At 43.4% G+C, this 57,671-nt stretch carries 36 protein-coding genes and 5 pseudogenes (1 of these 41 cut by a window edge); 21 read left to right on the top strand and 20 right to left on the bottom strand.

The window, feature by feature from the left end:
• Window positions 1-125, bottom strand: partial view of a WecB/TagA/CpsF family glycosyltransferase gene (locus LYNGBM3L_RS03245; RefSeq protein WP_008179049.1) — the 5' end (the start) only. Its footprint begins 643 nt before the window's first position; 125 of the gene's 768 nt are visible here — the first part of the coding sequence; its start codon is at window positions 123-125; its stop codon lies off the left edge, out of view.
• Window positions 126-1,499: 1,374 nt separating this feature from the next.
• Here LYNGBM3L_RS03245 and LYNGBM3L_RS03240 point away from each other — a divergent pair.
• From LYNGBM3L_RS03240 to LYNGBM3L_RS48320, 15 genes are all read left to right on the top strand, one after another.
• Window positions 1,500-3,167, top strand: a complete 1,668-nt coding sequence (locus LYNGBM3L_RS03240; protein ID WP_008179042.1) for an alkaline phosphatase family protein — start codon at window positions 1,500-1,502, stop codon at window positions 3,165-3,167.
• A 376-nt stretch (window positions 3,168-3,543) separates the two neighbouring features.
• The gene (locus LYNGBM3L_RS03235) at window positions 3,544-4,605 is read left to right on the top strand and encodes a polysaccharide biosynthesis/export family protein (protein WP_008179040.1); all 1,062 of its coding nucleotides are present in this window, start codon (window positions 3,544-3,546) and stop codon (window positions 4,603-4,605) included.
• 253 nt (window positions 4,606-4,858) lie between these two features.
• Window positions 4,859-6,388: a GumC family protein gene (locus LYNGBM3L_RS03230; protein WP_008179036.1), complete on the top strand. Its 1,530-nt coding sequence runs from the start codon at window positions 4,859-4,861 to the stop codon at window positions 6,386-6,388.
• Window positions 6,389-6,463: 75 nt separating this feature from the next.
• A complete protein-coding gene (locus tag LYNGBM3L_RS03225; protein ID WP_008179035.1) occupies window positions 6,464-7,702 on the top strand; it encodes a hypothetical protein in 1,239 nt (412 codons plus the stop codon).
• Between the two features lie 78 nt (window positions 7,703-7,780).
• Window positions 7,781-8,755, top strand: a complete 975-nt coding sequence (locus tag LYNGBM3L_RS03220; RefSeq protein ID WP_008179032.1) for a glycosyltransferase — start codon at window positions 7,781-7,783, stop codon at window positions 8,753-8,755.
• Window positions 8,756-8,840: 85 nt separating this feature from the next.
• On the top strand, window positions 8,841-11,180 hold the full coding sequence (locus tag LYNGBM3L_RS35290; RefSeq protein ID WP_008179030.1) for a lipopolysaccharide biosynthesis protein: 2,340 nt from the start codon (window positions 8,841-8,843) through the stop codon (window positions 11,178-11,180).
• Window positions 11,181-11,328: 148 nt separating this feature from the next.
• Window positions 11,329-12,354 (top strand): glycosyltransferase family 2 protein, encoded by a 1,026-nt coding sequence (locus LYNGBM3L_RS03210; RefSeq protein WP_008179028.1) that lies wholly within the window; start codon window positions 11,329-11,331, stop codon window positions 12,352-12,354.
• Window positions 12,355-12,389: 35 nt separating this feature from the next.
• Complete coding sequence (locus LYNGBM3L_RS03205; protein ID WP_008179026.1) at window positions 12,390-13,415, top strand: glycosyltransferase family 2 protein; 1,026 nt, start codon at window positions 12,390-12,392, stop codon at window positions 13,413-13,415.
• A 39-nt stretch (window positions 13,416-13,454) separates the two neighbouring features.
• Window positions 13,455-13,736, top strand: coding sequence for a hypothetical protein (locus tag LYNGBM3L_RS46350; protein ID WP_008179024.1), 282 nt, complete (start codon window positions 13,455-13,457; stop codon window positions 13,734-13,736).
• Between the two features lie 573 nt (window positions 13,737-14,309).
• Entirely contained in the window at window positions 14,310-15,323 is a 1,014-nt protein-coding gene (locus LYNGBM3L_RS03195; RefSeq protein ID WP_008179022.1) for a glycosyltransferase family 2 protein, read from the top strand.
• 153 nt (window positions 15,324-15,476) lie between these two features.
• On the top strand, window positions 15,477-16,490 hold the full coding sequence (locus LYNGBM3L_RS03190) for a glycosyltransferase family 2 protein (RefSeq protein ID WP_008179020.1): 1,014 nt from the start codon (window positions 15,477-15,479) through the stop codon (window positions 16,488-16,490).
• Between the two features lie 243 nt (window positions 16,491-16,733).
• On the top strand, window positions 16,734-17,522 hold the full coding sequence (locus tag LYNGBM3L_RS03185; RefSeq protein WP_008179019.1) for an FkbM family methyltransferase: 789 nt from the start codon (window positions 16,734-16,736) through the stop codon (window positions 17,520-17,522).
• Between the two features lie 155 nt (window positions 17,523-17,677).
• Window positions 17,678-20,026, top strand: coding sequence for a beta propeller repeat protein (locus LYNGBM3L_RS03180; RefSeq protein WP_008179018.1), 2,349 nt, complete (start codon window positions 17,678-17,680; stop codon window positions 20,024-20,026).
• A 311-nt stretch (window positions 20,027-20,337) separates the two neighbouring features.
• Window positions 20,338-20,520 carry a hypothetical protein gene (locus LYNGBM3L_RS03175; RefSeq protein WP_008179017.1) on the top strand — a complete coding sequence of 61 codons (183 nt, stop codon included), beginning with the start codon at window positions 20,338-20,340 and terminating at the stop codon, window positions 20,518-20,520.
• 235 nt (window positions 20,521-20,755) lie between these two features.
• Window positions 20,756-20,881, top strand: coding sequence for a hypothetical protein (locus tag LYNGBM3L_RS48320; protein ID WP_267871976.1), 126 nt, complete (start codon window positions 20,756-20,758; stop codon window positions 20,879-20,881).
• Here the strand turns inward: LYNGBM3L_RS48320 and dhaL are convergent.
• Window positions 20,871-21,497: a dihydroxyacetone kinase subunit DhaL gene (gene dhaL, locus LYNGBM3L_RS03170; protein ID WP_008179016.1), complete on the bottom strand. Its 627-nt coding sequence runs from the start codon at window positions 21,495-21,497 to the stop codon at window positions 20,871-20,873. The genes LYNGBM3L_RS48320 and dhaL overlap by 11 nt on opposite strands.
• A gap of 121 nt (window positions 21,498-21,618) precedes the next feature.
• Window positions 21,619-22,691, bottom strand: a pseudogene (gene dhaK, locus LYNGBM3L_RS03165) (dihydroxyacetone kinase subunit DhaK).
• 410 nt (window positions 22,692-23,101) lie between these two features.
• On the opposite strand from dhaK, the gene LYNGBM3L_RS03160 reads away from it, so the two are divergent.
• Window positions 23,102-24,610, top strand: a complete 1,509-nt coding sequence (locus LYNGBM3L_RS03160; protein WP_008179011.1) for an arginase family protein — start codon at window positions 23,102-23,104, stop codon at window positions 24,608-24,610.
• A gap of 167 nt (window positions 24,611-24,777) precedes the next feature.
• Here the strand turns inward: LYNGBM3L_RS03160 and LYNGBM3L_RS03155 are convergent, their stop codons facing one another.
• The 9 genes and pseudogenes from LYNGBM3L_RS03155 to LYNGBM3L_RS03115 form a co-directional block, all read right to left on the bottom strand.
• On the bottom strand, window positions 24,778-25,143 hold the full coding sequence (locus LYNGBM3L_RS03155; protein WP_008179009.1) for a Lin0512 family protein: 366 nt from the start codon (window positions 25,141-25,143) through the stop codon (window positions 24,778-24,780).
• Window positions 25,133-25,828: a class I SAM-dependent methyltransferase gene (locus tag LYNGBM3L_RS03150; RefSeq protein ID WP_008179007.1), complete on the bottom strand. Its 696-nt coding sequence runs from the start codon at window positions 25,826-25,828 to the stop codon at window positions 25,133-25,135. The genes LYNGBM3L_RS03155 and LYNGBM3L_RS03150 overlap by 11 nt, the downstream gene beginning before the upstream one ends.
• Window positions 25,829-26,121: 293 nt before the next feature.
• The gene (gene ptsP / locus LYNGBM3L_RS03145) at window positions 26,122-28,719 is read right to left on the bottom strand and encodes a phosphoenolpyruvate--protein phosphotransferase (protein ID WP_008179004.1); all 2,598 of its coding nucleotides are present in this window, start codon (window positions 28,717-28,719) and stop codon (window positions 26,122-26,124) included.
• A gap of 411 nt (window positions 28,720-29,130) precedes the next feature.
• Window positions 29,131-32,148, bottom strand: coding sequence for an RHS repeat domain-containing protein (locus LYNGBM3L_RS03140; RefSeq protein WP_161603120.1), 3,018 nt, complete (start codon window positions 32,146-32,148; stop codon window positions 29,131-29,133).
• A 1-nt stretch (window position 32,149) separates the two neighbouring features.
• Window positions 32,150-34,927 carry a hypothetical protein gene (locus tag LYNGBM3L_RS03135; protein ID WP_008179000.1) on the bottom strand — a complete coding sequence of 926 codons (2,778 nt, stop codon included), beginning with the start codon at window positions 34,925-34,927 and terminating at the stop codon, window positions 32,150-32,152.
• Window positions 34,920-38,603, bottom strand: coding sequence for a hypothetical protein (locus LYNGBM3L_RS03130; RefSeq protein WP_008178998.1), 3,684 nt, complete (start codon window positions 38,601-38,603; stop codon window positions 34,920-34,922). Before LYNGBM3L_RS03130 ends, LYNGBM3L_RS03135 begins: the two co-directional genes overlap by 8 nt.
• 722 nt (window positions 38,604-39,325) lie before the next feature.
• Window positions 39,326-40,735, bottom strand: a complete 1,410-nt coding sequence (locus LYNGBM3L_RS33595) for an RNA polymerase sigma factor (RefSeq protein ID WP_008178995.1) — start codon at window positions 40,733-40,735, stop codon at window positions 39,326-39,328.
• A 748-nt stretch (window positions 40,736-41,483) separates the two neighbouring features.
• A pseudogene (gene dhaM / locus LYNGBM3L_RS03120) lies at window positions 41,484-41,864 on the bottom strand (dihydroxyacetone kinase phosphoryl donor subunit DhaM); the annotation flags it as partial.
• Window positions 41,865-41,978: 114 nt separating this feature from the next.
• A complete protein-coding gene (locus tag LYNGBM3L_RS03115) occupies window positions 41,979-43,112 on the bottom strand; it encodes a HEAT repeat domain-containing protein (RefSeq protein ID WP_008178992.1) in 1,134 nt (377 codons plus the stop codon).
• A 758-nt stretch (window positions 43,113-43,870) separates the two neighbouring features.
• Between LYNGBM3L_RS03115 and LYNGBM3L_RS42695 the strand changes: the two genes are divergently transcribed.
• A complete protein-coding gene (locus LYNGBM3L_RS42695; RefSeq protein ID WP_154659659.1) occupies window positions 43,871-44,050 on the top strand; it encodes a hypothetical protein in 180 nt (59 codons plus the stop codon).
• Between the two features lie 51 nt (window positions 44,051-44,101).
• A complete protein-coding gene (locus LYNGBM3L_RS03110; protein WP_229414280.1) occupies window positions 44,102-44,551 on the top strand; it encodes a hypothetical protein in 450 nt (149 codons plus the stop codon).
• A gap of 287 nt (window positions 44,552-44,838) precedes the next feature.
• On the opposite strand, the gene LYNGBM3L_RS03105 is transcribed toward LYNGBM3L_RS03110, so the two are convergent.
• Window positions 44,839-45,369 carry a GrpB family protein gene (locus LYNGBM3L_RS03105; RefSeq protein WP_008178988.1) on the bottom strand — a complete coding sequence of 177 codons (531 nt, stop codon included), beginning with the start codon at window positions 45,367-45,369 and terminating at the stop codon, window positions 44,839-44,841.
• 552 nt (window positions 45,370-45,921) lie between these two features.
• Window positions 45,922-47,106 carry an RNA-guided endonuclease InsQ/TnpB family protein gene (locus tag LYNGBM3L_RS03100; RefSeq protein WP_044492212.1) on the bottom strand — a complete coding sequence of 395 codons (1,185 nt, stop codon included), beginning with the start codon at window positions 47,104-47,106 and terminating at the stop codon, window positions 45,922-45,924.
• A 174-nt stretch (window positions 47,107-47,280) separates the two neighbouring features.
• Here LYNGBM3L_RS03100 and acs point away from each other — a divergent pair, with 174 nt between their 5' ends.
• A complete protein-coding gene (gene acs / locus LYNGBM3L_RS03095; RefSeq protein ID WP_008178981.1) occupies window positions 47,281-49,251 on the top strand; it encodes an acetate--CoA ligase in 1,971 nt (656 codons plus the stop codon).
• 105 nt (window positions 49,252-49,356) lie between these two features.
• Here acs and LYNGBM3L_RS03090 read toward each other — a convergent pair.
• The 6 genes and pseudogenes from LYNGBM3L_RS03090 to LYNGBM3L_RS03065 all read right to left on the bottom strand — a co-directional run.
• Window positions 49,357-49,962: pseudogene (locus tag LYNGBM3L_RS03090) on the bottom strand (SDR family NAD(P)-dependent oxidoreductase); the annotation flags it as partial.
• Window positions 49,963-50,002: 40 nt separating this feature from the next.
• Entirely contained in the window at window positions 50,003-51,253 is a 1,251-nt protein-coding gene (locus LYNGBM3L_RS03085; protein WP_008178979.1) for an RNA-guided endonuclease InsQ/TnpB family protein, read from the bottom strand.
• 77 nt (window positions 51,254-51,330) lie between these two features.
• A pseudogene (locus LYNGBM3L_RS03080) lies at window positions 51,331-51,660 on the bottom strand (SDR family NAD(P)-dependent oxidoreductase); the annotation flags it as partial.
• 957 nt (window positions 51,661-52,617) lie between these two features.
• Window positions 52,618-53,166, bottom strand: a complete 549-nt coding sequence (frr, locus tag LYNGBM3L_RS03075; RefSeq protein WP_008178977.1) for a ribosome recycling factor — start codon at window positions 53,164-53,166, stop codon at window positions 52,618-52,620.
• A complete protein-coding gene (gene pyrH / locus LYNGBM3L_RS03070) occupies window positions 53,153-53,881 on the bottom strand; it encodes a UMP kinase (protein WP_044492210.1) in 729 nt (242 codons plus the stop codon). Before pyrH ends, frr begins: the two co-directional genes overlap by 14 nt.
• 773 nt (window positions 53,882-54,654) lie before the next feature.
• Complete coding sequence (locus LYNGBM3L_RS03065) at window positions 54,655-55,203, bottom strand: thioredoxin family protein (protein ID WP_008178974.1); 549 nt, start codon at window positions 55,201-55,203, stop codon at window positions 54,655-54,657.
• Window positions 55,204-56,117: 914 nt separating this feature from the next.
• Between LYNGBM3L_RS03065 and LYNGBM3L_RS03060 the strand changes: the two are divergent.
• Window positions 56,118-56,639: pseudogene (locus LYNGBM3L_RS03060) on the top strand (alpha/beta fold hydrolase); the annotation flags it as partial.
• 104 nt (window positions 56,640-56,743) lie between these two features.
• A complete protein-coding gene (locus LYNGBM3L_RS03055) occupies window positions 56,744-57,634 on the top strand; it encodes a hypothetical protein (RefSeq protein ID WP_008178970.1) in 891 nt (296 codons plus the stop codon).
• The last annotated feature ends 37 nt before the right edge of the window (window positions 57,635-57,671 follow it).

Genomic DNA, 57,671 nt, shown 5'->3' with positions numbered 1-57,671 from the left:
TTTTGTAGCTTGACTAAGTGATCGACATTGGGAGTGAAAATCACCCCGGTATCGAGCCGCTTTAACAGCTCTGACTTGGATATATTATCAATCTCTAAGTTTAGTATTTTCACTATTTCTCTCATGTTTAACCTTTTTACTTTACGATGTCTCTCCTACCTAAGGAATAAGCACTAAAAACAGCCGCCAAGCTTTTCCCAACAATCTTCAGACTTGGAGCCGAACTCAGTCAATTTGCCATTTCCCGATCGGCTACCCAAGTTAGCTTGATACTGTTTCGAGCAAGAAGATTTTATTTGGAAAAGAATAAAATTACATTATCACAGTTTTAGTAATTTGACTATAGTAGCTCTGAAAAATTATTGGTAAATACCCTTAGGTGCCCTTGACCCGTAATTAAATTCGCTCAAGGTGCGCGCCTCCTAGGGCGAGTAAATCGCCCTAGGGTCGCACCTTTCGGCAAAGCCGACGCGGGGCGCGTTCGGGTCCCACCTGTTTTCTAGATAGCTGAACCTATAAATATTCCCTAATTAAACAACAGTAATCCCTTGAGGTAGATTACACCAGGGTTTGATAACAATGATCTCAGTAATTTGACATAAATCTATTTTGGTATTAGCATTAAACTCTAGTTCACTGTGTTAAGAAGCGATGAATTATCCCTCAGGACAGTGTTAGGTAATTCACGAAATATTCAATCTCATTGTCACAGCGTGAACTAGAACGTATCGAGGGGAGAATTGGTTACTAATCATAACGTTATAGATTAGAGTCAACTCTGATTGAATCAATCATGCTGTCTGGGAATGAATTAAGTTTTCCCTCCTCCTAGTAACTCCCAATCTGCTTAGATGCTTATAGCTTAAAAACCTCAAGTCAATTCCTCTCTATAATACTTAGGAAGAATAGCTTTATTTAGGCTTTATTTAGGCTTTATTTATTTGTTATGTATTAGGGATTTACTTTAATTAAAATTACTGGTTTTTATGGTTGCACCAGTCCTCCGTTATGGTTCATTGATGGTTAGTTAATGGTTAATTATACCATTAATATCATAGCCTATGGGCGAGTCCAGCCTAGTATTTTCTCTGAACTTAATAAAATCTTTAAATATTCTTCATCGACTCTACATAAATGAGCTAACAAGGGTAATTTTTCCAGATCACGAGTCGTTGTTTTGATCAGGTAGTATTGATCAGGTCTATGCCTTATTTTAAGAAGATTTTTTACCAGGGAGTAGCTCACCAGTCGAGTCGGAGAACTAGTCGAGCTAACAAATGCCTCAAATCTTTGCTACTTATAGAATGAGACTACATAGTGTGATCGATAGCAGTAGTCTTTACAGAAACTTTATAAAAGCCTACTCTAAGATTCATCGATCCTTCAACCTTCATCTGTGTGAAGCCGACTATCGTTATTTGTAAGGTTAGATGCTGAGCTAAACTAGGCACACTACTTAACCTACCAGAAAATTACCCGCACATCTACCGACCACAACAATGAGAAACCCTGTAATTGCCATTGGCTTGGATGCTGCCGACCCTGCCTTGATAGAGCAATGGATATCTCAAGGACATCTGAAAAACCTGCGTCGCTTACGAGAACAGGGATCTTACGGACGTTTAAAGACATATGAATACTACCGGGCTGAGACTCCCTGGACAACATTCCTTACTGGTTGTTCTCCTGAGCAAACAGGGTACTGGGCACCTCTGAAAATTAAGGAAGGCACTTACGAAGTAGAAGACATTCAAGCCTACGACTTTGCTGAGTATCAACCCTTCTATGGCTTGGGAGATGACTATCGGGTGGCAGTCTTTGATATGCCTCAAGCTCCCCTGTCCAATCAGGTCAATGGGTTGCAAGTCCTTGCTTGGGGAGCTCACTCTCCTCAGACTCCCAGTCATTCCATACCCAAATCCTTGCTACAGGATGTGATTGATAAGCATGGTGAGCATCCTGTCTTACGCAAAGACCATGCCAGTATTATGGATGTGGCAGCACTCAAGGGTCTTCAAGCACAACTGGAGATTGGTATCGCCCGCCGGGGTGCCATTTGTCAAGACTTGTTGCAGCAGATGCCGTGGGATTTCTTCTTAACAATCTTTGGTGAAACCCATACTGCAGGGCATTACTTCTGGCACCTGAGTCAGCCGGATCATCCTCTCTACCCATCTGTAGGTGCTAAATGCCCTGGAGATCCCGTGTTAGAAATTTTTGAAGCTATTGACGAAGCCATTGGTGGCATTTTGAGCAAAGCCCCGGATAATGCCCAGGTCGTAGTATTTGCTGCCCATGGTATGGGGTCTAACGTCATGGATCTACCGAGTATGTTGTTCCTGCCAGAATTTCTCTATCGCTGGAGTTTCCCAGGTAAATATGGCATTGCTCGTGGCAAGTATGGTAAACCCCCAAAACCCCTAGTCAATGATGCCAGGGCGAAAAAGGGTTGGATGGGAAAAGTATGGAGCCTCAAGCATGAATCGAATCCACTCAAAGGTTTTTTGAGACGTCAACTCCCTACCAAACTTTTCAATCCCATCGCACCCTTGTTTGGTTCCACTCCTGCACCGGATCTCATTTCTCCGTTCAAGATGCAGGCAGAATCTGATCCATTCTTCTTCCAGAGTCCATCCTGGTACCAACCGTGCTGGCCTCAGATGAAAGCATTCGCGCTGCCTAGTTATTCGGAAGGATATATCAGGATTAATCTCCAGGGAAGGGAACCTCAGGGTATTGTCGCCCCTGATCAGTACGATGCTGTATGTGAGGAATTGACTCAAAAACTCTACCAGCTTAAAGATGCTCGCACTGGGGAACCAATGGTGAAGGAAATTATCCGCACCCGCCAATCGGCAACTGAAACTGGTCCGAAATTACCTGATGGTGACTTAGTCGTTATCTGGCAAGAAAAATATGCTACTGACGTAGTAGATAGTCCCGATATTGGACGGATTGGTCCAGTTCCCTTTAATCGTACTGGTTCTCACCGCTCTGATGGCTTTTTGGTGATTAAAGGACAAGATATTGAGCCAGGTTCTAGTTTACCAGCTGGTCATTCTCTAGATTTAGCCCCCACTATTCTGAATTTGATGGGAGCGCCCATTCCTGACTATTTTCAGGGTAAGCCCCTCTCGGCAATTAAAGAAACTGTTGTGGTTGGTTAACTTAAACTTAACTATAGCATTTGTATGTATTTGAGATGTAAACCTAGAAGGTCTTTTGTTATTTTCCAATAAAACTCCGGAGCTCTTGCCCCTCTAGCATGCATGCCTCTTGCCTCTTGCCTTTTTCGGCAATACGTGTGTTTACAACCTAGATACAAACGCTATAGTTACTTATATACTTGAATTACTCGCAAAGGGAATTGAGTGTTTTTTGTTAAGTGTTTTTTGTTGAATGTTTTTTGTTGAGTGTTGATCGTCAGTCAACACTCAAACACTGACCCAAACCCCCCTATACTAAGTGTTATCACGTGTTATCACTAAGTGTTATCACTAAGTAATAGCACTAAGTAATAGTTGTGAACCCAGAGATTCTTCAATGTCCATTCTCAAGTTTTGGATAGCAGGGTTAATTACTACCGTAGCAGCAATAGGTTTATCAGTTCCCAGTTGGGCTCTACCACTGTCTCCTGGCGATCGCCTTAGACTCTTTGTGGCTGGCGAAGAAGAAATCCCGGAAGCTGAACGCTTCAGTGCCACCTATGAAGTTAATCTGGATGGTTACATCAAATTCCCCTACCTAGACCCGATACTGGCAGCGGGTCGAGAAGTATCAGAAATCGAGCAAGACCTAGTCAAGGCTTTACTTGAAGGAGGCTTTTTTCAGGCTGATTTCCTCAAAGTCAGCATTCAACTGTTTGAGTGGGCTCCAATTCAGGTAACTGTGGGAGGAGCGGTTTTTGAACCTGGTCGGGTTTTGATTAATGATACGGATTCTAAAGGTCGAGACTTACCGGCATCGATTGCTACTGTCTCAGGAGACTATCCTCCAGAACGCTACCTAACCTTTGCCATTTTAACGGCTGGCGGCATCAAACCAAATGCCAACATTGAACAGGTGCGGTTGGTTAGGGGTGAACAGGAACAGGTAATTGATTTATCTGGTGTCTTCACCGGATCACCAGTGGAGGATATTCCCTTGATTGCTGGAGACCAAATCATTGTTCCTACTCGGGAGTTGCCTCAATATTATCTAGCCAGACCTTCCCAGCTTACTCCCTCAACTATTCCTGTGTTTCTCTCCAATCTGACTAATCCCAATAATGGACGTGACCTTAGAGTCCAGGAAGTTGAATATGGCTCCCGTCTGTCTCAAGCTGTAATTGCTGCTAGTTGTGTCGGAGGCACAGAAACCACAAATGCAGATCGCCGTGCTCTGTTACTGCAAACTGACCGTACTACTGGGGAAACTCTGGCAATAGAACGTTCTGTAGAGGACTTGGTGAAGAAGCCTAATGATGACCAAGTTAATCCAGTGCTGATGCCAAGAGATAGTGTCGCTTGCTATGATTCAACGGTCACTAATGTCAAAAGTGTTTTTGACTTTATTGGGGATATCTTCAATCCCATTCGGATTATTAAAGACATATTTATACCCTAATTCATATTGAGGATAGCTGAAATGTTATAATTAATGTATCTATCACAAGTTATAAGCTCAGGGGATCTGACTCTTCATCAGGGGTGTATTGGCTAAGGGTTTAAGCCATTGCTTGATAGTGGGGTAAAACTCTCTGCCAAGTCTTTCATAATAGAAACTATAAAAAATCATAACTTAAGACTACAACTTAAGACTACAACTTAAAACTACAACTTAAAACTCAAAATGTGGATTTGCCAGGTGAGATGCTCCAATGACTACTAATTATAATACCATAGCCCCATATCCCTATGAAAAATCAAATCTCATGCCTCTACGTTGGCTATTTTACTTGTGTTTAGGGATATCCATTAATGCCGGAATTTGGGGCTTAACATTTTTTTATTTGAAATCAGCTCAGCCAACTTATACCAGTAAATGGGCAGTATCACTTCCTGTCTCAGGCTCATCCACCAGAATTAATATCCCAGAATTAGGGGGAGCGAGTTCAGATGTTAGGTCACCATTTGGCGATCGCTCCCATGACCCGAGGGAAAAGATGAAATTCATTGCGGAAAGTAAGCCGGTGCTTAAGGATGCTGCCAGTATACTGAACATGTCCTCTCAAGAGCTGGGCAAGCCTAGGGTCAAAATTGTTGACAATTCAACTATGATGGCCTTTGAAATCACAGGAGACTCTGCTGAGGAAGCCCAACAGAAAGGTTTTGCTATGCACCAGGCTTTCCAGGAGAGACTTGAACAACTTAGGCAAGAAGAAGTAGGAGACAATCAGCTACCAATTCAAGCTGATTTGGAGGCAGCTAAGAAAAATTTAGCAGATATTCAAAGACGTCTGTCTGAACACAAAGCTAGAACTGGATTGAACTCGAAAGAACAAGTTAACCAGCTATCATCCACTATAGAAAGTTTACGACAACAACAAATCGATTTGTTAGCCCAAGGGCGAGAAGCAAAAGCCAATCTTAGCAACCTCTCAGCTAATCTCAAGTTGTCGTCTGGACAAGCTGCTGATGCTTTTGTACTTAAGGCTGACCAGATATTTCAGCAAACCCTAAGGGAATACAGTCAGGCTACGGCAGCCCTGACGGTTTTGAGTTCCAAATACGGTTCCAAGCATCCATCTGTAGTGGACGAGAAGAGCAAGCAAGAGAGTGCTAAAGCAGCTTTGCTAGAGCGTAGTCAATCTCTGTTAGGTCGCCCCATGTCTTTAGCAATTATTGACCAGCTCAGTGTTAACTCTGGGCCTGAAACTGGTTCTTCCCGGGAAAATTTGCTGCGCCAAATTGTTGAGGTGGAAGCACGGCAACAGGGTGTGGAAGCTAGAGCCTGGGTATTAACCAACCAGATTGCTGAGCTCGAAGCCAAACTCAAACAAATGAGCCAGGATGCTTTGAGGATGGAGATCCTAGAACGCAATATGCGCATTGCGGAAACTATCTATGCTTCAACCTTAACTCAATCAGCCATTGGTCGATTCAACCAATCCCTTTCCTATCCTCAAGTTCAGCTGCTAGCTGAACCCAGCTTACCCCCAGACGCGATAGCACCGAAAAAGTCATCGGCCTTACTTGGTGCAGCAGCTGGTTCATTGTTAATTAGTGCAGGACTATTTTTACTCTGGTTACGTCCCCATTTACAAGGTAAATCACAACCCTCAATGTACGGCAAAGTAGAATCGTTTAATTCTGATGTTCCACCCTTACGTTCTCAACCATCAAATAATAGTTTCACAACATCTAATAGCTTCACATCGCCAATCGGGAACCAAAGAAAAGATTTCTGATGCAACTAATCCACTTGTTATCAAGCTAGACATCATAGCATGGCACCAGTAACCTAAGCCATTAGGCAGGCTTTAATGAAACCCCAAAACTTTGAAGAAAAAGTAGTTTTCTATTATATAATTTCCACCTACTTATTATTTTTTTTAGGCGCACAGTTTGTTTTTGCCCCAGCTCTAGCTTGGCTGCTAACCTTTTATCTAATTAAGAAGCTTTGGCAGCAAACATCAGATACTCCACCGGAAGAAAGGATTCGGATTCCCATTGGAGTCTGGGTCTGGATTGTTTGCATATCAGTCATTGGCCTAGCCTTAGTTGTGGGTCATTTAGATTGGGGTTTTTCAACTGTTAAAACGATAAAATCCTTTATTAACTCCTTTTTGAGAACTTGGGCGCTTCTGGCCTTATTTCCTTTAATTGGTTGCCTCAACATCCGACCACAAATAATCTATAGAGCAATTTCTATCCTTTCCCTACAAACTCTGATCTTGGTGCCAATTACCTATGGGTTAAGTCTAACTGGGTTAGAGATGCCATTGTATACTAGCACCCTAATGGCAAAAATTGGGGGTAACAGTCAACGTTACTACGCCGTAAGTCCTTACGTGATAAAAAGTGGTGAAACACGGCTTTTCTTATTTGCGCCTTGGGCTCCAGCATTGGCATTTGCCTGTAACGTACACTTTTTCCTTAGTAGTAGAGACCCGGACATAAAGTGGCGTTTTATTGGTATGATTGGTTGTGCTGCTGCAATTGTAGGTTCATTGTCCCGGATGGGGATAATCTGCTTAGTGGGTATACCAATACTGGTAACATTTTTGGGAAATATAACCGAACCCGCCATCCAAATTACGGCAGGAATAGGGAGTTTTATTGGTGGTCTATTTGGTCCCCAACTGCTGATGATAGCTAGAAACTTGAAAGACTCTTTTTCCAGTCAAAGATCTGCTTCTTCGCGGGTTAGGTCGGCTTTAGCACGGCTTTCTCACCGTAAGTGGGAAGAAGATGCACCGATTTGGGGTCATGCCATTAAAGTAGGTAAAGGCCCTGATGTTGTCGCTGGTATGCCTATTGGAAGTCACCACACTTGGTATGGTGCTTTATATACTCATGGAATCGTCGGGTTTATTGGAATATTAATTCCTATAGTCTATACTTTTATAGAACTTTTAATTAAAGCTCAAAGGAGTAAAGTTGCCACAACAGCACTAACAATACTATTAATTTGTATCCTGTTTTCCTTTGGGGAAAATCTAGAGGGATTAGCTTACCTCTACTGGCCTGGTTTGGTTGTAGTAGGGATGGGACTAAAATAAAAATGCTCAAGGGGTTTGTCTAGACCTTTTGTGGGTAATTACCATGTACTAATTATATACAGAAAAAGGATAATCGCCATGGCCACCATATCTGTAATAGTTCCAGTTTATAACGGAGAAAAAACTATATTAGAAACGATCCAATCGATTCAAGCACAAACGTTTTCAGATTTTGAGTTAATTGCCATTAATGACGGCTCCACTGATGGGACATTAGATGTAATCAGTACAGTCAACGATCCTCGATTGAAAGTGTTTTCCTATGAAAATGGCGGATTGCCAGTGGCACGTAATCGTGGCATTCGTCGCTCTAGGGGCGAGTTTATTACGTTTATAGATGCCGATGATTTATGGAAACCCGATAAATTGGAGCTACAGTTAGCAGCACTGCAAAAAAATCCTGAAGCCGGAGTGGCTTACAGTTGGACTGCCTTTATAGATGAGAATAGCAAATTTTTGTTTGCTTGGCAACCACTCTATTGGGAGGGTAATGTTTATCCCCAATTACTAATTCGTAACTTCATATCCAGTGGTTCCAATATCATGGTTAAGCGGAAGTATATTGAAGCAGCTGGAGAATTTGACCCATGCCTGAAATCAGTTGAAGATTGGGATTATTACCTCAGGCTAGCAGCTTTATGTCCTTTTGCACTGGTTCCTAAATACCAAATTCTCTACCGTCGCTCTTCCCAGTCAATGACCTCTAAAGTGGATGTGATGGAGAATGCGAACCTAATTGTAATTGAAAGAGCATTCAAGGCAGCTCCACCAGAACTTAAGTCTCTTAAAAATAAGAGTTTAGCGAATGCCTATCGTTATCTTGCTAAGCAGTGTATAGCTAATGCTTTTGATAATGAAGCAGTAAAGCTAGCTATTAAAAAACTAAGCTATTCCATAAAGCTTTATCCAAAATTTTTGCTAAGCAAGGAAACTATGCGTCTGATTTTAAAACTATTAATAATCAAAATTATGCCTAAAAAACTAGCTGGACATTTAATCCAACTAATCGGCCAGAAAATGCCGATGGTATCTGTTGATAATCGGATGATTTAAGAGCACTAACTACCACTCTAATTTTACAGATATCAATTTCGACAGATATCAATCATCACAAGGATGGCAGGATGGGAGATCCACTGTGAAAATTGTCAAAACAATCGGGAGTCGCATTAAGCAAAAACTAGGTAACCGTAGCACTTTTACTCGCAATCTTGGTTGGATGGGAGTGGCACAGGCATTTATTCGGGTTTCCCGTTTAGCTGCAACGTTTATTTTGCCACGCTTCTTAACTCCCCATGACTTTGGATTAGCTGCACTGGTTCTGACGACCTATGAATATTCACAAACAATAACGCGGATCGGTGTTCATGCTAGAATTATACAGGCGGAAGCCGATGAGCTGGAAGACATTTGTAATAGTGCTTATTGGTTAAATTGGGTACTTTTTGCAAGTCTATTCGTTATGCAGTGCCTTGCTGCTTTTCCAGTTGCGTGGTTTTATAAGGATAACCAACTTATTTTACCCATTTGTCTATTAGCATTTAACTTTTTGATTGCTCCCTTAGGAGCAGTACAGTCAGCACTAATTCAAAGGGATAATCGAATTCAGGTAACGGCTACTGCTCGCGCTCTCAGATATGCCACCGCCAATATTTTAACCGCTGTCTTTGCTGTTCTTCATCTGGGAATGTGGGCGATAATACTTCCCATACTAATAGCTAGCCCTATAGAATTCATTACCTATCTGTTCAAACATCCCTGGCGGAGAACTGGCTCTTTCACAACCAAATACTGGGGTAAGATTTTTCGCTTTGGAATCAATTTCCTGGGGATTGAACTTTTAAAGACTCTCAGGGAAACTCTCGACTATCTTATCATTGGTCGCTTTATAGGAATTGACCTATTAGGTGTTTACTACTTTGCTTACAATGCTGGATTGGGAATTAGCTTGACTATCGTCCAATCCATTACTACTGCTTTATACCCTGCCCTATGTGAAGTCCGGACAAACTTATCGAAATTTAAGCAAACATACTTTAGCAGTCTGAAGACGATTGGGAAAGTGATTGTTGGTTTTGTTGCTTTACAAGCAAGTCTAGTTCCGTTTTATATTCCCATTATGGTTGGGGAAAAAATTCATACGGAAGGCTGGAGTATGGTTGTTCCCATCGTCATTTTAGTTTGCTTATCAGCAATTCCTAGACCCTTTGATATTGCTGGATTTCAGCTTTTAGCAGCCATTGATAAACCGCAAATTGGCTTGCTCTGGAATGTCTTATTTACTATCATCTTTTCCTGTAGTCTACTGATAGCAGTGAAATGGGGAATCATCACGGTCGCTGTATCGGTTTTACTGGTTCATGCCCTTTTAATTCCGTTATTTGTGGTTTGGTCTGCTAGGTATGTCTTTGCTAAACCTCAAACGTCTCCTGTAACCTTAGAGCATACTGTACTCCAATCTCATACTGTACTCCAATCTCAAGATGAGACTGATACTGATCAGTTTTATGTCAGCCAATGGACTTTATCATTAGCCAGTAGTGGGACATTCCCTAACACTCAGGGTTCTGAATTTGGTGATTGTGACTTTAATAACAGTAATAATAGTAATAGCAGTGCTGGGTTAAGCGATCGCTTCGATGATCCCAGAAAACAGCTGAAGTTGATAGCTGAAAGTGTGACGGTTTTAGAAGAAGCGGCAAAGCAGCTAAATATATCTCTAGATAGCTTAGATAAGCCTTCGATTCAACTAATCGATAACTCTACAATGATGGTTTTTGAAATTTCAGGAGTCACCCCTGAGGAAGCGCAACGGAGAGCCTTCGCCATTAATCAGGCGTTTAACAAAAGACTGGAACAACTCAGAAAGCAAGAAATTGCTCAACAAGAAAAGACTATCCCAGTGTATATAAAATCAGCCGAAAACGATCTAGAAAAAGCACAGCAACGCCTAGCTGAAAAAACGGCGAACATAGGATTGCCCTTAAACCAGCTCTTAGAGACAATAGAAACACTACGGCGGAAAAAGATTGAATTACGGCGCAAAAAGATTGAATTGCTGGCTGAGCTAGTACCGACTCAGTCTGATCATAGTCATTCTACCAATCCTCAGATTATGAATCCTGTTCACCATCAGCCTCAAGCTAGCTTATTCCAAGATGATCTACCCTTAGAAATGGATGATATTAAACCACAACTACAAGGTAGTGATGACAAGGCCAGGGATCTAGAGTTTCAGATTTCTCAGCTTGAAGTAAAACTTAGCAAAATGTCCCAAGATGCCTTGACTCTGGAAATTATAGAGCGAGATTTACGGATTGCACAAACCGTCTATTCCTCTGTTTTAAGCCAATGGAAAATTATTAAGTCAGACTCATCTATTATGTATTATCCCCAACTGCAATTGGTAGCGGGTCCCACCTTAGCTACCAGATCACAAATGCAAAATAGTCTAGTACACTTGGGCATAAATTTGTGATCAGTTCCTGGGAAGATGATAGTGGTCAGGAGGTAATTTTTAGTCGTCAGTTGTCAGTTTCAAGTATTTATCTATTTTTTTTGAGAAATTTTCTTTAAAAAAATAAATAAAATTAAAACTAGTTCTATTTAAAACCACTGGTCAAACAATGAAACATGTTTCTGTCATTATTCCCGTCTACGGAGTTGAAAAGTATATTGCAGCAGCGGTGCAGTCTGTTCTCGACCAGACCTATACCAACTTTGAACTGCTCATTATTGACGATGAATCCCCAGACAGTAGTATAAAAATTTGTCAAGAATTCTCGGATCATCGAATTAAGATTATTCATCAAACTAATCGGGGACTTGCTGGAGCGCGCAATACAGGAATTCGCCATGCCGAAGGAGATTATTTAGCGTTTTTAGATGGGGATGACTTATGGTTGCCTCACAAACTGGAAAGACATATTGAACACCTAGAAAAATTGCCAGAGGTAGGGGTTAGTTTTAGCCGTTCTGCATTGATTGATGAATCTGGAAATTTATTGAACACTTATCTAATGCCTAAGTTAAAGGACATTACCCGATCAGATTTATTCCGGTCTAGTCCTATTGGTAATGGTTCAGCTCCCGTAATTCGACGGGAAGTCTTTGAAGCCCTTAAGTATCAAGATAACCTTTACGGCACTACAGAAGATTTTTACTTTGATGAAAACTTTCGCCGCGCTGAAGATATTGAATGTTGGCTACGTATTGCGATTCAGACAGACTGGAAAATTGAGGGAATCCCTGAAGCACTAACCCTATATCGAGTCAATTCAGCCAGTCTTTCAGCGAACTTAGTCAAACAGTTAGATTCCTGGAAACAAGTACTAGAAAAAACTCGCTCCTACGCTCCTGAATTGATTGAGAAGTGGGGAAATTTAGCCCTGGCCTATCGATTGCGAAACTTTGCTCGTAGTGCAGTACGTCTTAAAGATGGACCAATGTCTGTCAAACTAATTAACGCTGCTTTGGCAACTTACTGGCGTCTTCTCTTGGAAGAACCAAGCCGTACCCTTCGGACTTTGGCTGCTGCCTATTTACTTTGGCTGTTGCCTAAGCCCCTATATTCCCACCTCGAAGTTCTGGCTGTTAAAGTAGTGGGAATGATCCAAAGACGTCAGATTTTGCAAGACCAACTTGGACAATAATTGTCTTAGTCATTCACTATAATATCGGTGATAAAATGAAAAAAGTTTCTGTCATTACTCCAGTCTACAACGTTGAGAAGTATATTGCTGCTACAGTACAGTCAGTTTTGGATCAAACTTACCAAAATTTTGAATATTTGCTCATTGATGATGGTTCTCCTGACCACAGTGTAGAGATTTGCCAGGAGTTCCTAGACCCGAGGATCAAAATTATTCGTCAGGAAAATCAGGGAGCTAATGCAGCAAGGAATGAAGGCATCCGCCAAGCCCAGGGAGAGTATATAGCATTTTTAGATGGCGATGACCTATGGTTGCCTCAAAAGCTAGAAAAACATATTGAACATTTGGAAAACAATCCAAATTTGGGGATTAGCTTTAGCTGTTCTGGGTTTATCGATGAAGCAGGAAATCCCCTAGGAATCTATCAACTTCCCAAGCTGAAGGACATCACCATCGGTGACATAATTTGCCGTAATCCTATTAGTAATGGCTCCTGTGCTGTGTTCCGCAAGCAGGTATTTGAAGCCATTAAGTACCAAGAGACTATCAACGGAAAGACCAAAGACTTTTATTGGGATGAAGGATTGCAAGGGTCACAGGATTTGGATTGTTGGTTTCGCATTGCTATCCAAACCAATTGGCACCTGGAAGGCATTGCTGACTCTTTGACTCTATACCGAGTAAATTCCGGTGGTATATCAGCTAACTTGTTCAAAAAACAAAAGTCTTGGGAACAGGTAATTGAGAAGACTCGTTCCTATGCTCCTGAGGTGGTGGTTGAGTGGGAAAACCGTGCCCGTGCTTACCATTTGAGGTATCTAGCTCGTAGGGCAGTTACCTTGAGAGATGGTGCCATGGCTGTCGAATTCTTCAACCAAGCTCTGGGTACCTACTGGCAGATGCTCTGGGAAGAACCACGTCGTACTGTGTTAACTGGGGCTGCAGCCTATTTGCTCTGGGTTATACCTCAGAATCTTTACAAGCATATAGAAGCTGTAGCTTTAAAAACCACAGGGTCTTCACAAAAGCGCCGGATTTCTCAAGCAATCAGAGGTACATGAAATGTCATCTATTAGCAAATAGCTAAAACCCTGCTACCAATGCATGCTGGTTTTGGGGTAATGGGTAATAGGTCTGCCAATGATCCATTCCCCATTACCCATTACCCATTACCCATTACCTATTACCTATTACCTATTACCTATTACCTATTACCTATCTCCAAAGTAAAAAACCTACCCTTGTCAGCCACTCCCCACTCCCGATTCCCGACTCCCCACTCCCCACCCAAATGTAAAAAACCTACCCCTGTGAGCACAGCCCCTCTCCATTCGCGACGGCATCAAGACAGTGAAATTGGATATTTTGTGAGTTGTAGCTAATTGTAAAATTTATGTCTACTAATTGTGAAATTTATGTCTAGTTTTGATAAATTATATCTATCGCTAGACATTTTTTTTTGCTATATTTTTTGATTATGATATACTTCTATAAAGTCTGGTTTTATCGCTTTTATATAAGCTTACAGGGATGGCAGATTGAAATCATGATATTGCTTAATTGCCTACTTTTGACGTTCACTGTCTTATCTAGTTGTCGTATATACTACCAATGCTACCGGAAAATATATTATACAATTAAACAAAAATTATTATACAAAACTTGATAACTATAAAACTATAAAACAAAAACTAATAAAATTTATCTGGGGGGCGACCAGCGCCCCAAAGTACTTGCCAGCTTGAGGTTTAAGCTTACAGTGACTTATCAACTATACCTAGACAAAACTATACATAGACAAAAGAAGCATAGTTTGAATTATTGAGAACTCAATCCCTGATTAGTTCGTCCAAGTTTAATAAAAATCGGGTTGATAATTTTGGTAAATTAAGTACCTAAAGCTAGACCAGATAATACTTATAGCTAACCGATCACAACCTCATAAATTTTAGCCTATGAAAACTGTTTCGATAATTATCCCAGTATACGGAGTTGAAAAGTATATTGCTAGCGCAGTACAGTCGGTTATCAACCAGAATTATCAAAACTTTGAACTGCTCATTATTGACGATGAATCCCCAGACAGTAGTATAAAAATTTGTCAAGAATTCTCGGATCATCGACTTAAGATTATTCACCAAACTAATCGGGGACTTGCTGGAGCGCGAAATACAGGAATTCGCCATGCCAAAGGAGATTATTTAGCCTTTTTAGATGGAGACGACTTGTGGTTGCCTCAGAAACTGGAAAGACATATTGAACACTTAGAAAAATTTCCAGAGGTAGGGGTTAGTTTTTGCCGTTCTGCTTTGATTGATGAAGCTGGAAATTTTATGGGTGCCTATCTAATGCCTAAGCTCACTAATATTACTATATCTGATTTGTTTCGAGAGAGTCCGATCGGGAACGGTTCGGCTGCTGTAGTTCGTCGCGAAGTCTTTGACAAAATTAAGTATCAGGATAATCTTTACGGCCCTACAGAAGATTATTACTTTGATGAAAACTTCCGTCGTGCTGAAGATATTGAATGTTGGCTTCGCATCGCTATTCAAACTGACTGGAAAATTGAGGGAATACCTGAAGCACTAACCCTGTATCGAATTAATACACAAGGGTTGTCAGCCAATCTCTTCAAACAGTTCGAGTCCTTGGAACAAATGATTGAAAAGACCCGTTCCTATGCTCCCAAAGTGACCAGCCGATGGGAAAACATTTCTAGGGCTTACCAATTGCGGTACTTGGCTAGGAGTGCGGTTCGTCTTAAAGTAGGTTCAGATGCTGTGACATTTATACATCGCTCATTATCCAATCACTGGCTTATCCTACTAGAACAGCCACAGCGAACAATCTTAACCTTAATAGCCGCTTATATGCTTTGGTTATTACCGAAGTCTTTATATGCTCAAATTGAATTGCTTGTCTCTAAGCTGCTCAAAAATGTTAAAAAACAGCCTCTTGTCCAAAACTAGTACCGCTGGGCGGAATTCAAAATTCAAAATTCAAAATTAAAAAACCTTATAGAGTAATATTATTCTATAAGGGTTTACCTAGTTTGGAATCGTATCTTTATTTACTTTGTGCTTTTCTAGCATGATTAACTAATTTCAAGGTTTGAGTCTACTATGAAAAAAGTATCGGTAATTATTCCAGTCTATAAGGTTGAAAAATATATAGCAGCCACAGTAGAATCTGTGCTCGCCCAAACCTATAAAAATTTTGAGTTGCTACTCATTGATGATGGCTCTCCTGACAACAGTATCCAAATATGTCAACAAATTAACGATCCGAGAATTAAAATTATTCGTCAGGATAATCAAGGAGTCTCAGCCGCTAGAAATACTGGTATTCGCCATGCTCAAGGAGAGTATATCGCTTTCTTAGATGGAGATGATCTATGGGTTCCAGAAAAGCTAGAAAAGCATGTTTTACATCTAGAAACATCACCCCATGTAGGAGTCAGTTTTAGCTATTCTGCGTTCATTGATGAAACAGGAAGTCCGTTAGGAATCTATCAAATAGCCAAAACTAAAGATATAACTACAGATTATATCATGTGTCGTAATCCGATTGGGAATGGTTCAACACCAGTGATTCGGCGAGAAGTGTTTGAAGCAATTCGATACCGAAACGATCAAGCTACGGAGGAGGCTTATTTTGATACTGAATTACACAATATCGAAGACGTGGAATGTTGGCTGCGCATGGCGATTAAAACTGATTGGCAGATGGAAGGTTTGCCAGAGGCGCTAACTTTATATCGTATTCATTCACAAGGGCATTCAGCTAGTATACTCAAGCATATAAACTCTCTAGAAAAGGTGATTGATAAAACACGTGCCTATGCTCCAGAGGTAATTGCTGAATGTGAAAACCCAGCCCGCGCCTATTATTTACGGTTTGGTGCTCGACGTGCCCTCAGCATCAACGAAGGCTTGATGGCAACAGAATTGTTTAATAAGGCTTTAGCGACTTACTGGCGTATTTTGCTAGAGGAACCGCTTCGTACTCTGTTGACGGGGGCTGCTGCTTATTTGCTCCGACTTTTACCTAAAACTATTTACCAGCAAATGGAAGCTGTGGCTTTAAAAACGACAGGAGCTTCACAAAAGCGCCGAATTTATCAGGAGCAAGCTTAGTATTTGATACTAAGTCCGGTTGTGAAAGTAGCTTTTCTTACTGATGGGGAGATGGGGTGATAGGGACATGGGGAGAGGGTTTGAGGTTTTGCACGCCTAAGCCACTGTGTGAACAGGATTTAGTATGATATGGTGCTTTACAAACACTTTGTAAAGCTTTTATAAAAATTTGTATATAAAACTCCTCAACCCTCATTATTTTCTGCGATAAAATAAAAGCTGAGGTTTATACGCAGCTAAAAAATGAATCTACCTTTAACCATAAAAACTAATCTGAAAGAGTTATTGATTGGCACACCGTTTGAGCCTGTGGCAAGAAGTATTGTTGATTTGATCAAGCCTCCTAGCCAAAAGATCCTGACCAGCAGGCAAGATGACACCTATGTCTATCAGATTATGAAGCGGATTTTAGACAAATCCTCAAACTGTATCGATGTGGGTAGCAACATGGGGAGTGTGTTGACAAAAATATGCCAACTGGCTCCCCTCGGTCATCACTATGCTTTCGAGCCGCTCCCCCGGCTGGCTACTAGGCTGCAAAAACGGTTCCCAAAGGTTGATGTTAGGCAAATTGCCTTGAGTGATTTAGAGGGAGAAACCACGTTCTGGCATGTTGTTGATGCCCCAGCACTCAGTGGTCTAAAACAAAGAGACTACAGCTATTGGGGTTATAACAATGCTCAAACAGAATCTATTGCTATCAAAACTCAAAAACTTGATGACATCCTTCAACCTGACTTCAAGGTTAATTTCATTAAGGTAGATGTAGAAGGAGCAGAGTTTCAGGTTTTCAAAGGTGCTATCCGAACCTTAAAAACCCACAAGCCTTACCTAGTCTTTGAATTTGGTCATAGTGGCATGGTTGATTATAAAATAACGCCAGGTATGATGTATGATTTGCTAGTCAACCAGTGTGGTTTGAATATTTTTAAACTTAACAGTTGGCTAAAGGGGTTAGCTCCCCTCAGTGAGCCTGAATTTACGATAATCTGTGAAGAAGACTCTGCTTGGAATTTCTTGGCTACGCCTTAGCGGTAGCTAGAAGACACAGCAGCATTCTGTAAGACTTAGAAAAAACTGGGCAACAAACCCTATAAATCGATATAAATAGTAGGGTGAGTTATTAACGTACTCTATTAGTAGAGTTACTGGGTAAGTCTTGTCCAAGTTGCTGATCTATTTTTTTGATGATTGACTTGCTTGCGATCGCACTCAGGGTGCTTTTAGGCTTATTTATTTTTGCGATTGGGCTAACCCTTGCTAAGTGGATTCCCAATCACCGGATTCGAGCTATTACCCAACCAAACCCTTGGTTTAGGCAAAGGGTTACTCTAGGACTGATGATCCTGACTAGTTTGATGATGCTGGGGTCAATTGTATTAGTCACTGATATCGTTAAGGTAAATTCAGGACAGGCTGAGGTAGTTAGCTCTCGGAAATACCAGAACAACATCCGCCTCGGCACAACTAATGTAGCGATCGGAGGTGGTGGTTATGTCACTGGTGTTTACCTCCATCCACTGGAGAAAGACTTAGTTTATATTCGGACTGATGTGGGTGGCTTCTATCGTTGGGATGAGGCGAAACAACGTTGGATTCCCCTGACAGAACACTTTCCCTTCTCTGATAGAAACTACTATGGAGGAGAAGCACTGGCTGTTGATCCCAATGATCCCACTATTGTCTATATTGCAGCTGGAAAATATCCCTGGGCTGAACCAGGAGCACTATTTAAATCTACCGATAAAGGACAAACTTGGACAAAGTTGAACCTAGAGCTCAAGATGGGGGCTAACCACAAGAAAAAATGGCTAGGAGAGAGACTAGCTGTTGATCCGTTCAATTCCAATATTATCCTGTTCGGCTCTAGAGAAGATGGACTTTGGAAATCATCGGATGCTGGTGCAACCTGGGAAAACGTGACTTCTTTTGCAGGTAAACCAGATAACAAAATTGGTATTACAGCGATTGTCTTTGATACACAGGTACCGGGCTTAGTGTATGCTTCGCCCTATGGAGATGGCATCTACAAATCTACTGACTCTGGGGTCAGCTGGACTCAGGTAGCTGGTAGCCCAAAAACAGTCAATCGCATGGCTGTGGGAAACAATAAAATCCTCTACGTTACCAGTACCAGTAATCCTGGAGTCCACAAGTATGCCAATGGTGTCTGGAAAACCATGAAACCAGGGGGATCTAATCGGATTTTTGGTCCGGTCAGTGTGAATCCTGCTAATCGTGAGGATATCATAGTTGCCCTAAACCGCACACAAAAAACTAAATTCTACCGTTCGTTGGATGGCGGCGCTACCTGGAAACAGCAGCAGTCTTCTGCTAACAACACTATTCCCTGGTGGCCGAAGAAGTTTTTTGCCAATCATATGGCAGGGATGGAATTTGACCCGAAAGTACCGGGAAGAGTGTGGTTTACGGATTGGTATGGTGTATGGCGGACAGATGATCTTAATGCTAATCCCGTTGTTTGGACTAACTATGCCGCCGGACACGAGGAAGTTGTTCCGTTCACTCTGGTTTCACCACCCCGTGGTCCCATACTGGTAAGTGGGGTGGCGGATGTGGATGGTTTCTACCATAACCAAGGATTAGATACTTACCCCTCTCAACGACTTGGTCTGGGGGAACCTGGTAAGTCATTCCAAGATACCTATAGTATTGCTTACTGTGAAACTAAACCCTTACAGATGGTTCGGGTTGGTGGTTACCGCTGGAATTCAACCTATACTGGCGCGACTTCCACTGATGGTGGTCTGACATGGCAAGAGTTTGCCTCATTCCCAGACAATACTATGCCGATGCGGGTGGCTATGTCTGCTACTAACCCCAATTTATTTGTTGTGACAGTTAGTCAAGGTCAGCCGTTGCGCACTAAGGATGGAGGGGTGACCTGGCAAAAGGTGTCAGGATTACCCAATGGTCCCGGTGGTCCATGGAATTGGTCTCAATCTTTAGCGGCAGACCCTGTAGATGGCAACAGGTTTTATTACTATGCCAAAGGCAAAGTCTATCGTTCCAATGATGGTGGCTCATCCTTTCAAGTTGTGAATAATTCACTGCGGAATGAAGGTTGGCATTCCCTGAAAACGGTGCCAGGGGTTAAGGGCGAAATTTGGCTGAGTCTAGACCGCAAGGGTTTTTATCGCTCTACCGATGGCGGTAAGTCATTCCTTAAGCTGCCTTCAGTCACCAGAGCTCACCTATTTGCTTTTGGTAAAGCACCCCAGGGGAGTGACACTCCAGCACTGTATATTTATGGAAATATTGATGGAAATGTTCCCAATCTTGAGAATGGGGTTAGGAATCAAGAAGCTACAGGGACTTCAGGAAGCTCAGCCAAAAGCCGTGCCGAAGAACCAGGAATATTCCAGTCTCTTGACATGGGACGCACATGGACACGGATGGGCGATCGCTCCCGACCAATTGGCAATAGACCTGGTGTGATGGAGGCGAGTAAGCAGGAGTTCGGACTTGTCTTTATTGGTACCAATGGTAGGGGAATATACTACGGATCACAATAGGGTCAATGTAAGCATATGCGCTACGCGCACGCTGCTTGAGGTGCCGTCAGCCGTGAGCTAAAAGCTCACGCTACTTGAGGTGCCGTCAGCTTATTTTTCAAGTAACGTGCACTATGGGCATAAACTGTTCCCGTAGCGTGACCACATGCCTTTAGCTGATAGCTGATAGCTGATAGCTGAATGCTTAGCGGTTAATTTTGATTGATTGTTTAAGATTTTTCTAAAATTTTCCTTGTAATTAGGGTACTCCTTATTGAATAGGGAATACACTAGATTACTGACTTGTTTCGTGTTAATCAGGGAATCAAACTATGGCACTCCTGCAATTTTTAATCATTAGCGCCATTTGTATGGTGTTAATCAAGTTTGTTGCCTCTTGGTTTGGGTATGGCAACATACCGATACTGAATAAATTAGTGACAATTATTCTCAGCGTCTTCGTCACCTTTGAAATTATTCAGCTGGTGCAAGCTATGATTATCAAATTTGGTTGAGGGCTGACGGTTGAGGGAGAGTTGAAGGTTGAAGGTTGAGGGTTTAGGGTTGAAGGTTGAAGGTTGAAGGTTTAGGGTTCAAGGTTGAAGGTTTAGGGTTCAAGGTTGAAGGTTGAAGGTTGAAGGTTGATGGGTGACGGTTGATGGGTGACGGTTGACCTTCAATAAGATGCGATCGCTTAAGTTATTAATAAGTTACTAAAGTTAAACGTTAACTATAGCGTTTATGCTACTTATGAGGTACAGTCAATTTTCTTCCCCCTACTCCCTACTCCCTACTCCCTACTCCCGACTCCCTACTCCCGACTCCCGACTCCCGACTCCCGACTCCCGACTCCCGACTCCCTGTATTACCCAATAGTTTCTAGCAGTGTCTGGAGAATCAAATAGGCTGAGGTAGCACCAGGGTCTTGATGTCCCACACTGCGCTCCCCTAAATAACTGGCTCGTCCCTTCTTGGCCACCAAGGGAATAGTATTTTTCATCCCTTGTTCTGCTGCCTTGACAGCCTGTTGCAAGGCTGCTAGCATACTGTCTCCTTTATCTACAGCTTGGGCGAAGGCATTGGCTGCGGGTGATAGAGCATCTAACATGGTCTTATCTCCCAAGTTGGCTTTGCCTCGCTGGACGACTCCCTCCACTGCTGCTTGGAATAGTTTTACCATATCCTCTTCTGTCAGTTCTTGCTTTCCTGCTACTGCTGCACTTGAGCGCAAGAACAGGGTGCCATAAAGTGGTCCACTGGCACCTCCCACAGTGGAAATTAGAGTCATGCTGACGGTTTTGAGAATACTGCCAATGTCTTTATCTGCCACTTTAGGAAGCTGAGTGATCACCTTTTGAAAGCCACGATTCATATTGATACCGTGGTCAGCATCACCAATAGCAGCATCAAGTTCGGTTAGATAGTCCTTGTTTTGTTCTAGTACAGTAGCTACTGCTTGTAACCACTGTATAATTTGATGTTTAGTTACCATAGTGGCAGAGTTGCTCAGGGGCTCAGGGCGTCAAGGTAGCAATTAGCAATTAGTAATTAGCAATGAGCAATTAGCAATTAGCTAAGCTGTACCATACCAATGCTCCCCGATATGATACCAATCATAGTCCCCAACGCAGGGCTGGTGTCTTGACTGGTGCATCCCAGAATTTAATTAGCTCATCGTTCATTTTGAGTAGGGTAATCGAGCAGCCTTGCATTTCTAGAGACGTAATATAAGGACCAATCAGACTACGCACGATTTCCAGTCCCTTTTGTTCACAGATTTGGGCTAATTTGCGATACACAATGTACAGTTCCGACAAGGGAGTACCACCCATGCTATTTACGAATGCCAGAATGCGATCGCTTTTCTGAAAAGGCGGGTCAGTTATTTCCAACTCTGTCCATTCTGCTTTATCTTCATCCCACTCTCGCACTGTGCGGCTATAGGCAGAATCTTCAATAATCGATAGCGCTAGCATTTCAGTCATCTCATCCGCTGATTTGAGGGACATTCGTTGTCTTCCCGGTTCCCCGTGAATGCCAATCCCAAATTCTATTTCTGCTTCCCCCAAGTCAAACATGGCACTCCCTTTAGCAGGAGGAGTGCAGGATGTCAAGGCCATACCCATGCTGCGTCCATTACTATTAACCTGGCGACAGAGATTAGCCAGTTGTTTGAGGTCATAACCGGCAGCAGCAGCAGCGCCACAGATTTTCTCGGCTAATAATGTTGTCCCTACCCCCCGCTGCCTTGAGTATAGAGGCTATCTTTAACCGCTACATCATCATCAATTAGGATATTGAGGACTCGGATGCCTTCTGAGATAGCTAATTCGGCAGCTAACTCAAAATTCATGACGTCACCGCTATAGTTTTTGACAATATTAAGAACCCCTGCACCACTGTTGACTATTTTGGCAGCTTCTAGCATTTGGTCGGGGGTGGGAGAGGTAAACACTTCACCGGGACAGGCGGCATCTAACATTCCGGCACCCACAAAGCCCCCGTGCAAGGGTTCATGACCACTACCGCCACCGGAAATAATCGCTACTTTGTTTGATATGGGAGCATCAGCGCGGTAGATCAAGGGGGGGTCAAGATTAATTTTGAGCAGGTCAGGATGGGCTAAAGCCATCCCTTCTAGGCTTTCTCTGACAACATTATCGGGATGGTTGATTAATTTTTTCATGATTGATATCAGTGGTAATGGGTCATGGGTCATGGGTCATGGGTAATTGCCCCAACTTCCCCTTCTACCAATACTGCCATCCGTTACATCCGTTACTCATCCGTTGGCCGATCTTCTATCTGTCACAAGTCTAAAGCTTTGCTTATTCTTACTCCCACAACAAGATAAATAGGCATTGCTTAATGATTCAACGCCCTTTTGTTGAAACCGCAATTTTTTTTGGCTTGGAAATATAGCGCTGCGCTATAGCACTATATTTCAGGAGTGCGATCGCAAAAAAACTATATCGCTAGTTCAGCCATGCCCTGTTCATACAACCTTTAACCAATTATGCCATGGTTCAATCCAAATGGTAGTATAATCCCGATCCCAATTTTGCCAATTAGGGTAACACATAAGGAAATTCAACCATGACCATAACCAAAGCAATGTCATCCCAACGATATGCAGAATTTGAGCAGGTGTTCCAGTTGTTTGATGCCAATGGTGATGGATTTATCACTCGTCAGGAAATCATCGATGCTCTAGAGGTTTTGGGACAAGGCATTTCCCTTCAGGACCGAACCAATCTTTTCAATCTGCTCAACACAGATGATGTTGTGACCCGGGATGCCTTTATGGAGTGGATGGTAAACCGCCAAGATCTCGATATTAGGGCTGATCTGCGACAGGTGTTTGAACTGATTGATGTTGATGGTAGTGGCAAATTATCGATTGAGGAGTTCACGCAGATTATCCAGTGCTTCAACACTACCGTAACTGATTCAGAAATTGCTACCTTGGTGAGAAAAGCTGATTTAAATGCAGATGGCGAAATTGATTTTGAAGAGTTTATTGCCACTCAGACTTATGAATCGGGTCTGAAGATTTCGATCGCAGGCTTACGCAGTTTTAAAAAGATTTTGCTTCAGTACCAGAAAGTCGCAAAGTTTTCCTCCATTGCCCTGATTGAAGTTGATTCTGAATTAGGAGCGGGAACGCGCGGTCAATCCATGGGAACTGCTGCTTTGAGAGAAGCTGCTATCCAAAAACAGGCGGCACGAATGCATGCCGAGAATGGTGTTTTGAGTCTGGATAGTTTACAAGTACAAACGGAAAATTGGGCAGATGCTCTGGGACACAAACATCAGTACGCCAAGTATATTCACAAGCTATATCAGGTGCTGAGCCGAACCACCGATGTAGTAGCCCAAACCCTACAGGAGGGGCTGTTTCCAGTGGTACTGGGTGGGGATCATTCAACGGCAGCAGGGACAATCGCCGGAATCAAAAAAGCCTTTCCGAATCATCGCTTGGGAGTGGTTTGGATTGATGCCCATGCTGATATTCACTCTCCCTATACTACTCCATCGGGAAATATGCATGGGATGCCTTTGGCGATGGCGACTGCTACTGATAATCTGGCCAAGCAAATCAATGATCTTGACTCAGACACCTTAGAACTGTGGAACCTGTGCCAAAGATTGGGGCTGGCAGATAGCGCGAATTTGAGCATTGAGGATCTGGTGTATGTTGCGGTACGAGATACGGAAGAGGCTGAAGACCACTTGATAGAAACACACCAGATCTTAAACATGACCACTGAGCAAGTTCGTACCTTGGGTGCGGATGTGGTTGCCCAACGGTGTTTAGAGAAGCTAGAGGGGGTGGATCTGATTTACGTTACTTTTGACGTGGACAGTATGGACTCCACAATTTGTATGGGAACGGGAACCCCAGCTCCAAATGGGATTTTTGTCAAGGAAGCCTGTCTGCTCAACGAAACTTTGGTTAAAGATCCACGGGTGTGTTGTTGGGAAATCTGTGAAATTAATCCCCTGCTCGATACCCTCAACACCATGGTGGAAAACTCCCTGGGCATTTTTGAAACCGTAGTGGATGCCATTGCCAATCGCCTAGAAGTAACAGGGAAAGTATAAGACCTGATCGTTATGCAAACCGCCGTATGCTGATAGCTGAACGCGATCGCATAAGCGCGGAAGCTGAGGCCGTAGGCCAAGCTTTGCGAACGCTTCATCCCGTGCGCGTAGCGCTAATCGCTGTTCGCTGATAGCTGATAGCTGATAGCTGATAGCTGATAGCTTACCTAATCACTATCCACTAAAACAGTAACCGCTGCAACAGCAATCAGCATCTCATCATTTTTATCATTAAGTTCTGCAATCGCCCTGCCTTGAACCACCATTCCACCGGACTCAAGGGATAGAGTTTTCTGACCAAAAGGGAGTACAGCCAGTACTTCATCTTCCCGAACTTGCTCTGGGTAAGGCACGGCGACTTGAACTTCAACTATCATTTGATTGGGATGCTCTAAACCAGCTACTTCCCAAACACCAGGTAAGGCATTGTCAGCAATAGCGTTGCGTACAGCTCTTGCTGCTGCTACGGTTGGGTCTTGACCGTGTTGGTCTACTCCCATTCCCATTTCAATAATTAAGCGTTTAAGAACCATGGCGAGTATATTCGCGATTATATTCAATACGCAACCGTTGAATTGGGTCATCCTCCGATTCTGGGACAGTATCACGACGGATTTCTTGTAAGCCCAATTCCTGAAAGTAAGCTAGTTCTGTATCGGACAACGGCCAAGGAGGACCATCTGGTTCAGTGTCGCTATCCCGAAACCGAGTGATAACTAACAGGGTTCCTCCTGGGGCGAGTAAGAATGCGATCGCATTCATAACAGTTGACCGAACCTTGAGGGGTAAGGCTTGGATATTACGACATTCAAACACAAAATCAAATTTCTGATACCATGCTGGATCTAATGCAAATAAATCCGCAACTTGGTACTTGACCTGGGAATCGGGAAATCGTTTTTGGCACCATGCGATCGCAGTCGGGGAAATATCAAAGGCAGTGACTTGGAAACCCTGCTGCGCCAACGCTTCAGCATCATCCCCTAACCCACAACCAACCACTAGGGCAGAGCGACCAGACCCTTGGGGTGTATTACGCTCTAACCAATCCTGTAGATAAGGATGGGTTGTTAAACGCGCCCAAGGTATTTGCCCTGAATCCCCATTAGCTTCGGAATATAAAACCTCAAACCATTGAGATGGATTATCTTGGCGGATTGATTCCAATGCCAAGAGTTTGACCTTTTGCTGTAGTGCTTGGGGTTGTTCCTCGAACATAGGTCTGGGGTTGGTAATGCTTCCTAATTTTAACTGTTCAAACCTAAATCCCTGTCTTGTGAGGGATATCAGCTTTGCAGTACCACATTACAAACTAAGCCATTTGGCTGATTTTTGCCATGAGGGGTGACACCCCTCATTTGCTCAGGTATATTTGAAATATAAGATGCACCCTGATGATCGAGAGAGTCAGTAACACGGCTCTCTTTTTTTTGCCTCTTTTTTTTGCCTCTAGCATGCATGCCTCTTGCCTAAAGCCCTTGCTCGTAGCGCTATATCAACCCTGCCAAGACTCAAACGGACCTGTCCAGTTGGTTGATAATATATTCTCTAACCCCAACAGCGGAATCTAGCTGCAACGCCTCACCAGCAAGCATCTCGGCCTGGTTGATAGTCAACTGTGAAATAACTGACATCACAGTAGCGATCGCAGGTGGATTCACACTCAACTCATCCACCCCCAACCCTAATAAAATCGGTATCCCTACTGGATTCGATGCCAACTGACCACAGACACTAACTGGAATCCCTGCTTGATGAGCAACAGTTACCGTTTGTTGAATCATCCGTAGCACAGCCGGTTCAAGGGCATCAGCTAGCTTCGCCACCTTGGGATTAGTACGGTCAGCGGCCATTACATATTGACTCAAATCATTAGTACCAATGCTGAAAAAGTCCACTTCAGCTGCTAACTGATCAGCCATGGTTACTGCTGCGGGGACTTCTACCATAATCCCTACTGGCATCTGTTCATTAAAACCATACCCTTCTTGGCGCAACTCAGCTTTAGCCTCTGCTAGGATTTCCTTAGCAGCCCGTACCTCTTCTACTGAGGAAACCATGGGAAACATCACCTTAATGTTGTCTCCATAACTCCCTCGTAGAATCGCCCGCAGTTGGATTTTGAGCATCTCTGGACAATCCAAACTCTGACGAATTCCCCGCCATCCTAGGAAAGGGTTAGGCTCTGGGGTGTGCCGAGCAGAGGGAGCATCAGAAGACGCTAGATTCAGGAAGGGAATGGGCTTGTCACCGCCAATATCTAAAGTACGAATCGTTAGGGGATGGGTACCCATAATTTCCGCAATGGCTTGATAGGTTGCCAACTGCTCTTCTTCGCTCGGAATAGTTAAGCGTTCCAGATAAAGAAACTCGGTCCTTAGTAAACCTACCCCTTGAGCACCACAATCGAGAGCCAATTTAGCATCAGCCTCTCCCAAAACATTTGCCATCAAGGGAATTTTGTGTCCATCTTTAGTAATTACCTCCGTCGGTAATTCATCCTTACTGTTGCTCTGTAGCTGTAATTCTTGCTTCCGTTCCTCAGAAGGCTCTACCCAAATTTGACCGGTTGTCCCATCCAGTGCCAACTCGGTACCAGCTGGCAACGACAACAGATCCTGACCAACACCAACCACCATCGGTATACCAAGCATATTCGCGATCAGGGCACTATGGGCTGTAGCACTTCCACTAGCGCAACAGATACCTCGGACTTGGCTCGGATTTAGTTGCGCGACCTCAGAGGCAGTTAAATCACGAGCAACCAGAATACCAGGCTCAGTCACATCTAGACAGGTTTCTTTCCTATTCGTCAGTAATCGCAACACTCGCCAGCCGACATCGATCACATCATTTCCGCGAGCTTGCATGTAGGAGTCTTCCAGAGTTTGGTAATTTGCTACGGTTTCATCGATTACAGTTTTCCAAGCCGCCCCTGCCCATAGATGCTGGTCAACTATAATCTGGTAAGCTCTATTAACTAGCGCTGGATCGTCTAAGTAGAGCAAGTGAGCCTGAAAAATATCTGCCTGATCTTTAGTAACAGTATTGATCAGGTGTTGAAGTTGCTGTTGTGCTGTTTTAATAGCAAGTTGTAGGGTTTCCCACTCGGCTTGAGGATTATCTGTTTGCTCTTCAATAATCTCTGGAAGTTTCGGTTGGTAGACAATAACCGCTCCCATAGCAATCCCAGCAGCAGCCGGAATTCCAACTAACCTATCAAGTGTCACCGATGAAGGGTGAAGGGATTGGTTACTGGGAGGGTTAGAGTCTTGGTTGATGTCTTCTTTTGCTTTATTTACTGTTTCACCAAAATTGTTATCGACTAGCTGCTGCAACGCTATCAAGGCTAATTCGGCATCTTCTCCCACTGCTTTTATGACTATTTCATCTCCCTGTTGGATACCTAAAAGCATCACATTATTAATGCTTTTTCCATTAACTATATTGCTAGTTTTAGTGATATTTTGTAGGGTAATTTCCGAGTTAAACCGATTAGCTGTAGTAACAAATTGGGCAGCAGGACGAGCATGAATTCCCTGTTGATTCTGGACAGTAAGATGGATTTCTTTGGTTGTAGTTGCGTAACGCACCACGGGCAAGATGCCCGTTCCACCCACGGGCAAGATGCCCGTTCCACCCACGGGCAAGATGCCCATTCCACCCACCGGGTCAAACTCAGTACTATCATTACTATCAACAACTGATAACTGAGAGGCTTTAGCGGTTAAAGCTGATCTAGCTTCAGCTATCACCTGGTCGATATCACCACCAGCCGCAGCTTGGACAACGGCTGCGATCGCACCTTCCACTAAAGGAGCTTCGCACAATCTCACCTTGGGTTTCTGCTCTTCATCCAGAAACTCCAGTGCCATTTCCGCACTCAGCACGGCACTGCCTAAATCCATTAATACCACTACCCCAGCATCGGAGTAAACCGACTCAATGGCAGCTTGGACTTGCAGCACATCGGTACCAAAGGGATTTTCCGGGTCATCAATACCAGCTGCGATCGCAATCGGTACGGATGTGTGAACCATCTGTTCAGCTAATTCCTTGACCCCAGCGGCTAGCTTAGCACTGTGGGAGATAATCACAATTGAGATCATAAGGTATATAAACACCTTTGTATTTGAGTTGTGAACATACTCCCTTAGGCAAGAGGCAAGAGGCAAGAGGCAAAAGGGAAGGCATTGCTGATTAATGGAATGATGGAGGGTAACTGATAACTGACCCGAATAGACCTGATTACATTCCGATATTCAGCAACGCTGAAAATGAGGGCTCCCCCATCCCTAAAGCACCACTAGCAACATTTAGGTGCGACCCGTGGCGAATTTAATTCTTAATGGGTCAAGCGCACCTTTACAACAGAGAGACTTTTAACCCAATGTGGGTTAAAAATCTCTCTTTGGTGTGTTTGAGGGAGCCTGTCACCCCCTCAATACATTTACTGTTCCTTGTTCCCTGTTCCCTAAAAAATCAGTTTATTGTACCTCATCAAATTGAGAACTGCTAGATTAAATTCCCAGCATTTCTCGTATTTCCTCCTCCTCTGCCTTAGTTAGAAATCTTCCTGTTTCTGCTGCCCTTCGCGCTAAAATTAGCTCGACTTTGTCCCTTAAGAGTGGAGTAACTGCTATCTCCTTGTCACCCTGGGTATAGCTAGAGGGAGGAATATTGGTTGTCATCTGCTCAAAAGAATCGTTCATAGCTTTACTTTCAGGTGTTTGAAGCATTGCTTGAAAATCCGGCTCTATTGCATAATCCAATTGGCTAAATTGTAGTACGCTGTTAATATCGCCTGCTTCAATTAGATTTCTTTGAGGCTCCAGGTAGGAGGCTAAGGTGAAGCGGGGACTATCAGCAGAACTGAATGCAGTTGTACCAATGTAGGTCTCGTGTAGCCTAGTTTCTGGTCGAATACCAGACGTTGTGTTTTGCAGTTGGCTGCCGTAATTATTTTGGTCGAATAGTTCTGAACTAATCGTATATTCTGATTGTGAATCCTCTGTTTTGCCTGGGATTTCTAGCTCTGAAAGTCGTTCTTTTGCTTCTCCAAACATCTCCTTGATGATGTCGAATTTACCTTTCTTTTCGCTTTTTTTATCAGATTGTGCTGACAGCAAATCGTAACTCCCTGACCTTTTTTTGAATGAGAATAAGCCAGAAGGATCGATGCGGTTAATAGGATTATTTCCTACATATACGTAAGGACTAAAACCTTCCCTTGCTGGATCTATACTGATAAATCTCCTCAAGTCTGGATCGTAGAAACGGCTGTGATAATGATAAAGTTGTAAATCTTCATCCCACCATTGACCGGCATAGCGGAAGCTGACTTTCTGTGCTTCGTTTTCAGATGAGGGAGCAACTACCGTTTTCCCAAAATCATCGTACTCGAAGCTACACAAGCTATTGTTATTGCTATCAATAGCAACTCGAGTGGAACCAAGATGATCGCTCAGTAAATAGGTTGTATTACCGTTTTCTTCAAATCCGATGATGCTATCGCCATCATAAATGTAGAGCAACTCCTCAACACCAGCAACCCCTTTAACAACTAAAGGGAGTTTACCCCGACCGTAAATGTATTCTTCAGTTGTAGTTGATTGCTTTTTTACTCTTCGACCCAAACCGTCGTATTGTAAGGTGATGCTGCTTCCGCCTTGAATCTGTACGCCATTGACTAAATCTCCTAGCACTCGTCTCGTCAATGTAACTTGCTGACCCTCTGAGTTAGTCATGACGGTAATGTTGCCCAGTTCGTCATAATCTTCAACCTCACGAATGGTCTGACCATTATCTACAATGCGTTGCAGTTTGTTAGAACCAGAAAAATACTCGTAGTTACTACCATTGATCTGATTTAAGTTACCGTTATGATCATATTGGTAGCTCGTCTCACTATCTTTTGCAGAAGTTATCAGTCGCCCCAAATAATCATAGTTGTAGACTACATCCAGGTTTTTGAAGTTGTATTTAGAACCCTGAAATTTAGTGTTAACGATGAAATCAGATTTGTAAGTAGCATTTAGGAGTGCCTGAGCAGATTGTAGCGAAGGAGACCCTGGCGAGGGTTCACCTATTCTGAACCACCAAGCAGAACTAAAGCTACCGCGAACAGCCTGATTATTGTACACCTCGATATACTCTTCGTCTGGGAAAACCATAACAGTACGAAATTGGTAGTAATCGAGCCCAGGCCCCAATGGGTCTGCGTTGAACTGGCAGGTAGCCCCTGTGGTTCCTGATAAAGATTTAACTTCTCTATTAGGAGGATACTGAACAGCAAGCCTCCAATCTTTTGCATCTCCATCTAATACCCTGATCATAAATCGATCTGGCATGTTTATAACTTCCTCAATACAGAAGCGGGTTCTTGGGTATTGACCGTAGTTGACAACCAGAAAGTATGTTCTAAAGCCCATCGAGTCCACCCCTTCAATCATAGTCATTTCCAGATCCATACTAGGAGAGGGGGGGAAATTTAATTGACAGAAGAGATACCCTTCAGGCGCTTGTGGTAAAGCATCCTTATACATCGTGACAGCATTGTGGCTTTCCACAAAAATCACCTGATATTCATCATCCAAACCCCAATATTGGTCTGGATCAAGTAATTGTTTTAATCGAAACCCCTCTCCGTACTCTTCGAGTAAAAATAAGCTGGCATTGTTCTCAGTTCCAGCAATGAATCGACCATTAGAGACTCGTAAAAACATGTTATCTTGACCCAAGACCTCAATCTTGTACCCCCCAAACACACTTTGGTAGGTGAAACGGAATTTAAGGTTTGGCAAGAATGTTGTGAAATGTAGGGTAATCAGGGTAGTACCAGAGTCATCGTCAGTGAAGACAGTACAATACCGATTATCTTCCAGATACAAGTCTGTTTCAAAATCCAGATCGGACTGGAATGCTGCTAGTCCTCTGTTAGCTTTGAATTTAGGATTTGAGACGGAAGTTCGTGAGGGAAAAATTTTGTTGTTAGAAGCTTTGCGCCTCCCCAGACCCCTGCGTCTCCTAGTCCTTCGATCTAGACCATTTTCCAGTTGATTCACGGGTATTTGGGACAAAAATCCCGGTAGGTACTCAAGTTGTTGCTGGAAGTAGGAATCACTATTGGCTTTGTAATCTTTGTCGATCGGCCGTTCCTGAAAGTCATATTTTATGATTTCATCATAGGGGTCGATTTCAGGATTGAGAGTACGCGATACCAATTGATGTTCGAGATTGTATTGATAATTGGTTGCATAAACTCGATTGCTACTCTTATTTTTGATTTCGCACCGACGACCAAGATAGTCGTAACTATACTCGATTTCAGTAGGAGTGTTAGTGGGATAGGTCATCTTTGTCACTAGCCCGGAATTGTTGTATTCATAGCGAACAACTTTCGGGTTAGCTTCTCCATCTCCTACCCGTGCGACTCTACCTAGGTCATCGTAGCGAAAAATGGTTTCCACCCAGTTATTATCTTCGAGGCTATCCCGATGTTTAACTCGAACTAAGCGACCATGTAAGTTTTTAGTCACTTTAGTCATCATATCCCTCCCGGAAATCATCCATATCGTAATAGTATTCAGTCAGACTTTCACCTTCACTGCTAGTGGAGGGATAGTCTGTATTGTTGGCTTGATTGAGCAAGTATTTGGGTACTTCCCCAGGCTGCATAGTATCTACATCTTTGAGAATACCGACTTCACAAACTCGTCCTAACTGATCGTATTTAAAGTATCGCCACTTACGTCCGTCGGCATCGTTGGCGAATCGAACCCTGTTGAAATAATCTTTGATTACATAGGTTGTATCGGATTGGTCAGGATCTTGCCATTCAATCTGCCTTCTGTCAGAGTTAGCTACGGTTACGGTACTTTCTAAACCATCTTGAGGTGCTAAGGTCTTCAGTACTTGTTGGGAGTTTTCCCACTTAGACTGGTTTTTCCAAACAATTTTGTTGTTGTCATCCAGTTTGATTTGGCTAACGAGGAACTCGCCTTTGGCACCACTCAAGAAGGAATAGTGAATCTTTTGTTCGCCATCCAGGGGTACTTTTTGAGTGATTCCTCTGAGGGGACGAGTGTTAGGGATACCCCCGGCTGCCCTCAATTCGTTTAATTCTGCCTCACCGTTATAAGATGAGTCTTTCTGATACTCAGACAAAAAATTGTAAGGATAACCTTGACGCAGAGTATCAAGGGTATTGCGGTTAAGCAGTCCATCATAGGCAAACCTTACATAAGGCAAGGAAGCTTCAATCTCACCAAAATCCATATCCATTAATGACTCCTTCAATTCACCATCTAAGACTCCGATGTCATTAATGTCCTCAATGAAGTCATCTCGGAATGTAAACAGCTCGTTATCCCTAGCTTTAGCATTTTTGGTGACAATGATTTGATGGCCAAAACCGTCATAAATGAATTCCTTGACTACTACGTCTGTTAGTTTTTGAGTTTCGTAGTTAATACTTAAACTCTGTGCTTGACGGGCACGTCCTTTGGAATCGATGAAGATAGTGCTGATCACTGGTTTTTTGAAAATGAAGGCATCCCTAAATTCACCAGTATTATAGGCAACTAGATTTACAGAAGTGGCTGCTGTAAAGTCAACTGTTTTGGATGAAAGCAGTAACTTGCCATCGCCAAAAAAGAAGAATACCCCCCTAGTGACGACTAACAACCACTCCCGCGCTGCCAACTCGAGTGGGGTTGTCAGGGGTTCGTCATTCGCTGTATTGAAGGTATAGTAACCTTGACGCAAAGGCTGTTCGGTGTTTTTGACGAAGGTTAAGGAGAACAATAGCTGGCTATCTTGGTCTAGGGCTAAAATTCCGAACTCATCGTTACCATAGTTAAAATTTTGCACTTTCAGACCAAAATCCGCTGTATTCAGACTAGCGAGGGAAAAGTTGGGAAGATAAAAGCCGTCCTCTACAAAGGAAATTTGAAGACTATAGTTAGGATGTGCGGGATCGAAATCCCCGGTTTGTGCTGCTGCGGGGTAAATGGCATGGTTATCGAAGCGACTGAAACTGAAAAGACTAATTTCGTAGTCAAAAATTTTGCCTTCAGAGGACATGGTAAAGCGATCGCACAAACTGTTCCTGTCGTTATAGATGCGGTAATCGACTAAACCGTTCTTTCTGATGGTCGCAATATGTTCGTCTAGAGAATTAGAAAAGGCATTGATCGAGAAGTCACAATCTACAGCAGCGATCCACAGGTAGTCCACCATTGATAAGGGATTACCGACAATTTCGAGTTGACTAGAACCCTCTTCGATCGGCGTTTCAAAATAAACCCAAACATCGCCCGTTTCGTCAGTTAGGGGGATCGTTTCCCCATTCATGACCAAATTAATGCCATTGTTGCCCGGATTAATCCATCCACAAATGACGTATTTTTTCTCCGAAGAAAGGTCTCCTGTTTTCAAAAAGGCAATACGATACTCCCCACTTACGGATGTGACGACATTGTTCCTAAACTTAGAGTTGGTGTTGGCGATAATAGCACCGTTAGTAATACTCCAAACGCCTTCATCCAAATAATGTTCCTCATATTTAGCGATGGGTAAATAGAAAAAATCTCGATCGCTCTTACTAACGACTGTTGCCACCACCTTATCGCGACTCCTCCTGCTGTCGGAATCGACAACAGCAGGAATAATTCTCGTATAGGAAGGAGCTTCGGTTCCACTTTGGTTGAGACCATGAAGAGATTTTAGGATGGGGAACTTCGTTTGAGGGTCTCTTTCCTCTACCTCTTCTACTTTTCGCCAATTTTCATCTCCCCAATCTCTTGGATCTGAGGAAATCGATACGAGCAATTCCTGTTGGTAGTAGGAATTGTTAGTATCTATATAGATGTATTTCTGACCCGTTTGACTTTTGACAGCATCGGGATTTCCTTCAGCCGTAATGCGGATCGATTCATCTGGCAAACTGAGCATATTTCTTTGGAAAATCTCGTGGTCTGGCTGGTCCTGAAAATTTTCCCAAAGATATTTGGTGTGCTGGATGTGGAAGGTGTCAACAGTAACATTGTCCTGCTGATAATCATAAGCAGATTCCACGACTTCCTGGATCTGATCTCTGCTGTTGTAGATGTAGCTTTGTTGACGAGCAACTGTCCCGTCATCATATTCCAAAGCATCTTCTTTCTTGAGACTGGTATAGCTATCGGTATCAGTCTGCTTTTTGAGCTTATAAGTATAGTTTTCAGTCTGCTGAGCAGTATTGTTGACATAAACTTCTACTTTGTGCAAACTGCCCCTGACCAATTGACTATACTCATTAATGGGATACTCACTCATTTTCCACCTCAATTAATTCATCATTGTCTTCGTTGCCATTGTAGAAATAGTACTTCTTGTATTCACCCGAATCGGTTCCCCCTGGGTAGACGGTGACCTCTTTATAGAATCCGCCTATCCCAATCCCGAAAAGGGCTTTGGCTGAAGCGTATTCGTAATCAGTTGGGAATTCTCTTTCGTTGTCCAGAATCGTTGTGGTTTTGCTGACGATATAGTCGATAATCTTACCTTTGAGTGCCTCGTCGTAGAATTTAAAAATTTTGTAAGACCTGGGCTGAGTCCCACTACAGCGACTATCATCTTCATATTGAGGTTCATGGCAACCATTGTAAAGAATAACGTTGCTAGACCCGCCAGATACAACCATTTTTTGTTGATTGCTCGGGATTCTTTCTACTTCAATGGGCCGATCCAAAAGTTTGTTGTTTCTTAAAATTTTGAAGTAGAGAATGGACTGATTGTCTTCTATCTCAATGACAAAGGGAATAAAGTCGTCTTCAGGGGCAAAAAAGCTATGGTAGGTTAATTCCCCGCTGGTTCCTGCTTCCAAGCGATCGCTGGTAATTTCAAAGTCTCCTTGATTATTGCGATATAGTATAGCGTTGCGTTCAACGACAAACCGCTTGAATCCAGAGGAATAAACGCCGACTCCCCCCATAGAATCCATCATGTTGTTAATCATTTGGTTCGTAACGATTGCTGTCGCAACAGAACCAATCGCACCGACGACCTGATTAACCGTGTCAACGATTTGAATGGCTTTGTTTATCCCTTTTGCAACTTTCCCCGTGATCTGTACTCCGGCAGCGACACCAGATGCCCCACCCGTGACTGGAATCAAGGCAATGCCGAGGGCAATGGACACGATCTCCAGACCAAACGTAATCCATCCAAAAATTACGGCAATTTTAGGGGGTTTGGGTTTGTCTGGCTTTTCGGGTTCCAGAGGCATGGTGGGCAGGTATTTAACCAGAAATCTTTCTTCATCTTCCTTGTAGACTAAAAATTCTTTTTGTTTGGCATCTAGATCTTTGTGAGAGTTGGGCTTGACTTGGTGAGTTTTGGCAAAAACGCCTTTATCCATATATTGCAGGCGACTCAGACCCACATTATAAAATGTCAATGATTGATTGACCCGACTTAGTGGATGCCAGTCAACACCGTCGTATTCAGTTTTTTTCCACTCCTTCCCGTCATAGGTATAAAAGAACGTTACTGTTTGGAAGTGTTGATATTCCCTTCTCTCATCATCATCGTATTCGGGATTACCATCGCTGATATTCTGAGCAATCCCAATGGAATAGGAGCATCCCAGAAACTGAGAGTCCGTCACTAAAGAGAAGTTCGGGACATAATAACACCTGGGACTGTTCCCGGATTGCGGGAAATTGCGATTGTTAATATCCTCTTGAATGGGATGGGGGCTGACCTTCCAATCATCCCGGCCCTCAAGCTCGTAGGACAAAACCTGACCGAAGTTGAACTCATAATTTAAATCGCCACTGTTGTACTTCGGGATAGTGGTATAGTTAATGGCGATGAAATTGTCCATGATGGTCAGGGAATTAAAGCCCTCTTGTTTGACGTATCCACCGGCATTACAGTATGTGTTACTCCCCGAGTCATAGAGATAAGAACCATCGATATTGGTCGTCCCTGGATATCCTTGATAGGTATAATCATTGTCTAAGTTAAAGAAAACGTAACCGATTCTTAGTTTGTATTTGGTTTCGTCAACGTCATCACCCCCTGCACAGGTTAACTGAACTACACAAACTAACCTATCCCTAGTGGCAATCTGATATTCCCTAATATTCTCAACGGGTGTAGGGAGTTCAAAAGGTCTGTATGTATAGATAAGATTGGGTTGGTCAACCCAAGTTTCTTTGGCATGGTCTCTAGGTAGAATGTGAATGCTTTGCCGCCTCTGATTCAGACTTTCATCTATAACTACGCGAGGATAAAAAATGGCGAGATAATTCTCGTTCAAGGAAAGAACTGGGACTATATCCGACGGGATTGAGGTGTTATCGTCGTCAGGGGGTGGATCCACAGTAATAGTCTGCTCCCATTTAGCACCAGTTTTCTTGTCTAACTCATAAATTTTAACTTTACGATCGTTGGCTGAAAAAGCAATGGTGTTGTCAGAAGTCACTAACCTTCCCGGTGCAAACAAGCTTCTGGGGTTCTGGGAAGATGGTTCAGTGTGAAGGGTTTGTGTCTTCCAGCCATTGTTTGTCCAGTAATGGATGCGTAATTCCTTGTCGCCACTACTATTCTTACCAGTTACTAACAGGTAATTAGATTCAGATTGATGTTCAATCTCTGAAAGACCGGTATTTTCATCAAAGGAAATACTCCTTTCAACGTCGATTTCTTGTTCCCCATAGGTGTAGAGTGTTTGGCAACCTAGGGGGTCAGTGATAGTCTTAAGAGCACCAAATAAGGCACCATCCTTGTAAAAAGGAAGTTCAGTACTACTATTATCAGCGTTGTTATCTACACCATCGGCTTCGGTGTAATACGTAAAAGCGAGGTCTGGTTCGATCTGCACAAAGTTGGTTTGAGTTTGACCGTACTCCAAAGTTTTGATTTTGGACAAGACTCTTTTCGCGTAAAGCGTGTCTGCTTTAATCTGTCCTTCTTCGAGTTGTTTTCTGAGGATTCGACCTTGACTCACCAGATCGACAGAGGCAATTTTTAATTTCTGAAGTCGTTCTTGATAGCCATTGGGTTCTTCTGAAATCAGGTGTTGCTTGTTGATTTCCGAACGATCCTTCGGGAGATAATTGATGACCAGTTTGTCGCCATTGGCGTTTTCGACCCGGTATAGGTAACTATAGATAGTACTGGTCTGATTGTTCTCACCTCTCCCGACTGGCTGAATTTCTTGGGCATAGGAAAATACGGTTTTATTTCCGTAAATATCCTCAATACTGGTTAAATTCCATGCCCGAATCCACTGTTGTTGGTTTTCTCCATCCACAGAAATAAATTGACTGTAGTAACGGTGGGGACTACTACCGTGAGGGTGTTCCCAAAACACTTCTTTTTCCGCTGAGGCAGAAGCGACTTCACCTGTCAAGTGCTTCACTTCTTCGAGGACTTGCTTGGTCTGAAGATATTCAGCGGAGGGATTTTCTGTGTCTTCCAAACCCTCCTCTGGGCGGAAGTGGTATGTATCCCCAGTGGGATAGATAATTTCCCATTCGCCGTCACCATCATAGTAACCATCGTAGATGTGGCGGATGATTTTGATCGAGAGGTCTTCTCTGAGGCGATAGGTGATATGGAGTTGAATGCCCGGTCCTGGTGTTATTTCTTCGACCATCAACTGGGAAAAACTACCGTTCCTGACCCAGTAAATGATTTCATCGAGGTGAGTACCATGGTCGAAACCTTGCTTCGATGAAAGCTTCATGCGGAAGATCTTATCCGGTTGACTGATCGACCAGCCCACACCCAGCCAGCCTGATTCCCAAAATCGATTCCACTTTTGGAAAAGCAGTTTGTGGCTATTGTTATATCTGTAGTTTAAAACCACCTGGTATTGAGGACTAATCCCATCCAACGTGGCTAGAGGAATGGTGAAATTAATTTTGCCGGTGAAGAGGTCGATATTTTCGTCCTCTAAACCGCCTCGCTCCAGGAATGTTGCAGAATACTTGTTACTCAATGTTAAGGATCCTATGAATTGGTATTGTTTTTTTTTGAGAAAAATACTAATTATGTTTCAGGGATAAAGTCAAGTAAACTTCATTATGCTGGCGGTCATCTGAGCTAACAGTACGGTACAGGTACTGAAAGGACTGCCTGCTTCGGTGATCATGGCTTGGATCTCCCAAATGGCTAATCCAACGCATCTAAATTACAAAACCCTTATCCAGTAATGATTTCATCAATTGATTAAAAACAGGACTCGACCTCTGAAATCTTGGCACCGCCAGCATGTACTGCGTTTGCCCTGAGTTTTACCTGACTTTGACCTGCTTCCACTTCCTCAGTTTTACCTGACATTTCTATGACGGAGCAATTAACTCTTTTGTGACTGGCGACGGATAAATTTTTATTCCCTGTTTTTTCCTTGATATATGTCTTTTTTGTGGGGATTGTTCCTTTGGCTAGTTGGCTTTTTACCAGTGCTCATAGCCATGAGGATATTATCCCTTCTCTGCTGTTTGTTAAAGCTTTGAAGGAACTTTTTTACCGTTTTTTGTTTGGCTTTTTGTCATGGGAATACTAGCTGGTTGTGAAAAAACACACCAGCCTTTCTTGTAAGCATTCAGCTATCAGCCTATGGGCTACGCGCACGCTAAGGGAACAGCTATCAGCCATCAGTCAAAGGACTATGGCTTACGGCTGACCGCTGACTTCTGAATGCTTACCTTTTCTTAGTAGCTACTCTAGGTAATGCCCTTGAGCTGCTATGAGCAAATTAGCCATGACCAGAAATGAAAGCTGATCTGGCGGGCCTCTATTCCCTGTATGTGACCTCTGATTCCAGCTTGGCTCTACCTTCGTTTTGAGAGTGCCCCACCAAGACACAATTGTCGCCAAAATCAGGATGGGAAATTGGGAAATATCCTTTGCTATTGGTGCTTGAATGCTCCGATGCTCTCGCGGTGGTGGAGAAATTCCTATCTCTTGGGGCGTAAGCAGTTTAACGCCATGGCTCTGGATAGGATTGCGATCGCTCCCGTGATTTGATTGGGGATTTGGAGTACTCCCCAATAGTGATTTTCCAGCCAAGGGGAGTAATGCCTGGGAGCTTCTTGGTCTGCTTAAAATTTGCTGGTTTTTGCTGTCCCTACTTCTGGGCTCTTTTTTAATTGGGATTACTTTTGGTAGTTCAGATAGTGGCTCAACTGCCAATGCTGGCTTATCCAGTGACGTTATCTCCACTGCTGGCTTAACTGCCAAATCTGGCTTATCCAGTGAAGTTATCTCTACTCCCGTTTTGTCTAAATCCTTATAAGGCTCTTCGACTGAAACAGACTCCGACACTGGCATCTGCCTTAAAGACTCCGAATTTTCAGTTTTCTCCTGCTCCCCTTTTCCTATCTCTTGGTTTGAGGGAGTTACATCGCTTTCTCTGTCTTTTTCTTCCTTACTCTCCTGCTCTTCTACTCCCCTAATCTCCTGCAATTTGGCGATCTCCCCGTAAGCCTTCTGATCCAACCCGGCCCGATACTTAGTTAACCGCTTTTGCAGTATCCCCCTAGCTCGTTGGATGCGTTTACGAACGCTATCGTTGGAAATTGCCAGTCGTTGAGCTATCTCTTGGTGAGACAACTCCTGCTCAAAGCGCAAGACACATACCTGGCGCTGATTCTCCGGCAAATCCTCTAGAGCACTTTGGATTACCTCTAATAGTTCGTTCTTTTCTACAACTAAATCTGGGCTATCGAATTCCGTAACCAACCCATTCCCCTCTGGCACTGCCATCCCTTCCAGGTTTTCTATTCCTACTGCCCCAGAGTTGTTTTCTCGATGTCGGTCTATACAGAAGTTATGGGCAAATTTGGTCAGCCATCCTTTGAGATTGGTAATCTTTGCGGCAAATTTGGGCAATTTTTCCCAAGCCTTGACCATCATCTCAGAAAGAGTATCTTGTGCTTCAGTGGTATTACCCCCCATCCAGCTCAAGCAGCGATGGTAAAGATAGTCTTTATAGTGTTCCCACAGGGGCCAAAAGGCGCTGCTATCGCCATCAGACAGTTTTTCCAGGAGCGACTCGACCCAAAAAGCGGTATCGTTTTCAGCATTTTCGCCCGATGGGGGATGAGAACTGAGGTTTGTTGCCAGCATAAGTCCTGTTGATGCACCAAAATTAAGTATTCCATACTCGTTCTAGTAAAACAAGTTAGGTTGGTCAACTTAATCCTTCAAGTGCAGTCAGAGCTTGAGTTGGGATTGTTTATTAAATTTTTTTTTAGCCTTTTTTTCTCTTTTTATCCTCTTTTTCTTAACTAACTTGAACTCTCCACTACACATTAACCTTTAAGCTTCAACTTTTAACCTTCAACATACCAAGGTTAATAAATTACCAATCACGTCCTGATTAGGCTATTTAGGTAGTAAAAATAATCAAAAATTTTATTAAAATAAAATTTTTGATTATTTTTACTCTATCTAAATGGTTAAATATCGATAACTAAACTCTATGTCTAAAGACAGACAAAAGCAGTCCTTCCCATAGTTCATGGGGTTTGTCATTGATTTTGATCAAGAAATTGGACTGGTATAGCAGAAGTCATTTGTCAGAAGTCATTTGTCAGAAGTAAAACTCTTGCGCTTACAAAGGGTGTGAGACTTTTGTCATGTCCTAACTGCCCTGGCGACTGCTATCAGCTATCAGCTATCAGCCATCAGCTATCAGCTATCAGTTTATGGGCAGGCCACGGGAACAGCTTTTTAATAAAACAGGTAAGCATTGGAATAATGCTGAGTTACATCTGCTGACAGCTGACCGCTGACAGCTGAATGCTTACTTGGACTGTGTGCTGAAACCCTACCAGTAGCGGGAATCCCAACTAAAGTATCAAGTGTCACCGATCAAGGCTGATCTAGCTAATCCAATCCCTTGGTCGATATCACCACCAGCCGCAGCTTGGACAACGGCTGCGATCGCACCTTCCACTAAAGGAGCTTCGCACAATCTTACCTTGCTTTTCTGCTCTTCATCCAGAAACTCCAGTGCCATTTCCGCACTCAGCACTGCACTACCTAGATCCATCAATACTACTACCCCAGCATCGGAGTAAACCGACTCAATGGCAGCTTGGACTTGCAGCACATCGGTACCAAAGGGATTTTCTGGGTCATCAATACCCGCTGCGATCGCAATCGGTACTGAGGTCTGAACCATCTGTTCAGCTAATTCCTTGACCCCAGCTGCTAGCTTAGCACTGTGGGAGATTATCACAATTCCAATCATAAGGGATAATAGATTTCAGGTTGCTACAGCTATCGGAACGACTTCAGTCATTTGCCACCACAAAACCAAATCAGCCTGGTGATCGCGTTCCGATTCGACGCAGTGTTAGCTGGTCTATCCATGGGAGCGATTTAGATTGAGCCTAACTAGTTGATCTATCTCTTCTTTTGTATCTGGTAAGCCGAACATTCTAAGCACATCGATCATGTTACCGTAAATCGAATTTGGAGTTAGCCAAGCTTTTTTGGCAATTGCTATAATAGCCTGACATTGGGATCCAGAAAGGTGATTTATATTCGCTATTTTTCCTTGTGGCCTTAGTGCCACTACTAATAAGCCAATTCCAAAATTATCTCCTACAAAATTACTCCTCATCACTTGCTTGGTGTACCACGGTAAAATACGCTCTGCATATTTAGAACTTGCTATTGCAACAGGAATTGCCATGTTAGGGGTGAATCGTCCCACACTTGGTAATTCTTCATATTCACCAATCATTCCCTCATCAGCAGTTAACAATATTTCCACTAGGGCGTTAAGTGCCTCCTCAGGAGTCTGTACCCCAGAACAGGTAGTAAACCATGCCAGGGCAACGCATTGTGGAAGTCTGTTTTTTTCGCTCCGCCAAAATTCCTCAAACAAAGCTTGCTGATTTGCATAATCAAGTTTTCCTAAGACATGTAATATATTGGCTCGTACTTGTGGATCATTTTCTGTTTTTAGGTGGTTAATCAGTTCAGGAATAGAGCGCTCACGCAAGTCAGGTAAAACTGAGAGTAGATGAGATACATAAAGGCGGTTCAACTTCTCGTTATCATCGAGCATCAGACAATAAACAGGGAGATGTTTTTCTAATTCAGTACGTAAGTCAGCAACCCAGTTAAGTTCCTCTTGAAACCTGGCTTTAAACTCTGGGGTTTCACGCACGTCTTTAAACAAGAAAAGATGTTGGTGGTTATTGTGAAAACTCCCCACCGCTGCTAAACTAGACAGCAAATCAAGGGTAAAATGCTTGTGTTTAATAGTGGATTCCTGCAAAATTTCTATCATAAAAGGAACAGCGGCAACTGCTGCGGTATAGACTGATCCTTGATAATAGAGAGTTGAGTAGAGGTGATTAAACGCTTTTTCTTGGTCTGATGGATTTGAAGAAGTAAGGAGCCGCAAATACTTTGGTGTATCTTCTGCCCCTCCATAAGCATGTTTTAAGGATGTCCAGGGGACGTTGTCGAGATTTTCTAATACCATTTATTGTCTCCAATATTTGCCAGATAACTATTAATTTAAGCGCCACGTTTAAGCGCCAAGGGCGGTCTAATACAACGGATTGACTGAAAAAACTTCTAAAACCCTTGATTTTACCTAGGGAGCGGTTGAGCGGTAGCGAAACCCAACCAAACCATAAGCTGCCTTGGGTTGAACATAGTGAAAGCCCAACTACAAAGCCAGATTTGTCAGTCAAGCAGCCTTAAGGGTATGAAGTGTTAGGTTTTCTATTTTAAGTCTTCCCATCTTTAACAAAAATAAAACCAAACCCGAACAACTCTATCCCTCACTCATTTTTCCTCTGTAAGCATTCAGCTATCAGCCAAACTATCAACAACGGCTGAATACTTTTAGGTTCAGGCAATTATACCTATTTCAAAGACTAGCTAAACTTGCTACCATTATAATCATAATATTGTAACTAATTATTACATTTCCTAAAAATTGCCTTGATTTTTTTTATTTTAGGTTGACAACAACCCTAGCCAAATGTTATACTATATTCATAACAAAAAGAGCCGCGCTCTTCGGCGAGCAACCAGGAAGCGCGGCGGGTGCATCTCAGTTTTGCAATTAGGCAAAAATTCGGGAGAAAATTCCCACACTCCCCGGGCCCGGGCCCCACACTTCCTTTTTTACAAATATGAGATGCACCCGACTATAAAGGGAGCAGGTCAAATAAGCCTAACAAATGAACTACTTGACAAAACAACAAAAATCCGGTCTTAGTTGCAGAACAGATGAACTATTTACCAGATCAGCAAGCAATTACCCATCAGGGGGCTATAGTAATGGTAAAAATATTAGGCTTAAGTGACATGCTTCCCCTATTACCTATTACCCATTACCTATTACCCATTCCCCATTCCCCATTCCCCATTCCCCATTCCCCATTCCCCATTCCCCTTTTACAAATATGAGATGCACCCAGCGCGGCTCTCCCCCCAAAGTAAACTTTAGGTAACTCTATCATGCCAGAAAAGCGATGCAGCGCGGTCTTGGGGGTTTCCCCCATGAGCGACTGCATCAAGACGCGATTAGTTGATCATCCCATCGATTACCACGAAGCCATGGAGCGCCTTGAGCAGCTTGCCCAGAGGAATTCCAAGCCCGAAAATTCCTATCCCTATCCCATCACCGAGCGAGAACAAATCCTAATTCGACTGTACAGTTACTGGGAATTGGGTATGACACCGCAACGGTTTTATCAAAAGTGGGACATAACTCCAGAAGATATAGCTTTGATCTGTTCTTGCTCTACTCAAACCGTCAACGGCTGGTTTAACACCAGTCGTCGCTGTTACCCTCCCACTCCCGGTCACTTGCGCCATCTGGCCATTATGGATTTCTTATTGGAAGATTTTGAGACAATTCCGAAAGAGTTATTGGAGCGATTGTTCTCGAAGGAGGTCAGAATGTAGAATTTAGAATGAAGAATTTAGAATGAAGAATTTAGAATGAAGAATTTAGAATGAAGAATGAAGAATGTAGAATGCATAATTTAGAATGGTGAATGTAGAATGGTGAATGTAGAATGGTGAAGGCAGAAGGCAGAAGGCAGAAGGCAGGATTTCCAATTCTAAATTCCCAATTCCCAATTCCCAATTCTAAATTCTATTGAATTCTAAATTATGCATTATTAATTCCCAATTATTAATTCTCAATTATTAATTCTCAATTATTAATTCTACATTCTACATTCTACATTCTACATTCTACATTCTCTGCGCCACTCTGCTGCTTTTCGATCCATCTCTTTGATGAACCCATCTTTTCCCTCCATATATGCTTCAATATTGTCTGGATATTTCTTAGCAAGTTCTCGCTTAAGTTCACCGTATTTTTGGGCATCCTTAGGATGGGCAATCAGATAATCTCGAAAGGCTAAGTGGCGCTCTACCTCTACCGAATTAACCTCAAACATATGAACATGATGTGTTCTGATTCCTATTTGATTATGTTTCCGGAAATAACGACGACCTGGTATGCCGTATTCACCCATTCCTTCATAGCCTATTGTCTCCATTGCTGAACTATTTTCATCTACTTTGGTAATGTCTTTGACTTCAACCAAAATATCAATAATTGGTTTAGCATCTAGTTCTGGAATAGATGTACTCCCAATATGGTGTACAGCAACTAAGTTTTCGGCGACGGCAAGGGCAATCTGCTTTGATTCACGCTCAAATTCATCTCGCCACTTGGGGTCATGGGGAACAACTTCTACTTTTATTGACATAACTACAGCATTTTTATTGTAAGTATATGCGCTACGCGAACAGCGGTCAGCCGTCAGCCGTCAGCCGTCAGCCGTCAGCCGTCAGTGATCAGCAGAGGTAACTTAGATGAAACAAATGGTTACCTGTTTTATTCCAAAGCTGAAAGCTGAAAGCTGAAAGCTGATAGCTGATAGCTGAAAGCTGAAAGCTGAAAGCTGAAAGCTGATAGCTGAAAGCTGAAAGCTGATAGCTGAAAGCTGATAGCTGAAAGCTGATAGCTGATAGCTGAAAGCTGAAAGTTGATAGCTTACGACTATACCTGCTAAAGAAGTAGAGAGCTGAGCGATTATTAAGCAGAAATTAAAGAAAGAAATCTAACGATTTGCCCAACTGGGTAACCTGTTAAGTATGGTTTTAGTGAATTCTCCCTCCGCTAACATGCGCGGGTATAGCGGGGGCTTCAAAGACGAGCGCCCTGATGTGGGTGTTCGTTTTTGAATTTCCTGGTTATGCTTCGTTACCGAAGTTTGCACCACTTACCTAGCGTTCACACGCCCCGGCAGATCGATTGCTCAGGCAGTTTCCAGTTCCCGATGTTCCACGGGTAAAGTTTGATGTTTTGCGATTCCCCGGTTGCAAATTACTTGAGCGCTAGCTACGTCTCTAGGCTTGACAGAACAGCAGTTATCGCAACGGTGAATCCGATCAGCGAGTGTTTTTTTAACAGTTACACCGCAATCGGGGCATTCTTGAGAAGTTCCACGGTGATCAACCGTGTCGAAAAACTTCCCAAGTTTCAACGCGACAGTCTTAGTAATCTGACGCAATTCACCTAAACCAGCGTCTAAGGTATGTTTACCCAACATCCCCTTAGCCATTGTCCGAAAATCAATGTCTTCAAAGAAAATACTGTCACACTCAGCTAGCAGCTGATGAGCCAGTTTGTAATGGTGATCTCTTCTTTGAGCCGCTACAGTTCGGTGAAGTCTCGCTACTTTCAACTGAGCTTTACGGTAGTTAGCTGATCCCTTTTGTTTCCTGTTTAAGCGACGTTGCAGCAATTTAAGCTTGCGTTCTGCTTTGACTTTGAACCGGGGACGCTTTACCTGTAAGCTATCTGAAGTGGCGACAAGGTAATCAAGTCCAAGATCAACACCAATAGCGTGACCGTGGAACCCAACTGACGGAACATTAACATCACACTGGATGCAAATATTGCAATACCAGTGATCCGCTTTTTTGATGACCCGAACATTTTTAATTTTGAAACCATCCGGGATCGGACGATGAAGATTAATTGTCACTTTTCCCAGTTTGGGAAGCTTGATCACGTTGTTTTGAGCATCTAATGGTGAAGTTTTGAACTGAGGAAATAATGTTGATCTCAGCTTCCCTGGTTTCTTAAACCGTGGATATCCAAAACCACGTTCACGCATAAAATCAAACCCTTTGTGAAGCTGTTTGATAGTGCATTGCAGGTTTTGGGCAGGCACCGCTTTCAGTCGTGGGTTTGTCTTTTTAGCTTTAGCTAATTCAGCATTCTGCTTATATTCGGACGGATACGGTTCATCGGGTGGAATTACATATTCACTAACGATTGAACACCGATCAATCGGACACTTCCGGCTGTTTGACCAGTCTTTAATCTGCCTCAAAGCGTAGTTGTAAACCCTTCGAGACGTTTCGAGCCAGTCACACAGGGTGATCGCCTGTTCAGCATCGGGATAAATACGATATTGGTAGTTCAATCTCAGCATACCCATAGTATAGCTAGTTCTACTAGCAACCTCACCATCCGTAGACTAAAAAATTGGTAAAGTTAAGGGCAAGTGGATGAATCCCACTTGCCCTTAACAACCCCCAACCCTAGTTAGACTTAGCCTGGGCTAGGTCTAGACTACCTAAATAGATATCAGTAATTTCCCATAACTATGTCACAACCCACTATAGAATCAATCCTTCAAGAAGAACGGCTGTTCCCGCCACCGACTGACTTTTCTGAGAATGCCCAGATTAAGAGCATGGCGGAGTATCAGCAACTGTATGAACAAGCCAAAGCTGACCCCCAAGGGTTTTGGGCCCAGCTTGCAGACCAAGAACTAGACTGGTTTCAAAAGTGGGATACGGTATTAGATTGGCAACCCCCCTTTGCCAAGTGGTTTGTTGGTGGAAAGATTAATATTTCTTACAACTGTCTTGACAGACACCTCACTACCTGGCGTCGGAATAAAGCTGCCCTGATTTGGGAAGGGGAACCGGGAGACTCCCGCACCCTAACCTATGCCCAGTTACACCGGGAAGTTTGCCAGATGGCAAATGTGATCAAACAACTGGGAGTGAAAAAAGGCGATCGCGTTGGCATTTATATGCCCATGATTCCGGAAGCTGCCATTGCCATGCTGGCCTGTGCTAGAATTGGTGCTCCCCACACGGTTGTTTTTGGTGGCTTTAGTGCTGAAGCCCTAAAAGACCGACTGGTAGATGCTCAAGCTAAATTAGTAATTACTGCTGATGGGGGCTGGCGCAAAGACAAGATTGTTCCTCTCAAGATCCAAGTTGATAAAGCCCTAGAGAATAATGGCGCACCTACTGTAGAAAACGTCCTAGTGGTAGAACGCACCAAGCAAGGGATTGACATGGAACCAGGACGAGACCACTGGTGGCATGACTTGCAACCGGGAGCATCTGCGGATTGTCCAGCGGAACCCATGGATAGTGAAGATATGCTCTTCATTCTCTACACTAGCGGTACCACCGGTAAACCGAAAGGGGTCGTTCACACTACTGGTGGCTATAACCTCTACACCCACATGACTACCAAGTGGACCTTTGACCTCAAAGAGACCGATGTCTACTGGTGTACTGCTGATGTTGGCTGGATTACCGGACACAGTTACATTGTCTATGGTCCATTGTCCAATGGTGCTACTAGCCTGATGTACGAAGGGGCTCCCCGTCCTTCCAATCCCGGTTGCTTGTGGGATGTGGTAGAAAAATATGGAGTCACTATCTTCTACACTGCGCCCACTGCGATTCGTGCCTTTATTAAGATGGGAGACCAGCATCCCAACGCCCGTGATTTATCGTCCCTACGTATCCTAGGAACTGTCGGTGAACCGATTAACCCAGAAGCCTGGATGTGGTACCATCGAGTGATTGGGGGAGAACGTTGTCCCATTGTCGATACGTGGTGGCAAACTGAAACCGGAGGCTTCATGCTCACCCCCTTACCCGGTGCTACTCCCACTAAACCCGGTTCCGCTACCTTCCCCTTCCCAGGCATTATTGCTGATATTGTAGATTTAGACGGCAATCCAGTTGGGGACAATGATGGTGGTTATTTAGTTATCAAACATCCTTGGCCAAGTATGATCCGTACTGTCTATGGCAATGATGACCGTTTCCGCCGCACCTATTGGGAACATATCCAGCCAAAAGATGGCCAATACTTCTATTTTGCTGGAGATGGTGCCAGACAAGACCCCGATGGCTATTTCTGGGTTATGGGTCGTGTCGATGATGTGTTGAATATCTCTGGTCACCGCTTAGGAACCATGGAAGTGGAGTCAGCACTGGTTTCTCATCCTTCTGTAGCTGAAGCAGCTGTAGTCGGTAAACCTGATGAGCTAAAAGGGGAAGATGTCTTTGCCTTTGTGACCTTAGAAGGCAGTTATAGCGCTAGTGACGAACTCAAGCAAGAACTAAAGCAGCACGTAGTCAAAGAAATTGGTGCGATCGCACGTCCTGGTGACATTCGCTTTACTGATGCTTTGCCCAAGACCCGTTCCGGAAAGATTATGCGACGGCTATTGCGATCGCTAGCTGCAGGTCAAGAGGTGGCTGGAGATACCTCCACTCTAGAAGACCGCAGTGTTTTGGATAAGTTACGGGAAGGGGCTTGAAAACCAGGCTTCAGGTAAGCAGTCAGCTATCAGCTATCAGCTTATACAAGACTTAAGCAGCCAATCTATATGTAGGCTGTCTAAGTCTTGTTCATATCGGAAAAGTTAATCAGGAAATTTGTCTTTTAAAGCTTGATCAAACCCTTGATCAAAGGTTTGTATACTAGATCTAAAGAAGCCAAAATCCAAAACTTTTCTCCAAAATCCTTTTCTGTTGCTTGTTGTCTGTTGCCTGTTTGCTATTTCTCCAAAACTTTTTCTTCTAGATAAAGGAGCTGCTATCAGTAACATCTTCGACCGTAGGGAAGGAAAGAAACGCTGACACCACACAGTTAAATGACTTTGCCATCCCACTAAAATTTCCGATGAGTTCTTCTCCAGTTTGGCGACTAGCACCTTGGCGACTTGTTGGGGAGTCATCGGCAACACCCAGCGAAACAACTGTAATCCTCGCGCCATATCAGTATCTGTTAACGATGGCAGTAAAGCAATTACCCGAATATTTTGTGGCGCTAACTCCCCTCGTAAGGCTTGGGTAAAACCAACAATGCCAAATTTGGTAGCTGAATAGCTTGCCATCGTCGGTGCTGCTACTTTACCCATCAAACTAGAAACATTTACAATAGTGCCTTCTCGTCGTGCTGCCATGCGTCGCCCAATTAGACGAGTCATCGTGTACATACCCATTAAATTTGTGGCGATTTCTTCCTTTGACATCCTCCCCGGCATGAATGCGCGGGGATTCCAAACCTCACGATTTGGGTTTCCTCTTTCTGTTTCTTCGAGCTGGTTTACTTGGTTGAGTTTCCCCACTCAAGTAGTGACCAATCTCTCCAGAGGCGTTAATTTCCGTCTGCCCGACGGTATTTGATAGCTGTTTAAGTGCAGATTTAAGAATGTTGTTCGCGTAGCGTCGGCTTCGCCGAATCGCAGCGTTATGATCCCGATCTGCTAGATACCCACAGTGAGGACACTCATGAGTTCTAGTGCTAAGAGTTTTGATAACTTTCTCCCCACAATTCGAGCAATTCTGGGAAGTATATGCAGGCTCAACAGCAATAACTGGAACTCCATAAATTCTGCCAAAATACTCTAACCATTCCCTAAATCTGTACCAAGCAGCATCCGAAATCGATTTAGCTAGTTTGTGGTTCTTAACCATGTTGCGTATCCGTAGGTTTTCAATCGCAACCAAGTCGTGAGACCGGATGACGTGTTGAGCTAATTTACAAACCCAATCGTTACGTCTGCGTGACACCTTTAGATGTGCTCTACCTAATCGGTTTCTGGCTTTTTTTCGGTTTTGACTTCCTTTTTGGGTTCGAGATAATCGACGTTGCAGCTTCTTGATTCTACGTTCGTCACTCCTGAGAAACCGAGGATTGTCTATCTGTTCGCCAAATGAATCAGTGTAGAAAAAGTTAAGACCTACATCTAGCCCGGTCTGTTTTCCTGTTAGCTCTTTTGTCTCCTCTCTAGTCTGGTCGATCAAAAATTGTGCGTAATACCCATCATGCCTTCTAATCACTCTTACTCGTTTAATTTGTTTGAGTTGATAGAAGTGGAGATCTCGACTCCCCCAAAGTTTGAACGTACCCGATTTAAACTTGTCTGAAAAGGTTAAATAACGCCTATCTTCAGAGAGTTTCCATCCGGAAGTCTTGTATTCGACAGATGCTCGAACTTGGTATTTCTTAAACTTTGGGAAACCTTTCTTGCCAGGTATCTTTTGCTTGCAATTTCGATAGAACCGTTCAATTGATGCCCAGGCTCTTTCCGCGTGCGCCTGTCGAGCCATCGAGTTGAGCTTGCTTACCCAGGGGAACTCTGGGTTGTCTGATAGCACTTTGCAGTAGCTATAGGCATCGTTGCGACTTTTGATTTGACCATCCATCCACGCTCTGACAATGCTGTTGCGAACAAACAACCCTGTACGGATAGCTTCATCAAGCCGACCATACTGGGATTCCGTTCCTTGCAGCTTCATTTCGTAGATGATCATGATTATCGCTATTGCTCACGATAAATATGATAGCACAAAGTTAACCGTCCTAGAAGGACGGGGCTTTAGACCCGCTTTTTTTTTGGTAAATTTTGCAGTTTGGATTCTAGAAAAGGAGCTTGATGAGCAACGCCAGCACAGTTAACCAACAAATCAATTGGTCCGTAACTTCGCCAAGCTCGTGCGATTGCAATATTGACTTCTACTATTTGGGTTAGATCTAAAACGAGCGTCACAACTAGTACCCCTTGTCGTTCAATCTCAGCCGCCACTTCTGCTAAACGTTGGCGATTTCGTGCCACCAACAGTAAGCGTCTTATTCCTTGTTGGGCTAACTCCAGAGCGATCGCTCTGCCAATACCACGAGAGGCTCCGGTCACCAGAGCCGTTTTTCCCTGAATCTTCATTTGCTACAATGCCTATAGTTGAAAATAAGTAAAAGTTAAAAACAAGCAAGCATCCGATGCTAATATGCGTCGCTAAACCCACTGAGACTGAACTTAGCAACAGTAAAATTAGTCACCGTGAAGTTAGCCACCGTGAAAATTTGCTCCCACGCAACGGTTATCCGTAGGCAGTGCAAGATTGGTAAAGACTACCTACAAATAATTGATGGCAACAGCCTTCTCCCCGACCTTAGCTATCGGACTATTGGCTAAGGGAGTCAGAAAAGCGGCAATTTGCCATTCAGTCTGGTGGATAACTGGTTAAGATATTTCTCGCCGGTTTGTTGCGGAAACTTGGTAAGAATCGGTGGTCGAAATATCCTTCAAATCATTCTGGCATCAGTTAATCAATCCGTAGCCAGAATGGGTGTTGATGTAGAGCATGGTTGGTACCCTCCTTGAAATGAGTATTAACCAGAAACTAAGCCATAAGCCTACAGTAACAACAGCAACTCTCAACTGCAACATATATTAACATAAAACTATTGTTTTTTACATTTATATACGAAAAATTCATACATCAATTAGGATTAAACAGTTATTTCATATTGGTTCAATCTCTTATCAAATATAGGATTGAGTCGTTTTATTCCTGAATTTTGTTTTTTTGTTCAATAAGAAAAAATATGAGAAAATTAACAAAGTGTTCAGGTAGATAGAAAAAATCCGCTCATCCTAGACCTGGCTAGTCGTGGGATCAGCGGGTCATTTTATTCAAGTAGATTAAAAATTTCCGCTCATCCTAGACCTGGCTAGTCGTGGGATGAGCGGTTCATTGTCAGATAAGTGTTAAATAACTAGTAAGTACACAAGTACAACAATTACACACAACTGTGAATGCCGATAGAGGGAAGAGTTGCCAAAATGAACTCACCCCCCACCAAGAATAGCATTACACAGTAGCATTACATAGTAGCATTACACAGTCATGATGTCTTTTTCTTTAGCCGCGAACACTTCATCAACTTTTTTTGTGTATTTATTCGTCAACTTCTGAATCTCGTCCTGCAAATCCCGTGACTCATCCTCAGAGATTTCCTTATTTTTGTCCTGTTTTCGGACAGAGTCAACGGCATCACGACGGATATTGCGAATCGAGACTCGACCTTCCTCCGCAAACTTACTTGCCATTTTGACAAATTCTTTACGGCGCTCACTAGTGAGTGGAGGAATATTTAACCGCACAACTTCACCATTGTTGTTTGGAGGCAAATCCAGATCCGAAAGAGTAATTGCTTTCTCGATCTGGCTCAGCATACTTTTGTCGTAAGGTTGGATGGTGATTGTACTAGCGTCTGGCGTGTTGATATTAGCCAAAGATTTCAGGGGGGTTGGGGTACCATAGTACTCAACCATCACCCGATCCAATAGACTAGTACTGGCACGACCAGTCCTAATGGTATTGAACGCTCGTTGAGTTGCCTCAACAGCTTTCTGCATACTGGTTTCGACATCAGCTAATTTCACAGGAACCTCCCACAATTGTTCCAACAGTTTCTCCCATAACAGCGCGGTGAATATTACCCCGCACCCTTAGATCAAATACCATAATTGGGAGGTCATTCTCTTTACATAATGCGATCGCAGTACTATCCATCACCCGCAAATCCTGACTTAGGACATGGCTGTAGGTCAGGCTCTGATACCGTCGGGCCTTAGGATTCAGCTTAGGATCACAATCATAAATACCATCGACTTTAGTTGCCTTAAATATTACCTCAGCATCGATTTCTGCCGCTCGTAAAGCAGCGGTGGTGTCAGTGGTAAAAAAGGGATTACCACTACCTGCACCAAAAATAACCACTCGTCCCTTTTCCAGGTGGCGAATGGCACGACGCCTGATATACGGTTCTGCCACTTCCTGCATTTCGATTGCAGTTTGCACCCGTGTCGGGATATCGTTTCGTTCTAGAGCATCTTGCAAAGTCAAGGCATTCATCACTGTGGCAATCATACCGATATAGTCAGCAGTTGCCCGATCCATCCCCCCTGCTGCAGCTTTAAGTCCGCGAAAGATATTGCCACCACCAACAACGATTGCCATTTGAACACCTTCATTCAAAACGGCAGCGACTTCAGCTGCGATTTCCTGAACCACTTCCGGTGAGATGCCGTAGCCCAAATTGCCCATCAAGGCTTCACCGCTCAATTTTAGTAAAACCCTTCGGTATTTTATCCCCATGCCACGACTCTTTGTTATGAAATTGTTATCCACATCAAGATAACAGTCAAATTTGTCATTCGTCATGGGTCATAGCTGAACCCTTATCGCTGATCGCTGATTTTTAATCCCAGCTTAAGGATTATTAGAGGTCTAACCGCTGGAAACCCCGTCTCTTTAAAGCGGGTATCAAAGTGAACAGCGCGCTTTTAGCCGTGAAAAGATTTCCTAGAAGATTCCGGAATCATCGTCAAAACCAATGTATAATAAATTATAGAGTACAGGCTGCAAAACCGTTGGCTCAACCGGGGTAGAGACCCGCAATTGATTGACCATAAAGTAGTAATGCTCGGAGGGTAGGGAATCTCCTCCTTAAAAACCCAATCATCAATTAACAGTTGGTGTGTGAACCCAGAAAAATCACTATGCACGAGAAAACGGTACGGTGGGGTTAGAAGTTACCGTAATCAGAGGGTCGCCTTTATAGTTAGTCGGCTATGAGTAAAAAGTTTTAACCTTTGTGATTAAGGCGACCCTCTGATAAGGTTTCGTTTCCGGCACACCGGAACCAAGTGAAAAGGAAGAGAAACGGACTTTTTAAGGCACTTCCTATTAAGTAGCTAAACGCTTAAGGAGAATCGCCCTCTGGGTCTGTCGTGAATTGACTAGGAACTTGGTTTTGACGGGTTTTTGGTTAAGTATTGTCCTATTTTTGGCGGCGTCATAGATAGGAACACGGCGGTTTAAGGCGGCTCGTTGATCTAGGAATCCCCGCGCCTTTAGATCGGGGAGTGTCAACGCCACTGAATAGGACTACCAGTTACTTTAGTTGATTGTGTTGAAATCTCTTCCCCTGCTAAAAGAGACGCGATCGCACTGTTTAAGTAATGGGCTTGTACTGCGTCACCATCTTCGGGATTATCATCAACCGATCCATTATAGCATACAATTCCCTTATGGTCAATTAAAAATGCCTCAGTGGTTTTCTGGGCACCAAAGCTGTGAGCTACATCTTGAGTTGGATCCCAAAGGTAAGGAAAATTCAATTGCTGATCTTGGCAGAACTGCTTCATCTCCTCAAAACTCTCTGCGGGGTACTGATAAACATCATTGGCATTAATGCCCACTAGGGTAAAACCTTGATCTTCAAACTGGTCTTGAATGTGTTTGAGTCTTGGGATGTAGGACTTGACATAGGGGCAGTTGTTGCCTAAGAAAATAACTCCCACTCCTGAAAAACGTTCTAAGTAACGGCAGAGATGGTGAACCTGCTCATCAGTTCCCGGCAATTCAAAATCCGGAGCATAACTGCCAATGGTGATGATGATTTTTTCTATAGTCATGGGTGATGGGTGATGGGTGATGGATCATGGGTCAACCCCCTTTACAATGCAAGCTTTGGTTAAGGGGAGATGATGCGATCGCTAATTAGCTCATAGACGAATTTAGCATCAAGGGTAAATTTCCCGACCCAATTCTTAATCGAGCCTATTCCACCTGCTCAGAATCTAAAAGAGCTTCTGGAGCATTTTGCCAACCTTCACCATAGGTTGTCGCGGCTCAATAGGCAATCCGTAAAATCACCACTCCTGCAGCTGACTATTTACTAGAAAACTAAACACTGAAAGCCCGGCATCTTTAGATTAGATCGGGGATGAAAGTGACCAGCGAGTTTAGTCGCCGTAAAAAAACTTCTATCAAGAGGTTGTCGCTACATTAGCGCCATAGTATAATTGAAGTATAGGGTACAGGCTGAAAAACCGCAGGCTGAGCCGGGAGAGAGACCCGTAACTTACCGACCTGAAAGTAGTAATGCCCGGAGGGTAGGGAAAATCCTCCTTTCTTGATGCAGTCGCTCATGGGGGAAACCCCCAAGACCGCGCTGCATCGCTAAAAACCCAACCATCGACTACCAATCGGTGTAGTGAACCCAGCAAGACAAAACTTGAGAAAACAACGGTACGGCGGGGCACGCCGAAACCAGGTGAAACAGGGAAGCAACGGACTTGATAAGGCACTTCTCAATAAGTAACTAAACGCCCAAGGAGATTAGCCCGCTGGGTCTTTTGTGAGCTAAACTCAAACCTTGGTTTTGACGGGGCTTTGGTTTAGATATTGCTTAGTTTTTGGCAGCTTCAAAGATTAAGACACAAAGGTTTAAGGCCGATCGTAGATCTGGGAATCCCCGTCTCTTTAGAGCGGGGAGTGTCAAAAAATGTAAAGGTAACGCTATGGCATAACTTGGGATTTTTTGATCATGTCCTCCTCTTTCACAGCCCCAATCAGGGATCAGATTGAAACAAAAACCTGGATTTGGCAGGGCTTTTCTATTGGGTATAAAGCTTACGGTCATTCTGGACCAGCTGTGGTTATGGTCCATGGCTTTGGGGCATCTTCCGGACATTGGCGCAAGACCTTGCCAGTGTTGGGGGAAACCTGCCGATGTTATGCCATTGATTTGATTGGCTTTGGGGCTTCAGCTAAACCGACTCCTGGTATAGAAATAGACTACACCTTTGAAACCTGGGGGCAACAAATTGCCGATTTCTGTCGGGAGGTGGTTGGTGGTCCGGCGTTTTTAGTCGGAAACTCTATTGGTTGTATTGCGCTGATGCAAACCGCTGTAGATAATCCAGAGCTAGCCAAAGGAGTCGCCCTGCTCAACTTTTCTCTACGACTACTCCATGAGCGTAAACGGGCTGAACTGCCTTGGTATCAGCGTCTTGGCGCACCACTACTTCAACGATTCTTAAAGATTAAGTGGGTTGGCCTCGCATTTAGACCCCTAAAAATAGGGATAAATCGGTATTTAATACCACAATTCGGACATTGACATTTTACTAGCGCTAGAGTATAATTGAAGTGTAGGATTCAGACCTAACTATGCCCAAGAAAGTAGACACAGCAAAAAAGAGATCAACTCAAATCGTTCCTGTCATAGGGATGAGTGAGTTGGTTCAGGCTGAGTTGCTGTCTACCATGAAAAAACTGGGCATCGTCAGGTCTGAATCCTACAACAAGCTAGGTAGTATTAGTCATTGGGGTCTTGATTGGAAAAAAGCCTATCCAGAGGTCAGAAGTTTTAGGACTCCTGATACCCTGGGACTGCCAGCGAAATTGATGGAATGGACGGTCAGTGATGTAGCAAAAGCTATCACAGCTCAGCAGGCAGCTTGCACTGATGCGGTAATTAAGAAGATTTACAAAAAATTTCCAGGGAGGGACGGCCAAAGGAGAAGAAAGGAACTTTGTAAACAGCTTAAGACTTTAGCTTTTATAGATGATCCATTGCTGCATAGACTTGTTAGGAAGGAATTTCAGCGAGGGCATTCCTGGGTCAAGAATCAGATAGTCTATCAACAAGTAGGATATAAGTGCAAAAGGCTCTCTCGTAATACTTACCAACTAGAGTTGGCTGGATTGAGGAGAGGAAAGAGAAACAAAATAACCGTTAGGTCTAATCGGAAAATAAAAGGCCAGATTAGACTGGTATACAAGCAACTCTTGGGAAAGTTTGAGATTCACTTTTTAGTAGACTATGGCACCGTAGAAATCCCTGCCAACCGTCGAGCTATTGGGGTAGACAAGGGGTACACAGAGGCTTTTTATGATTCAGATGGTCAGGCACACGGAAAAAAACTTAGGAAAAGTAGCAAACCAATAAATCGGATCGCATCTGTGCAAAAAAACCGCAACAGAGGGAAGCTTTGGGCGCTTCATAGAAAACTAGAAAAAATCGACCCAGCCAAGTCGGCTCGAATACTCAAAAAATAACCTAAAGTAGAAAAAACTGAAAAATCGACCGATACAG

The organism is Moorena producens 3L (assembly GCF_000211815.1).
Taxonomy (GTDB): Bacteria; Cyanobacteriota; Cyanobacteriia; order Cyanobacteriales; family Coleofasciculaceae; genus Moorena; species Moorena producens.
Note: the sequence above shows the minus strand (reverse complement) of the source record. Positions and strands in the feature narration are given on the sequence as shown.

Bases quoted from the DNA above. Each gene is read 5' to 3' on its own strand.
- LYNGBM3L_RS03065 (WP_008178974.1), bottom strand. From the start codon at position 55,203: ATGACTATAGAAAAAATCATCATCACCATTGGCAGTTATGCTCCGGAT.
- LYNGBM3L_RS03150 (WP_008179007.1), bottom strand. From the start codon at position 25,828: ATGTTCGAGGAACAACCCCAAGCACTACAGCAAAAGGTCAAACTCTTG.
- pyrH (WP_044492210.1), bottom strand. From the start codon at position 53,881: ATGGGGATAAAATACCGAAGGGTTTTACTAAAATTGAGCGGTGAAGCC.
- LYNGBM3L_RS03240 (WP_008179042.1), top strand. From the start codon at position 1,500: ATGAGAAACCCTGTAATTGCCATTGGCTTGGATGCTGCCGACCCTGCC.
- LYNGBM3L_RS03230 (WP_008179036.1), top strand. From the start codon at position 4,859: ATGACTACTAATTATAATACCATAGCCCCATATCCCTATGAAAAATCA.
- LYNGBM3L_RS03155 (WP_008179009.1), bottom strand. From the start codon at position 25,143: ATGGTTCTTAAACGCTTAATTATTGAAATGGGAATGGGAGTAGACCAA.
- LYNGBM3L_RS03225 (WP_008179035.1), top strand. From the start codon at position 6,464: ATGAAACCCCAAAACTTTGAAGAAAAAGTAGTTTTCTATTATATAATT.
- LYNGBM3L_RS03235 (WP_008179040.1), top strand. From the start codon at position 3,544: ATGTCCATTCTCAAGTTTTGGATAGCAGGGTTAATTACTACCGTAGCA.
- LYNGBM3L_RS42695 (WP_154659659.1), top strand. From the start codon at position 43,871: ATGAACTATTTACCAGATCAGCAAGCAATTACCCATCAGGGGGCTATA.
- LYNGBM3L_RS03220 (WP_008179032.1), top strand. From the start codon at position 7,781: ATGGCCACCATATCTGTAATAGTTCCAGTTTATAACGGAGAAAAAACT.
- dhaL (WP_008179016.1), bottom strand. From the start codon at position 21,497: ATGGTAACTAAACATCAAATTATACAGTGGTTACAAGCAGTAGCTACT.
- LYNGBM3L_RS46350 (WP_008179024.1), top strand. From the start codon at position 13,455: ATGCATGCTGGTTTTGGGGTAATGGGTAATAGGTCTGCCAATGATCCA.
- LYNGBM3L_RS03195 (WP_008179022.1), top strand. From the start codon at position 14,310: ATGAAAACTGTTTCGATAATTATCCCAGTATACGGAGTTGAAAAGTAT.
- LYNGBM3L_RS03210 (WP_008179028.1), top strand. From the start codon at position 11,329: ATGAAACATGTTTCTGTCATTATTCCCGTCTACGGAGTTGAAAAGTAT.
- LYNGBM3L_RS03110 (WP_229414280.1), top strand. From the start codon at position 44,102: ATGCCAGAAAAGCGATGCAGCGCGGTCTTGGGGGTTTCCCCCATGAGC.
- LYNGBM3L_RS48320 (WP_267871976.1), top strand. From the start codon at position 20,756: ATGAGGTACAGTCAATTTTCTTCCCCCTACTCCCTACTCCCTACTCCC.
- LYNGBM3L_RS03115 (WP_008178992.1), bottom strand. From the start codon at position 43,112: ATGGTATTAGAAAATCTCGACAACGTCCCCTGGACATCCTTAAAACAT.
- LYNGBM3L_RS03135 (WP_008179000.1), bottom strand. From the start codon at position 34,927: ATGAGTGAGTATCCCATTAATGAGTATAGTCAATTGGTCAGGGGCAGT.
- acs (WP_008178981.1), top strand. From the start codon at position 47,281: ATGTCACAACCCACTATAGAATCAATCCTTCAAGAAGAACGGCTGTTC.
- LYNGBM3L_RS03085 (WP_008178979.1), bottom strand. From the start codon at position 51,253: ATGATCATCTACGAAATGAAGCTGCAAGGAACGGAATCCCAGTATGGT.
- LYNGBM3L_RS03185 (WP_008179019.1), top strand. From the start codon at position 16,734: ATGAATCTACCTTTAACCATAAAAACTAATCTGAAAGAGTTATTGATT.
- LYNGBM3L_RS03100 (WP_044492212.1), bottom strand. From the start codon at position 47,106: ATGCTGAGATTGAACTACCAATATCGTATTTATCCCGATGCTGAACAG.
- ptsP (WP_008179004.1), bottom strand. From the start codon at position 28,719: ATGATCTCAATTGTGATTATCTCCCACAGTGCTAAGCTAGCCGCTGGG.
- LYNGBM3L_RS03055 (WP_008178970.1), top strand. From the start codon at position 56,744: ATGCCCAAGAAAGTAGACACAGCAAAAAAGAGATCAACTCAAATCGTT.
- LYNGBM3L_RS03105 (WP_008178988.1), bottom strand. From the start codon at position 45,369: ATGTCAATAAAAGTAGAAGTTGTTCCCCATGACCCCAAGTGGCGAGAT.
- LYNGBM3L_RS03175 (WP_008179017.1), top strand. From the start codon at position 20,338: ATGGCACTCCTGCAATTTTTAATCATTAGCGCCATTTGTATGGTGTTA.
- LYNGBM3L_RS33595 (WP_008178995.1), bottom strand. From the start codon at position 40,735: ATGCTGGCAACAAACCTCAGTTCTCATCCCCCATCGGGCGAAAATGCT.
- LYNGBM3L_RS03190 (WP_008179020.1), top strand. From the start codon at position 15,477: ATGAAAAAAGTATCGGTAATTATTCCAGTCTATAAGGTTGAAAAATAT.
- LYNGBM3L_RS03205 (WP_008179026.1), top strand. From the start codon at position 12,390: ATGAAAAAAGTTTCTGTCATTACTCCAGTCTACAACGTTGAGAAGTAT.
- LYNGBM3L_RS03180 (WP_008179018.1), top strand. From the start codon at position 17,678: ATGATTGACTTGCTTGCGATCGCACTCAGGGTGCTTTTAGGCTTATTT.
- LYNGBM3L_RS03160 (WP_008179011.1), top strand. From the start codon at position 23,102: ATGACCATAACCAAAGCAATGTCATCCCAACGATATGCAGAATTTGAG.